The 50,272-nt window shown below is 26.1% G+C and carries 36 protein-coding genes; 22 read left to right on the top strand and 14 right to left on the bottom strand.

What is annotated here, in order from left to right; genetic code table 11:
- Positions 1–408: 408 nt before the first annotated feature.
- Positions 409–729: a hypothetical protein gene (locus MBCUT_RS02690; RefSeq protein ID WP_067258580.1), complete on the top strand. Its 321-nt coding sequence runs from the start codon at positions 409–411 to the stop codon at positions 727–729.
- A 14-nt stretch (positions 730–743) separates the two neighbouring features.
- On the top strand, positions 744–1,139 hold the full coding sequence (locus MBCUT_RS02685) for a type II toxin-antitoxin system VapC family toxin (RefSeq protein ID WP_067258576.1): 396 nt from the start codon (positions 744–746) through the stop codon (positions 1,137–1,139).
- 291 nt (positions 1,140–1,430) lie between these two features.
- Here MBCUT_RS02685 and MBCUT_RS02680 read toward each other — a convergent pair whose 3' ends face one another.
- Positions 1,431–2,810: an MATE family efflux transporter gene (locus tag MBCUT_RS02680; protein WP_067258574.1), complete on the bottom strand. Its 1,380-nt coding sequence runs from the start codon at positions 2,808–2,810 to the stop codon at positions 1,431–1,433.
- A 506-nt stretch (positions 2,811–3,316) separates the two neighbouring features.
- Between MBCUT_RS02680 and MBCUT_RS02675 the strand changes: the two genes are divergently transcribed.
- The 9 genes from MBCUT_RS02675 to MBCUT_RS02635 all read left to right on the top strand — a co-directional run bounded on the left by MBCUT_RS02675 (position 3,317) and on the right by MBCUT_RS02635 (position 19,021).
- Positions 3,317–4,834, top strand: coding sequence for a CARDB domain-containing protein (locus tag MBCUT_RS02675; RefSeq protein WP_067258570.1), 1,518 nt, complete (start codon positions 3,317–3,319; stop codon positions 4,832–4,834).
- A 928-nt stretch (positions 4,835–5,762) separates the two neighbouring features.
- Positions 5,763–8,873, top strand: a complete 3,111-nt coding sequence (locus tag MBCUT_RS02670; protein ID WP_067258567.1) for a beta strand repeat-containing protein — start codon at positions 5,763–5,765, stop codon at positions 8,871–8,873.
- A gap of 644 nt (positions 8,874–9,517) precedes the next feature.
- The gene (gene galE, locus MBCUT_RS02665) at positions 9,518–10,516 is read left to right on the top strand and encodes a UDP-glucose 4-epimerase GalE (RefSeq protein ID WP_067258564.1); all 999 of its coding nucleotides are present in this window, start codon (positions 9,518–9,520) and stop codon (positions 10,514–10,516) included.
- Positions 10,517–10,877: 361 nt separating this feature from the next.
- Positions 10,878–12,131, top strand: coding sequence for a transglutaminase-like domain-containing protein (locus tag MBCUT_RS02660; RefSeq protein WP_067258561.1), 1,254 nt, complete (start codon positions 10,878–10,880; stop codon positions 12,129–12,131).
- A gap of 864 nt (positions 12,132–12,995) precedes the next feature.
- Positions 12,996–15,146 (top strand): right-handed parallel beta-helix repeat-containing protein, encoded by a 2,151-nt coding sequence (locus MBCUT_RS02655; protein WP_067258558.1) that lies wholly within the window; start codon positions 12,996–12,998, stop codon positions 15,144–15,146.
- Positions 15,147–15,340: 194 nt separating this feature from the next.
- A complete protein-coding gene (locus MBCUT_RS02650) occupies positions 15,341–15,733 on the top strand; it encodes a hypothetical protein (RefSeq protein ID WP_157082443.1) in 393 nt (130 codons plus the stop codon).
- A gap of 68 nt (positions 15,734–15,801) precedes the next feature.
- Positions 15,802–16,425 carry an energy-coupling factor ABC transporter permease gene (locus MBCUT_RS02645; protein WP_067258551.1) on the top strand — a complete coding sequence of 208 codons (624 nt, stop codon included), beginning with the start codon at positions 15,802–15,804 and terminating at the stop codon, positions 16,423–16,425.
- Positions 16,426–16,719: 294 nt separating this feature from the next.
- A complete protein-coding gene (locus tag MBCUT_RS02640) occupies positions 16,720–17,262 on the top strand; it encodes a hypothetical protein (protein ID WP_067258548.1) in 543 nt (180 codons plus the stop codon).
- Positions 17,263–17,413: 151 nt separating this feature from the next.
- A complete protein-coding gene (locus MBCUT_RS02635) occupies positions 17,414–19,021 on the top strand; it encodes a CARDB domain-containing protein (protein ID WP_067258542.1) in 1,608 nt (535 codons plus the stop codon).
- Between the two features lie 171 nt (positions 19,022–19,192).
- On the opposite strand, the gene MBCUT_RS02630 is transcribed toward MBCUT_RS02635, so the two are convergent.
- Both MBCUT_RS02630 and MBCUT_RS02625 read right to left on the bottom strand, forming a co-directional pair.
- Positions 19,193–20,332 carry a TIGR04083 family peptide-modifying radical SAM enzyme gene (locus tag MBCUT_RS02630; RefSeq protein WP_067258538.1) on the bottom strand — a complete coding sequence of 380 codons (1,140 nt, stop codon included), beginning with the start codon at positions 20,330–20,332 and terminating at the stop codon, positions 19,193–19,195.
- Between the two features lie 101 nt (positions 20,333–20,433).
- The gene (locus MBCUT_RS02625) at positions 20,434–20,616 is read right to left on the bottom strand and encodes a TIGR04165 family Cys-rich peptide (RefSeq protein WP_067258533.1); all 183 of its coding nucleotides are present in this window, start codon (positions 20,614–20,616) and stop codon (positions 20,434–20,436) included.
- A gap of 1,369 nt (positions 20,617–21,985) precedes the next feature.
- On the opposite strand from MBCUT_RS02625, the gene MBCUT_RS02620 reads away from it, so the two are divergent.
- Together MBCUT_RS02620 and MBCUT_RS02615 are read left to right on the top strand one after the other, a co-directional pair.
- Positions 21,986–23,518, top strand: a complete 1,533-nt coding sequence (locus MBCUT_RS02620; protein ID WP_245634930.1) for a radical SAM/SPASM domain-containing protein — start codon at positions 21,986–21,988, stop codon at positions 23,516–23,518.
- 102 nt (positions 23,519–23,620) lie between these two features.
- Positions 23,621–25,087: a B12-binding domain-containing radical SAM protein gene (locus MBCUT_RS02615; RefSeq protein ID WP_245634929.1), complete on the top strand. Its 1,467-nt coding sequence runs from the start codon at positions 23,621–23,623 to the stop codon at positions 25,085–25,087.
- Between the two features lie 63 nt (positions 25,088–25,150).
- On the opposite strand, the gene MBCUT_RS02610 is transcribed toward MBCUT_RS02615, so the two are convergent.
- Positions 25,151–25,906: a TatD family hydrolase gene (locus tag MBCUT_RS02610; protein ID WP_067258583.1), complete on the bottom strand. Its 756-nt coding sequence runs from the start codon at positions 25,904–25,906 to the stop codon at positions 25,151–25,153.
- Positions 25,907–25,953: 47 nt separating this feature from the next.
- Here MBCUT_RS02610 and MBCUT_RS02605 point away from each other — a divergent pair, with 47 nt between their 5' ends.
- From MBCUT_RS02605 to MBCUT_RS02590, 4 genes are all read left to right on the top strand, one after another.
- Positions 25,954–26,133, top strand: a complete 180-nt coding sequence (locus MBCUT_RS02605) for a hypothetical protein (protein WP_067258531.1) — start codon at positions 25,954–25,956, stop codon at positions 26,131–26,133.
- Positions 26,134–26,422: 289 nt separating this feature from the next.
- The gene (locus MBCUT_RS10755; protein ID WP_157082442.1) at positions 26,423–26,581 is read left to right on the top strand and encodes a hypothetical protein; all 159 of its coding nucleotides are present in this window, start codon (positions 26,423–26,425) and stop codon (positions 26,579–26,581) included.
- Between the two features lie 893 nt (positions 26,582–27,474).
- On the top strand, positions 27,475–28,299 hold the full coding sequence (locus tag MBCUT_RS02595; protein WP_067258525.1) for a helix-turn-helix transcriptional regulator: 825 nt from the start codon (positions 27,475–27,477) through the stop codon (positions 28,297–28,299).
- A 126-nt stretch (positions 28,300–28,425) separates the two neighbouring features.
- The gene (locus MBCUT_RS02590) at positions 28,426–29,301 is read left to right on the top strand and encodes a helix-turn-helix transcriptional regulator (RefSeq protein WP_067258520.1); all 876 of its coding nucleotides are present in this window, start codon (positions 28,426–28,428) and stop codon (positions 29,299–29,301) included.
- Positions 29,302–29,603: 302 nt separating this feature from the next.
- On the opposite strand, the gene glyS is transcribed toward MBCUT_RS02590, so the two are convergent.
- From glyS to tfrB, 4 genes are all read right to left on the bottom strand, one after another.
- Positions 29,604–31,325: a glycine--tRNA ligase gene (gene glyS, locus MBCUT_RS02585; protein ID WP_067258518.1), complete on the bottom strand. Its 1,722-nt coding sequence runs from the start codon at positions 31,323–31,325 to the stop codon at positions 29,604–29,606.
- A gap of 204 nt (positions 31,326–31,529) precedes the next feature.
- Entirely contained in the window at positions 31,530–32,129 is a 600-nt protein-coding gene (gene dcd, locus MBCUT_RS02580; RefSeq protein WP_067258514.1) for a dCTP deaminase, read from the bottom strand.
- Positions 32,130–32,768: 639 nt separating this feature from the next.
- A complete protein-coding gene (locus MBCUT_RS02575; RefSeq protein ID WP_067258511.1) occupies positions 32,769–33,650 on the bottom strand; it encodes a TrmJ/YjtD family RNA methyltransferase in 882 nt (293 codons plus the stop codon).
- Positions 33,651–33,727: 77 nt separating this feature from the next.
- Positions 33,728–35,395, bottom strand: a complete 1,668-nt coding sequence (gene tfrB, locus MBCUT_RS02570; RefSeq protein ID WP_067258508.1) for a fumarate reductase (CoM/CoB) subunit TfrB — start codon at positions 35,393–35,395, stop codon at positions 33,728–33,730.
- Positions 35,396–36,238: 843 nt separating this feature from the next.
- Here tfrB and MBCUT_RS02565 point away from each other — a divergent pair.
- The 3 genes from MBCUT_RS02565 (at position 36,239) to MBCUT_RS02555 (ending at position 39,473) form a co-directional block, all read left to right on the top strand.
- On the top strand, positions 36,239–38,407 hold the full coding sequence (locus tag MBCUT_RS02565; RefSeq protein WP_067258505.1) for a thiamine pyrophosphate-dependent enzyme: 2,169 nt from the start codon (positions 36,239–36,241) through the stop codon (positions 38,405–38,407).
- Positions 38,408–38,411: 4 nt separating this feature from the next.
- Complete coding sequence (locus tag MBCUT_RS02560) at positions 38,412–39,011, top strand: indolepyruvate oxidoreductase subunit beta (RefSeq protein WP_067258501.1); 600 nt, start codon at positions 38,412–38,414, stop codon at positions 39,009–39,011.
- A gap of 180 nt (positions 39,012–39,191) precedes the next feature.
- The gene (locus tag MBCUT_RS02555) at positions 39,192–39,473 is read left to right on the top strand and encodes a hypothetical protein (RefSeq protein ID WP_067258498.1); all 282 of its coding nucleotides are present in this window, start codon (positions 39,192–39,194) and stop codon (positions 39,471–39,473) included.
- A 211-nt stretch (positions 39,474–39,684) separates the two neighbouring features.
- On the opposite strand, the gene MBCUT_RS02550 is transcribed toward MBCUT_RS02555, so the two are convergent.
- The 6 genes from MBCUT_RS02550 to MBCUT_RS02520 form a co-directional block, all read right to left on the bottom strand.
- A complete protein-coding gene (locus tag MBCUT_RS02550; protein WP_067258495.1) occupies positions 39,685–40,116 on the bottom strand; it encodes a hypothetical protein in 432 nt (143 codons plus the stop codon).
- Positions 40,117–40,469: 353 nt separating this feature from the next.
- Positions 40,470–41,774: a phenylacetate--CoA ligase family protein gene (locus tag MBCUT_RS02545; RefSeq protein WP_067258492.1), complete on the bottom strand. Its 1,305-nt coding sequence runs from the start codon at positions 41,772–41,774 to the stop codon at positions 40,470–40,472.
- 603 nt (positions 41,775–42,377) lie between these two features.
- Positions 42,378–44,144 carry an MATE family efflux transporter gene (locus MBCUT_RS02540; RefSeq protein ID WP_067258488.1) on the bottom strand — a complete coding sequence of 589 codons (1,767 nt, stop codon included), beginning with the start codon at positions 44,142–44,144 and terminating at the stop codon, positions 42,378–42,380.
- A gap of 246 nt (positions 44,145–44,390) precedes the next feature.
- Positions 44,391–46,016, bottom strand: a complete 1,626-nt coding sequence (locus tag MBCUT_RS02530) for a GH3 family domain-containing protein (protein ID WP_067258480.1) — start codon at positions 46,014–46,016, stop codon at positions 44,391–44,393.
- Positions 46,017–46,287: 271 nt separating this feature from the next.
- Entirely contained in the window at positions 46,288–47,985 is a 1,698-nt protein-coding gene (locus MBCUT_RS02525; protein ID WP_067258477.1) for a GH3 auxin-responsive promoter family protein, read from the bottom strand.
- Between the two features lie 30 nt (positions 47,986–48,015).
- Complete coding sequence (locus MBCUT_RS02520) at positions 48,016–48,312, bottom strand: STAS domain-containing protein (RefSeq protein ID WP_067258474.1); 297 nt, start codon at positions 48,310–48,312, stop codon at positions 48,016–48,018.
- 1,001 nt (positions 48,313–49,313) lie between these two features.
- Here MBCUT_RS02520 and MBCUT_RS02515 point away from each other — a divergent pair.
- Both MBCUT_RS02515 and MBCUT_RS02510 read left to right on the top strand, forming a co-directional pair.
- Positions 49,314–49,556, top strand: coding sequence for a transposase family protein (locus MBCUT_RS02515; RefSeq protein ID WP_067258470.1), 243 nt, complete (start codon positions 49,314–49,316; stop codon positions 49,554–49,556).
- Between the two features lie 203 nt (positions 49,557–49,759).
- Positions 49,760–50,161 (top strand): BRO family protein, encoded by a 402-nt coding sequence (locus tag MBCUT_RS02510; protein WP_067258467.1) that lies wholly within the window; start codon positions 49,760–49,762, stop codon positions 50,159–50,161.
- Positions 50,162–50,272 lie beyond the last annotated feature (111 nt).

The following is a 50,272-nucleotide window of genomic DNA, read 5'->3' as shown; positions in this document are numbered from 1 at the left end:
GTTATAAATAGTTAGAAGTAGAGTTATAAATAGTTAGAAGTAGAGTTATAAATAGTTAGAAGTAGAGTTATAAATAGTTAGAAGTAGAGTTATAAATAGTTAGAAGTAGAGTTATAAATAGTTAGAAGTAGAGTTATAAATAGTTAGAACTAGAGTTATAAATAGTTAGAACTAGAGTTATAAATAGTTAGAACTAGAGTTATAAATAGTTAGAACTAGAGTTATAAATAGTTAGAACTAGAGTTATAAATAGTTAGAACATGCTTTAATGTGCTAGAAATAGTTATAAAACTATTAACTGAAAGTTTTAAATCATATTATAAAATATGCAAAAATGAAAAAGTATAAAAACATGAAAGTATAAAAATAATATTATAATATTAAAACATAATAATGAGGCAGGAAATTATGGTCGATGTTAAAAGAACAACTATAGAAATCCCAACCAACACATTGATAAAAATAAAAACTCTTGCAGTTAAAGAAGGTAAAACACAAAATAATATTATTAATGAGCTCATAAACAAGGGACTTGAGAAAAAAAATAAGACAAAAGCAGAAGATAAATCGAAAGAAACAGCTATAGAAAGAATAGATAGAATAACAAATGGAAAAGCGAAAATAATCAATAAAAATTCTTATAAAAAAAATAAACCATACTCAATAAAAGGCATAATAAAGGCTCCTAAAGGATTTGATCCAGTTAAAGCTGTTGAAGATACATATTAGAAAAATGTGTAACAATGATTTTTTTAGATGCTAATTTCATTATTGCCTATTCTGTAAAAGGACATAAAAATTATAATAGAGCTATAGAAATATGGGAAACAATAGAAGACAAAGACAAAATAATTTCAAAGTTAATTATAGCAGAGGTTTTAAATGTTCTAAACACTAGGTTAAAAACAAACATAGAACTAATTGAAAAGGTTTGTGAGTTTATAGCTAACGAATTAATAATATTACAAGATGAAGAATATTATATTAAAGGTTTAAAACTATTAAAAGAATATTATCCTAAAAGAATACAATTTACAGACTGTGTTTATATAGCATTAATGGAAGATTTAAAAATAGAAGAAATAATCACATTTGATGAACATTTTGCCTTAAACAGAAATATAAAAAGAATATATTAATCATTATAAATATTAAATAGCTGATAAAATATGTATTAATAGCTATAATAAATTGATTGTTTTATTTAATTCAATTTTTAAAGAATTTATATTATTTTAAGTTTAAATTATAGATTTTTTAAATATTATTTTTAATAAATAAAATATATAACCATAATGGTAAAAATTGTGCGAATATTTAATAATTTTCATGTATTATTAATAAACATATTCAAACTTCATTAGAATATTCTATATTTCTTTGTTTAAGAAGCTGAGTTAAATAGTTAATTCAGATGTATTTATAAATAGTTAAATATCATTTTCAAGATAAACCTTATCTATTTCTCGTAGATATATTTTTGTTATAATATAAGATACCACATAACCAACTAATCCTCCAAGGGATAAGCCCCACCAGACTCCATTAGTTCCCATATCTAATAAAAACGCGAATATATACATAAATATTAGTTCAAAAACCAAGGTTCTTTGAACAGTTAGGAAAAGTGAAATAAATGCTTTACCAAGACCTTGAAATGTTGAAGATGAAAGTATTCCCAGTGGAAGAGCTATACAGAATATACACAATACTCTTAAAAATTCAGAAATAGCTGGTATTAAACTTAAATCTGCATAACTAAACATCATCGCAATTTGAGGGGCGAATAGAAATATTATAATTCCACTAACAACAGATATAGCTAAACCTAATTTAACAGAGTAGTCATATGCTGTGATTAATTTTTTAAATTTTCTTCCACCATAAGCTGCCCCAACAACTGTTAAAGTAGCAGTACCTAATCCCATATGAGGAATCATAGCTAAATTTACAATTCTCCACCCAGCAGTATAAACAGCTACTCCTAAAGGACCTGAAATAAATGATAACATAAAATTTATAACAAGGGAAACAATTGAGAAGGTAATCACTTCAGATGTTGCAGGAACTGCAATATACACTATTTCTTTAATTATTTTGAAATCAAATTTAAAATCTTTTCTTGATAAGGTGAGGTATGTGTCTTTTTTTATAATTAGCCAATAGAATATTACTATTGTTGATATTAATGATGAAATTAAAGTAGCATAGGCTGCACCAGCTAATCCTAAGTTTAAAATATATATAAATATTGGATCCAGTATTATATTTAAAACAGCAGTGATGATCATCACATTCATTGCTCTATTTACATCTCCTTCTGATCTAAGAATACTACTTCCTACTGAAGGTAATAATAGAACTATCAATCCAAGTAATATTATTTGAGCATATTCTGCTGTAAGTGGTGCTACTACTCCAGCCCCCATTAAAAGCAATATGTCATTTAAAAAGAAAATGAGTATTATTGGAGCAACAATAGAAATAATTACAGTTAATAGCACACCGTGCATTGCAGAATTATCCGCTTTTTTCTTATCTTTTGCACCAATAGCTCTTGCAATTAATGAATTAGCACCAGACCCAATACCATTTCCCAACCCGATAATAATAAGAAATATTGGCATAAAAAATCCAAGAGCAGCTAAAGCATCTGTTCCAAGTCCAGCCACCCAAATAGTATCAGCTAAATTGTATGCAAAAGTTACAAACATAGATACCATTATAGGCCATGATAATTTTCTTATCGCCCTTTTAGGATCTCCAGTGACTATTGAGATATTGTCGTTTTTATTGTCAGCACTACTCATTGGGATTCACTCAGATTTATATTTATAATAAGAATCTTATTTAAACTAATTGTTTATATATTTGAAATAATTGTTTATATATTTAAAATGATTGTTTATATATTTGAAATGATTGTTTATATATTTGAAATAATAGTTTATATATTTTAAATGATTGTTTATATATCTGAAATAATAGTTTATAGATTTTAAATGATTATTTATAGATTTTAAATAATTATTTATATATTTAAATATTTTAAATAATTGTTTATATCTTTAAATATTTGAAATAATAGTTTATATAAGTATTAATAAAATTTTGATAAAATACAATAGAAAGCTTTATTTATATAAATCTGAATTTTTACTAAGGAGTTCTTTAGTATTTATTGTTCTGTTAATTTTCTATTAGTTCCTTTTGGTTTTTTCAGTATCATTAGTAAGTATTATAAGATAAATCGAAATGTATAAATATACGTTTCGTTAGATTATTATCAATACTTATTACAGTTGTGGTGTTTTTTATGAATAAAAATAATATGTTTATATTTATTTTAGTATTAGGACTATTTTTCTCTTTAAGTGCAGTTTCAGCTTCTTCGATATATGTAGGTCCTAATGGAAATGATACAAATGATGGAATGTCTGAAAATTCTTCTAAAGCAACAATTTCAAATGCAATAGAAAATATAGGGTCTGGAGGAACTGTAATTCTTGCTATGGGGATTTATAAAGGTGACGGTAATTATAATATAAATATAGAAAAAAATTTGACTATAAAAGGGAGTAGTGTTAATAAAACAATTATCGATGGTCAAGGTTTGAAAAACTTATTTAAGGTTGGATTAGGGTCTAAAGTTCTTTTTGAAAACATTATTTTTGCTAATGCCTACACTTCTATGAATGGTGCAGCAATCTATAATGAAGGTGATTCAACCCTAATTAATTGTCAGTTCATTAATAACCGTGCTTTTGGGGATGAAATGCATTGTGGTCGAGGTGCAGCTATTTACAATATTGATGGTAATGTTAGTGTTTCAAATTCCTCTTTTATAAATAATACTGGCAATATGTATGGTGGTGCTATTAACAATAACTATGGTGAAAACTTTATTATAAATAATTCTGTTTTTATAAATAATTCAGCTGTTGTGGGAGGTGGAGCAATCGACACCAATGGGGGTAAATACATGCTCATAACAAACTCTCTTTTTATAAATAATAATCTATTATCACCAAACAATTTAATTGGCAGGGAAGGAGGAGCAATTGTTAGTAAAAATAGTAATCTAATTATAAAATACTGTGCTTTTTATAATAACTATGATTATTATGGAAACACTATTTATAATAATATGGGAAATATTAGTGCAGATTATAATTTCTGGGGAACTAATGATAATATAAGCAATGTTAATAGGGGTTTTAATGTTAATAATTATTATAAATTAGTAATAACTCCAACAATAGCTAATAATGCAGCTAAAGTAGGTGAAACTTTAACATATACTTTTTTCTTTGTTTTAAATACAAATGGGTCTAAGGAAGGAATAAAAAACTTACCTAGTTTTAATATTAATATATATCAAAATGGGAATCTTATAGGAGCATTTGATGTAAAAAACAGTTCTATAAAAACAACAAAACTTTTAACCAATAAATCTATTTTAAGCATTGGTTTGTTTGACTCTATAATAAATAGCTATATTTATACAGCTAAAAAATCCACATTCTCTCCTAATAAAAAAATAATATATAAACCTGATTTAAAAATAGTTAAAATAGCTAGAAAAAATAATAAATATTATATTAAAATTAAAAACATTGGAAATAGTATAGCTAAAAAGAATTATTTTGTTATCTATACTAAAAATAAGATTATAAGTAAAAAAATACTTAAATCTCTTAAAAAAGGAAGTTCTACTATCTTAAAAATAGCTATTAATAAAAAATATAGAAATATTTTGAAAAAATTTAAAATAGACTATAAAAATCAGGTTAAAGAAATTAATGAACAAAATAATATAATTGTTAGAAGATAATTCACTTATCCTTTCTGTGTTTTATAAAAAAAGATAAATGATTACAGTTATTTATCTTAATTCTTTTTTTTTCTAAAGTTAGACTTTCTAGAAATCATGTTTGGATTTTTCATGTTAAATATTTTCGTGTGGTGATATATTTCATAACAAGCCTTTTTGAGTTTAGTTTCTTTATTTTTTTAGTTGATCACGTATTTTGGTTAATAGCTTTGTTTCGCTGTTTTTTTTATCATTTGTTCTTTTGATTGAATTGTTATTATAATTTTTATATTTTATTGTTGACTGTTGTTTTAAATTTTATTTGTTTTTATTTTTTATATATGGATATTATATATTATTAGTATGTTATTATAATTTGTTATTTTGATTTTGATATTTTCGTGCATAGATATTATTTTTTTGTAGGTTTTTATTATAAATAGTTCGTATTATTATAATAGTCAATTATTTTTATTATAAATAGTTCGTGTTTTTATAATGGTTAATTATATATAGTATTAATTATTTATATAATATTTATGTAAGTTAGAATAGTTATTCATGATTTGAATGGTATATATATATATATATATATATATATTGGTGTAATGTTTAGTATTGAAGTATAATTACATGATGATGGTAATTGGTGAATTAATTATGTATATCGTTTTATTATTTTTTTGGGGTTCATTGATGAGAGAAATGTTCTATTAGTATTTATTGATTAACTAAATTTCTTTTTTGGAATTTTTCTCTGATTAATGGGTTTTTGATAGATAAAAAAATGATCATAGTTCTGGTAATAATATATATAATCATCTATAATTAATCTGAGCTTTGTCTTTTATGATAGTTACCTGACATATAGGTTCAAAATTTCTATATTTCATAATCCATTAATCAAAATTTTAAAAAAGAATTTTTTCATTTTGGAGGTGAAAAAAATATGATAATGAAAAATAAAAATACAATAACAGATAAGTTTGAAACGAATAGCTCTTTTACTAGTGGAACTCGTTTAAGAAATTTAGTACTTGTAACCTTTATTTTTTTGTGCTTCTTTGCACTCTTGTCTAGTGCTAGTGCTGCAAACTTTAATAACTCTTCTACTAACGATGAGATTCAAGCTTTCCTCAATAATACAACCACAAACGATAATGAGGTTGTTTTTGATGCAGGAGATTATAACACTGTCACTGGTTTAAATGTAGGAAGAAGTGTTAACATATCCTCAAACGGCCAAGTGAACATAAAAGGTCCCAATGCTGGTACACTATTTAATATCACAGCACCGAACGTAAAAATCGTTAATTTGAATATGAGCGGATATAACACAGCTATTAATTCAAATACAAGTAATCTATCAGTTATTGGCTGTAATATAAGTACAATCAATATAAGTATCAATTTGTCTGGTAACTCTTTAACTGGAGTATTACTTGAAAATAATACTATAACTTCTTCTGTAAGCACCACTACGTATGGTGTTGTATATGTAAATGCTACAGACGGATCAATTGTTAGCATTATGGTTAAAGGTAATAATATCTTAGGTAATGGTACATCTGATTCGGTGGGCGTACGTTTCAATGCCACTAATTGTAATAACACTCTAATTTTCGAAAACAACAATATCACAGGAACATCCCGTGGTCTTTTTCTGGATGCATACAACAATAGTAATAACACCATAACCATCAACAACAACAACATCACAGTAACATCATCAGTTGGTGTTTATCTAGATGCATACACCAATTGTAACAGCAACATAACCATTACCAACAACAACATCACAGGAGCATCCCGTGGTGTTTATCTTGATGTAAGCACCAGTAACAGCAACATAACCATTACCAACAACAACATCACAGGAACAAATGGTTTTTATCTATATGCATCCAATGGTAACAGCAACATAACCATTACCAACAACAACATCACAGGAGCATCCTCATTTGGTATTGCTATGTATGTACACACCAATAGTAACAACACCATAACTATCACTAACAACAACATCACAGGAACATCAGCAACTGGTCTTGATATGTCTGTACACACCAGTAACAACAACATAACCATTACCAACAACAACATCACAGGAACAACTGGTGTTTTTCTATCTGCAGTCAATGGTAACAGCAACATAACCATTACCAACAACAACATCACAGGAACACCCAATGAAGGCTTTTATCTTCGTACACACACCAGCAACACTATCAGTTTCACTGATAATATTATTATGGGTGGGTCTTATGGTATGTATGTTGATTGTAATAATGCTGATTTTAATGGTTTGTCTGTAGTGAATAATACTATTAATGCTACTAACTCTAATGGTATTGGTATTGGATTTGTTAATCTTAATTCTGTTGATTTGCGTGATATCTTTGTTTCTGGTAATAATATTTTTGCTGGAACTTTAGGAACTGGTGGTATTGGTATTAATTTTGCTGCTGGTCTTAATTCTGTGGATAATGTCACTGTCAATTATAATCGTGTTTTAGCTGATACTGGTTTGAGTATTCCAACTATGACTAGTGGTATAGATGCGAATCTTAATTGGTGGGGAGTTAACGATATAACTGGTAAAATTGTAGGTATTACTACTAGTAATCATTATATTTTGAATATTACTAACTCTAGTAATTTAGACGATGTTCATTTTGGTGATAAGCTTAGATTTTATCTGTTAGTATTGAATACTACTCTTGATAATACTGGTGTTGAGAATTTACCTGACTTTGTTATTAATGGTACTTTTGATGGTGTAGCTTATAATTCTAGTCGTAATGAAAGTTTTAGCCATGTGTTCACTGTTTTATCTGTAGGAAATCAGACCTTGAATTTAGCTGCTTCTTTAGATGATCAAAATGATAATGTACCTATCACTTTTGATGCTGCAAAAGGTTCTAGTAATTCTACTATTGTTATTAGTCCTAATCCTGTGAGTTTTGGTGAGAATGTTACTATTAGTGGTGTTTTAGCTAATTATACAGGTATTAGTTTTGTTAATGTTACTGTTGATGGTAAACTCTTTACTAATGTAGCTGTTGATGGTTCTGGTTATTGGGAGTTAAATTACACTACCAACCACACTGGTACTGATTTAGAGGTTATTGTTAGCTTTGCTGATAATGAAAATTATATGGGCTTTAGTAATGTTACAAATTTTAATGTTACAAAGGCTAATGTAACTATAAACATTAACTTACCGAATAATGCTACTTATGGAGGAAATTCTACTATAAATGGTAATATAACTTCTAATGGTAATTTAATAAATGGAACATACAACATGACAGTAATTATTGATGATGTAGTTTACAATGTGACTGTTATTGATGGTGTTTGGAGTTTAATAATACCTAATACAAGTGCAGGAATAGCTAATGTTGATATATTTTTCCCTGGAAATAGTAACTACAATGATGCAGCAATAGCTGCTAATTATACTGTTGCTTCGAAGAATCTTGGAACTAAAATCACAATAATCTCAACAAGAAACGGCAATAAAATTACCTACAAAATCACACTCAAAGACAGTGAAGGAAATATATTAGCTAATCAAACCCTTATTTTAGCTATTGCAGGTAAAACTGTAACTGTTAAGACAAATAGTCAGGGGATTGCACAGTACACATATACAGCAACTAAAGCAGGAAAATACTACGCAAACGCAACATACAAAGGACTAAACACCGAAAACATCATCTATGGCTCTTCCAGTGCAAAATCCAACACTATATCAATCACAAAAACAAGTATAAAAATCTATCTCATCAAAGTAAGTGCTAAAACTGTAAAATATCATGGTAAAAGATACAGAGTTTATTATAAAACTTATTATATTAAAAATTATGGTATTTTAACAGGTTCTAAACTATTCCAGAAATCTTTAAAAGGTTTCACACTAAGCAAAATCAGCAAAACAAGCAACATAAAAACAAACTACAACAAAACCAAAAAAATCTTAAAAACTACTGTAAAAAACCTTGCATATGCAAAAATAGCTAAAATCAAAATAAAATTCTACAAAAGAATCGCATAAAAAACCCAAAAATTTTTAAAATAGGAGATGATGAATTAATTTTTTTGTATTCTCCTTTACTTTTTTTTTGTTAAAATGGATAAGAATCTTTTTTTTTTTTTTTGAAGGTTGTGATTTCTTTTTTTTAGAATATTATGATGTTTTTTAGTGATATATTTGTATATTTCTTTGTATATTGTTGATATATTGTTGATATTACTTTGAATTTTTCTGTAATTTTCTGGTTTCGACTTGTTTATATTTTAAATATTGTTTTATGGGTAAAAGGTCTTTCAACTATTATTTTTTCTTTATAAGTTTCTTTTTTTTCTTTTTTTTGTCTATGTTGTATTGAAATTTTGATTTGATAAGCTTTTTTTTAAATGCTTTATTTCTTATTTTTTGTATTTATTATTGGTTTTTTTTAAATGCTTTATTTCTTATTTTTTTGTATTTATTATTGGTTTTTTTTAAATGCTTTATTTCTTATTTTTTGTATTTAGCATTATCCATAATTATTTATTAAATTTTTAAGATCGTGATTAGTTAATCAATGGAAAAAGCATAATTATTTATATTTTAACCTACAAAAATAATATATTAATAATTAATCTTCTATAACTGATTAATTAATATTGAATGACTACAATGAAGGAAATAATTCTATGATTCTAATTACAGGTGGAGCAGGATATATAGGTTCTCATATAAATAAAGAACTTAATAAAAAAGGTTATGAAACTATTGTAATAGATAATTTAATTAATGGTCATGAATCTGCAGTTAAATGGGGAGAATTTCTTGAGGGAGATTTGAATGATTTTGAATTTATTAATTCTATCTTTAATAGCTATGATATAGAAGGAGTTATGCATTTTGCGGCTTTCACTTCAGTAGCTGAATCAGTTGAATTTCCAGCAATGTATTATAAAAACAACTATAAAAACACATTAAATCTTCTTAAAGCTGTAAAATTGGCAAATGTTAATAAATTAATATTTTCTTCAACTGCTGCAGTCTATGGTAATCCAAAAAAAGTTCCAATAACTGAAAATCATCCTGTAAATCCAATAAACCCATATGGGAAATCTAAGTTAATGGTTGAAACAGTATTAGAAAATGAATCAAAGTCAATAGATAGTGACTTTAAATATGTTTCTCTAAGATATTTTAATGCCTGTGGTGCAGATCCTGAAACAGAAATTGGGGAAAATCACAATCCAGAAACTCATCTAATTCCTTTAATATTAGATGTAGCTATTGAAAAAAGAGAAAAAATAGCTATTTTTGGGGATGATTATGAAACATTTGATGGTACATGTATTAGGGATTATATTCATGTTTGTGATCTTGCACAAGCCCATATAAAAGCTTTTGAACATCTTCAAGAAGATGAAACAAATAAAAATCCATTAAAGAAAAGTAACATATTTAATTTAGGAAATGGAAATGGATTTTCAGTTAAAGAAGTAATAGCTGCATGTGAAAAGGTTACAGGTCATAAAATTAAAAAAGAACTAGCTGAAAAAAGGGAAGGAGATCCAGCTATTTTAATAGCTGACTCTAAAAAAGCTATTGAGACTTTAAAATGGGAACCCAAATTCACTGATTTGAATAAAATTGTTGAAACTGCTTGGAAATGGCATAAAAAGTTAAATGAATAACTAAATTAGATCTATGATTATTCTATATCATCTAATAATTGTAAACAATTTTTTTTGTTCATGTATTTGAATAATTAAGCTATTCTATTAATGGATAACATTGGGTACATAATATAAAAACACCTTAAATAATCTAGAATAAGTAATATAAAACAAAATAAATAATCTGATGATTACTATAATTCATTTTATATAATAAATGATTATTATATAATCAAGTATCATTTTATAATATGAATAAATCATCATTACATAATTACTCTATTTATATTATATAAATAACTTATTATTATATAAATACACTATTTATAAATAAATACAATTATTATGCAAGTAAATAATTTGTAGGGGGAACATAATAATGAAAAAAATAAATCTTTTTTTATTATTTTTAATATTTGCAATTTTTCTAAGTATGAACACAGTATCTGCAATGGATAATAATGATAATGGATCGAATAATATTGTGTACTCTAGTTTTGATGTTGTTTCTGATTCTGATGTTGTTTCTAGTTTTAATGTTACTTCTAGTTCTGTTGTTATTTCCAGTTATAGTCCTAGTTCTAATTCTATAAGAAATGAAAATTCGAATAACAATCAAGCAAAGTCATATGTAAATATTAATATAAAACCAAAAAATGTTTCTCAATATGATATTGTAAATGCTTCTATATCTATTAATAATTATATTGTAAAAAATAAGAAATTGCCTAATTATGTGACAATCAATAATTATAAGTTTTCTATGCCAGAATTTATCTATTTATTATCAAAAACTGTTGAATACAAATATAAAAATGTTACTTCCAACATAATCATTAAGTATGGCCTTAAAAATCCACCTAGATCAAGAGGAGAAAGTATAAGTGGCAATTTTTCTTCAAAGCAATGTTATAAATATGCATTGAGAATAATTGAATTTATAACTAACTACAATGTTGTTCCAAATAATGTAGAAACATATTTAGGCAAAATGCAGTATCAAACAGCTATTTTTATGTTTGTAAAGATATTATCTACACAAGGAAGTGGGAATTTACCTGAAACAATTTTTGTGAATGTTAAAAAAAATAGTGAATTAAATAAAAAACTGCCAAACTATATAAGACCTGGTACCAACACAAAAAACGTTTTAAATAACAAATACAAGATAGGAACAGCAAAATATTATTTATCAGCAACAAAAAACTGTCAGGTTAATGATAAAAAGATTAAAAAACTGGCTAAATTTATAACAAAGAAATATAAATCTAGACTTCAAAAAGCAATAGCTATTTATGATTGGGTCATGGATAAGGTGGAATATAAATTTTATTATAACACAAAATATGGGGCTAAAAAAACATTATCTACAAAAAAAGGAAATTGCGTTGATAAATCCCATTTATTGGTAGCTTTATGCCGTGCATCAAAGATACCTTCTAGATATGTATATGGAAACTGTAAATTTGTAAGTGGATCATGGATAGGGCATGTATGGACACAAATACTCATAGGCAAAAAATGGATTGTAGCTGATCCTTCACATTATAGTTTAAATGGATTTGGTATTGTTAATAATTGGGATCCGTATTCTTATGATTTATATGGGAGATCTAGTCAAATTGGTTTCTAATTTATTGCTAATTTAGTCTTTAATGTTGTAAATAGGTACTTCCTGTGTCTCTATTATTAATTCATGATACAGGATATGGCACATTCTTATTAAAACTTTTTTTTAAAAATAGTAATCAAATCATCAATGTTCTATTATTATTTTCTATTAAAGTATTACTATTTTTTATTATTGTGTATTGTCTTTTAAATATTGATTAACTTTTTTATATTGATTTATTTTTAAAATTTTTTATAATTATGTCATATTAATCGATATGATTGGAATATGATTCTTAGTTTTTAGGAAAATGAAAAAAAATGTAATAGATTTTAGATAAAAAGTATTACTTATTAGATTTTAAAGTTATATTTATCTGTAAAATTTTAATTTGGATCATTTTAGTAGCATTTTAACTATTTTAGCATTTATAAATCCATTATTTTAGTTTTTAATAATTATTTCATTGACAAATTTTTAGAAATCTTTAAATAGATATTACTAATTATTAGAAATATCAATGAGTGGATGATACTATAAATGGTTTGGAATTCTTCTTTCAAAGCTCAATGTTTCTAGATTATAGTTAGTGGTACAAAGATTTAGTGCTAAATATAACTGTAGATTAATGGTGTGTAAATAATATTACAAAATATACATATTACTATCTCTTCTGCAGTAAGCATTCGCTTTCATTGATATATTATTTTAGTGAATAACTGAAATGTTTTAGTGAATAACTGAAATGTTTTAGTGAATAACTGAAATGTTTTAGTGAATAACTGAAATGTTTTAGTGAATAACTGAAATGTTTTAGTGAATAACTGAAATGTTTTAGTGAATAACTGAAATGATAAATAGAGTTAAAAGAAATGGAGTTAAATAATGCAATCGAAAAGTGTGAATAAAACTAAATTTATCATTCTACTGGTATTTCTATTTAGTTTAATGTTATTAACTGTTAGTTTTGTATCTGCAGCTAATGTAACAGTTAATAATACTTGGACAATTGATGATATTCAAAATTTAGTTGATGGAAATCAAATAAATGGTGAGACTTTAAATGAAGGTGATGATTTATTGCTTTCAGAAGGAAATTACACTTGGAATAAAGGTCTACATATTAATAAAACCTATAATATAAAAGCTAGTGGAAAAGTTAGAATTATTGGAAGTGGTATTAATCTAACTAAACCTACAAATCAAACTACAATAGGTGATTTTGGATTACATATCACAGCTAACTATGTTAATGTGACTGGTATCTCAATAGAAGGATTTTACTATGGTATAAGTATTGATAGTAGTAGTAATGTTAGATTGACTAGTAATAACATTCATGATAACCGTCGTGGTGTTAATGCAATTGGTACTAATATTATTATAGAAAATAATACAATCCTTGATAATGCAAGAGAGGGTACTAATTTAAATGGTGAGAGTATAACCATACGAGGAAATGTTATTAGTGGCAATGGTTATGAAGCTATACATGGTCATGCAAAAAATAGTGTGATTTCAAATAATACTATACAAAATAATCGATTTGTTGCTGTTGATTTTCATTATCATACAGAAGATCCGACATCTGGTGATAATGTGACGTTTGAAAATAATATTATTAGCAATAATAGAGGTGGAGTCTATTTAAATGTTAATAATGCAAAGATCATTAACAATCAGATATATGATAATGGTGGAAAAGGTATCGTCATTAAAGCTGGTGGTAGCTATGTAGCTACTAATAACACAATAAGTAACAATCGTATTTATAACAATGCTGGAAATGGGATTGAAGTAAATTATGAAGGTAATACTATATCAAACAATGATATAAGCCGAGATACTATTCTTGATAATGTCTATGGAATATACATAACAGTTAATAATGTCAATGTAACTGGATCATCCATAAAAGGATTCTATTATGGTATAAGCATTAACAATAGCAGTAATATTAGATTATCTAGTAACAATATTCATAATAATCGCCGTGGTGTTAATTCAATTGGTACTAACATTCTTATAGAATATAATCAACTGATCAATAATTTACGAGAAGGTATAAATTTCAATGGTGAAAGTGTAACTTTAAATGGAAACATTATTAGTGGTAATGGTTTTGAAGGTATTCATGGCCATGCTAAAAATAGTGTAATTTCTGGAAATATTTTACAAAACAATGGTTTTGGAGCACCAAATTATGGACTGTTCCCTGCTGTTGATTTACATGGTCATAATGCCGATGCTAACAATATGACTTTTATAAACAATATTGTTAATAACAATGGAGCTGGAGTCTATATAAGCATTAGTAATGCAAAAATCACTAACAACCAGATCTATAATAATCTTGGAGAAGGTATAATCATTGGAGTTTACTCTACTTATCCATCCACTGGTAATATTGTAAATAATAACCGTATTTATAACAATATAGGAAATGGTATTGAAGTCAGAGATAATGGAAATACTATATCTAGCAATGATATATTTTATAATAGTAAAACTGGAATTGTAATTTCTTCTAATGCTAGCAATACTCAAATAACAGGTAATTTTATACATAATAATGCTATTTATGGCATAGAAAATATTGGTGCTAGCAATAAAATAATTAATAATAAAATAAATGATAATACTGCTACTGCAATAAAAAATACTGGTTCTAAAGCTCAAATTACGGATAATACCATCAATGGAGTAAAACAAGTTATAAATAAACCTAAAACTAAGGCAGATTTATCTATTGCGAAAGTAAAAAGATCTGGAAACAATTATATAGTAACAATCAAGAACAATGGTAAAACTAAGTCTAGTGCAACTAAAATAAGAATCTACTTCAAAATAGGTAAAAAGATTCACTACAAAATAGCTACAGTTAAAGCAATAAATCCTGGAAAATCAGTTAATGTAATAGTCAAATTTTATAAATACTCTGCACATAAAAAATACACAAAAACTGTACAAGTAAACTACAATAAAAAAGCAATAGAATCAAATTATAAAAATAATTCTAAAAAGATCAAATTATAAAAATAATTCTAAAAAGATTAAATTATAAAAATAATTCTAAAAAATTTTAAGTTTTAAATTTATTTTTTACTTTAATTTTTCATTATTTTTATATATATTTTATAATTTTATTTATAATCTAATAAAGGATGTATGATAATATTAAAAAATCAAAAATTTTAATTATATCTATATTATTAGTCCTAATCTCTTCAATGTGTTTAGGCGTTGTAACTGCTCATGATACAGGCGTTCCTCATTCTCATGGGGATGAAGTAACAACTGAAGATACTCAAACTGGTGAAAACAGTGCTGATGGAAGCAGTGATAAAAAAACAACCACTAATAAGAATACTGGTGATAATAATAAAAAATCTTCATCAAGTTCTAATCCAAATCAACAGTCTTCATTGGATGGGAACACAAATAATAATTTAAATCAGAATAATACTTCCAATGAAACAGATAATAATACAAACAATACCACTGGATCAAATACTCCTTCTGAAAACGGGGGAATTCCAATAAATACAATTTTAATAATTGCAGTAATAGCTGTTGCTGCTGTAGGAGCTATACTTGTTGCGTTTAAATCAGGATTATTCTGATAAGAGTTATAATCATCTTACTAGTGGTTATAGCTATTTTTAATTGATTTAATAAGGAGGAATATTTTATGCATTTACCTGATGGTATAATACCTTTAGATCAAGCTGTTATTTATTGGATAATATCTTTGATTGCCATTGGAATTTTCTTTTTTAGATTATCTAAACATCCTAATCAAAAAGACAGACGATTGATTTTAAGTGCTATTTTAGCTGCTGCAACAATAGTTGCAAGTTCTATAACTATACCTTCTCCTTTTGGTATTCCTATGCACTTTTTCATAATTCCTTTGGTTGTTATCATCCTAGGACCTTTTAATGGGACATTGATTACTTTCTTATCCTTAATTGTCCAAACATTGATAGGTTTAGGTGGTTTTACAGTTGTGGGAGCTAATGTTTTAGTCATGGGTGTGGTTTTACCTTTAGCAACTTATGCCTGCTATAAAGCCTTTTATAAATTTAATGAAAGTTTAGCTATATTTTTAGGGACTTTCCTAGGAATTTTGGCTGCGACAATAGCTCAAATTGTTGTATTAATTATTGCGGATGCTTCTGATTTACAAATGTTAATTTTAACATTACTGCCATTTTATCTATTTATAGGTATTATAGAAGGATTTATCACAAACTTAATAATTTCTTTCATTAGAAATCTAAAAGGAGAAATTTTAACATTAGACAAAATTTGATTTTATTCATGAATTAATATATAAATTAATCAATTATAAATTGTTGATATTTATATATTTGATTTTATTCATGAATAATATTATAAATTAGTTAATTATAAATTGTTGCTATTTATATATTTGATTTTATTCATGAATTAATGTTATAAATTAGTTAATTATAAATTGATGATATGTATATATTTGATTTTATTCATGAATTAACATTATAAATTGATCATATGAATAATATTCATGATTTAATTGTATTTATAGGAGTATTAGATATGGATATATTGAATATGGAGGTATTAAATGAAAATATTTGATAATAATCTTAATAAGAAAACTGTTAATATTTTTAATATTTTGTTATTATGCTTTGTTTGTTTGGCAACAATAGCTACTATGGGTGGTGTAAGTGCTCATGGAGCCGATGTGACTGATAATGTTATGGTGGTTACAAATGAATCCAATGCAATAGATACTAAAAAGTTAGTTGATAAGTTAGATCTTCCTATCAAAGTATATAAGTTTAACACAGTAGCAGATGCTGATCATATACTTGAACATGCTTTAACTAATCCAAATAAACGAATGTTAGTAGTTGCGTTTCAAGAATCAACTAAAGAGTATATAAAATCACATAACAATTTAACAAACAGAGTGATGGTTGTTGATGTAAAAAATAATGAAGATATTGAAAAAGCATTACTTGATTTTAACTCAACACTTAGTGATACCAGTAATTCTGCTGAGGGTAATTTAAATATTGATTATACTACTTTAATTTTAATAGTAGCTATAATTGGTTTAGTTTCTGGAATTGGAGTTTTTTTGTTAAGAAGTAAAAAATAAAAAATAATAGCTAATTGAAATCAAGGTATTTAGATATGGAATAAAAAAATAGTATGATATGGATGAAGAATATTGGGATAGATATATTGATGATATATTGATGATATATTGATGATATATTGATGATATATAGATAATATAAGGAGATAATATGTTTAAATTAAAGAATTTAATAATATTGTGCATTATTTTAGTATTTGCAGTCTCTTTTTGTGGTGCTGTTTCAGCTCATGATCCAGGACCTCCTGAGATTAATTTTAAAAGTCCAAAAAATAATGCAGATGTTTCTGGAAATGTGAAATTAGAGGTGGATGTTGAATATATTCACTCTGTTGCAGATAGTAATGGTGTCACTTTCACTATAACTGGTAATGATGGTTATTCTAAAATATTTAAAGATACTAATCCTGCAGGTGGGTGGATTTGTAATTGGGATACAAGTAATGTTCCAAATGGAAAATATTCAATAAAAGTAGAAGCTAGAGATAGTGAAGGATTTTTAGGATCTAAAACTATAATTGTTAATCTTAAAAACTCAAAACAATCTAGTACTATTGAGTTAAGTGATATAAAGGGAGTTAATAATCAAGATACTGTCATAACTGCAATTCTTAAAGATAGTAATGGTAAAATTCTTCCTAATAAAAATATGCAGTTTATAATCAATGGACAAGCTTATAATACAAAAACAGACTATGGGGGAATATCTAAATATGTGTATAAAGGTAATACTGGCGTTTTTAATATAACAGCTAATTTCTTAGGAGATAATCTCTATTTTGCCTCTTCAAAAAATGCTACATTGAATATTGTTTCCTCTGGTTCTGTTGTTAAAGTAACATCCATTATTGGAGATAATGGAAAAAATATTCAATTAAAAGCTACTTTAACTGGTAGTGGGGATTCTAAACCAATTCAAAACATGAATGTTAATTTTTATGTAAATGGAAAACAAGTAGGTACTGCAAAAACTAATGGTAATGGTATTGCTGCTTTAAACTACAAAATAGTTTTAAATGGTGGAAACTATACAATTTTTGCAACTTCACAGGATAATATAACTGGATTAGCCACTTTAACAGTAGCACAGTCTAGTATTTATGTCAAAGTAACAACAGATAAAGCTTTCCCAACAATTGGAGATACTGTGACTATATTCTATAGAATAATCAATGAGGGGCCTAATACTGCATCAAATACAAAATTTACTTATAAAATCCCTAATGGCTTGAAATATCTAAAATCAAGCGTCGATGAAGGAAGTCATAGCTATAATTCAAAAACTGGAGTTCTTACTTGGACTTTAAGCTCTGCAAAAATTGGAACTTCTCTACTTAAGGTAATGTTTAATATTAAAAAAGCGGGTCGTCTTTTACTACAACCTACAATTACTACTGATACTTATGATCCATCTATTACAACTAGCACAAAAAAACTTTATATAACTGTATTTAAAAAGGCTGATTTAAGCATTAACAAAATTAAAAGAGTTAGAAATAGCTATAAAATCACAGTTAAAAATATTGGTGAAACAACATCTACTAAAACATATATAAAGATATATTATAAACTAGGCAAAAAAACAAAATATAAAATAGCTAAGGTAAAAGCTATCAGCCCTGGAAAGTCAGCTACTGTAACAGTTAAATTTTTTAAATATTCTACTCATAGAAAATATATAAAAATTGCAGCTGTAAATTATAATAAGAAAACTTCAGAGACTTACTATAAAAATAATGTTAAAAAATTTAAAGCTTGATGATATTTATATATTTTATATAATTTTTGTCATTATTTAAAGCTTGATGATATTTATATATTTTATATAATTTTTGTCATTATTTTTTCTAAAATTATTACTTTTTTTATTTTTTTATTAAATTATTAGAATCTTTAATAAAATAGTTATATATTAATTAAAATTCTATAATCATTGCTTTAACATTAAATCCATAACAGTGAATGGTTTATTTTTAGATTTCTCTTGATTTCCTCCAAACATTGGAGGCAGGGATGTTTTTAAAAAGTCTTTGTTGGCTCTCTCACTTACTTCTTTGAAAATCATTTTATAAGCGTTACATTGAGGATCAACAGCTTTTGAGCTATTTGTAGCCACTATTCCATTGTAGGGACATCCCCCTCTACAGAATTTCATGTAGGTACAATCGGCACAATCTTCATCCACAAATTTTCTAAATTCTTCTAGTTTCTTCCATGGTTTTGATTTTTTAAGGTCTTCCATGCTTGGATTATCAAATACATTTCCCATTATATATTCATCCATTCCAACAAAACGATAACATGGATAAATGTTTCCATCATGACCAATAGCTAAAGTATCACCCATACAATCTGCAAACGTGCATAATGTGCCTCTACGTAAGAAACTACTTTTACAAATATGATCAAAATCCTTTATTTCGATTTTATCTAAATCATGAAGGTATTTATCTAATAAATTGATTAATAATTCACCATGTTCTTCTGGAGTTAATGCCCATGGATCGGCATTATTATCTCTCATAGATGGTAATGCTGCATGAAGTTTCAAATTAAATCTATTTTCCAAAAAGAAATCATATATTTCATCTGAATGGTCTTTTGAATAAGAAGTAAATGTGCAGATAAAGCTAACCCTAACTCCATTTTCTTTAGCTATTTTATAGGAAGCCATAGTTTTATCAAAGTATCCAGCTCCACGTTGATGATCATTGATATATTTTGGACCATCTATGCTTGTACTAATAGCTACTCCATATTCAGCAAATAGCTTAGCTAATTTTTCATCTAAAAGCCATAAATTACTTTGAAGGGAAAATCCTGCTTCTTTATGAGTTTCAGCATTTTTTAACATTGGAATAGCTTTTTTATAGAAATCATAACCTGCAAGTAGAGGTTCTCCACCATGAAATGTAAAATGAATGTAGTCATCTCTGAATCCATCTAACCATTTCACTATCTGTTCAATCATTTCAATATCCATAATTCCAGATCCTTTTTTGGAACCCCAGCAATAACTACAATTTGAAGGACAATCAAGTGTTGGAATTATCATTATATGAAAAGTCATATTTTTCACTACTTTTAGTTGATTTTTTAGTTTTAATTTTTAGTTTTAATTTTTAGTTTTAATTTTTAATTGAAATCTTATTTTCAAACTTATTCACTTATTTAGCTTTTATTTTCTTCTCTTTTTTCTTCATCTTCTTTTGTTTCGAAAATATGTCCACATTCATCACATATAATACATTTTAGTTCAGCATGAGCTTTTTGCTCATCTAACATTTTTCTTTGTATAGTTTTATCCTTGGATCCACACTTAGGACATTTAGCTAACATTTCTTCTAATTTCATAATTTAACATTATTCTTTATAATTTAAATAAATTTGGTGATACTTAAAAAAACTATAGAATTGAGAGTGTCCCATAATTCGCTTTTTTAGAAATTTTCATGAAATTAATTTTCATATAAATCATTTAAATATTAAATAACTGACAAAATATCCATTAATACCTATAACAAAGTAATTATTTTATTTAATTCAATTTTTAAAGATTTTATATTATTTTAAATTTAAATAATATATTTTATAAAGATTATTTTTAAAAAATAAAATAATATATATGCCTATATAATATTTAAAGATGTTAAATGTGAAATATTTTCATTAAATTTTTTAAAAATCTTAATTATGGGACACTCTCTTTTTGTTATTTATTTTAAATTTTTTTATTTTTATAATTAGAAAACTCAATCTTTTCATTATAATTAACTAACAATGAATATAATCTTTTCATAGTATGTAAAAATTCTTTATTATAGATTTCTATATACTATTGATACATTACATAAGATTGTGGTAATTCACATGCTTCAAATTTTTAAAATTTGATATTTCTAATCTTTCTGAATCTTATATAACTTCTTAGAAAAGTTTATATTGTTTAAATAACATATAATATCATAATTAAGTCTCCATTGACTATAATCTTTTTAATAACGTTATCATGATAATACTATCTAGTACATAGTATTCAATCAAAGTAGTAACACATGATTGATAATTAACTTATTATCATTATCTATCTAGATTAATTATTTAATTAGTGTACTTTAAATATATCGAAATCATGGAATTGTTATTGGGGATAAAAGATTAAACAGTTTCTAAGTCTTTGTATTTGGGGATACGATGTTGATTACTATCTAGGTTTTTGTATTTAGGGATACGATGTTGATTATTATCTAGGTTTTTGTATTTAGGGATACGATGTTGATTATTATCTAGGTTTTTGTATTTAGGGATACGATGTTGATTATTATCTAGGTTTTTGTATTTAGGGATACGATGTTGATTATTATCTAGGTTTTTGTATTTAGGGATACGATGTTGATTATTATCTAGGTTTTTGTATTTAGGGATACGATGTTGATTATTATCTAGGTTTTTGTATTTAGGGATACGATGTTGATTATTATCTAGGTTTTTGTATTTAGGGATACGATATTGACTATTATCTAGGTTTTTGTATTTTGCAGTATCTAAACACAGATTAATAGAAAATTCTTAGGTGAATATGTTGGAGGGTATATTCTATATTTATGCATAGTAATAAAAAATAGGTTAATTGATTATGATATCTGAAACTTAATTAATTAAAACTAAATTTAGAAAACAGTTTACTAGGATACTTTAATAACTCTTTAAAAAAGGTGTTTAAATGACCCATAATCGATCTAATGGCGATTCAAACGATGTAGATATGAGTAATATGATTGGGATGTTTAGGAAAATTGCAGATAATCCTTTATCTAAATATTTACTTAAAAAAAGTTTGAACTATTGTGAAAAAGATGAGGCAGTAAAATTAGAAAGTGCTCTGAATTATTATTTGGGAAAAACGGACAATGCTTGTTATGAATGTAAAATACTTTCAAAAATCGTAGGATTCATTATTAAAAGAGGAATCAGTGGTTTTGGTGCTTCTGAAGAGGAATTCAATCAAGTTATGGATGATGATTATTGGATACGTGGGTTAAGTAGTGTACTTAAAGGTATTGCATTATTTGGTGTTACCAAGCCATTTGTTCCAGGAGCTCCATTTCAAGTAGTTTGGAACATTACGAAAGCATGTAATATGCGTTGTATTCACTGTTATGAAAGTGCTTCCACACGTCAAAATGATGAACTTTCAAAAAATCAGGTTATTAATGGTTTAGATCAAATGGCACATGTGGGAGTCGCTTCTGTTGCATTTTCTGGAGGTGAACCATCTATACATCCTAATATATTAGATTTTATAAAACATGTGGATGATATTGGAATGTGTGCTGCAATGGCTACCAATGGATATACTCTTAGTGATGAATATAAAGCTGAAAAATTTGTTAATGAAGGTTTGGAATTTATTCAGATAAGTTTAGACGGTATAAATCCTCAAACTCATGATTCTTTTAGAATGGTTGATGGAGCATGGAATAATGCAGTTGAAACAATAAAAAATTTTGTGGATTTGGGGATTTTTGTTGAAGTCGCTACGACAGTTACTGAACATAATTTAGACGAAATACCTGAGATGATCGATTTTTTAAGAGATTTAGGTGTTAATTGGTTCATGTTGTACAATTTCATACCTACGGGAAACGGAAATGAAGTATTAGACATTGATTTAGCACCTGAAGATAGGTTAAATCTTCTTAAGACTGCATATAAAGAGAATAATAATGATATGCAGATATTATCAACTGCTCCCCAGTATGCTCCTGTGGCTGAATCAATGTCTTCTAATGAGGATAATATGATTCCAACTCATTTTTATAATCCTGAGTATACTAATCCTATGTTAATGCAACTTGCTGAATTTATAGGTGGGTGTGGTGCAGGTAGATTTTATATGAGTATAGAACCCAATGGAGATCTCTATCCTTGTGTATTTTTCCCACACGAAGATGATGTTAAAGCTGGGAATTTACTTGAAAATGATTTTGAAGATGTATGGTTGAAAAATAATGTTTTAAAAGAACTTAGGGATAAAACAATACTTAAAGGTTATTGTAGGGAATGTGATTCTCGTAATATTTGTGGAGGTTGTAGGGCAAGAGCTTATAATTATTTTGATGATATATTAGCTCCTGATCCAGGTTGTACCAATAATCAAAAGGATTGGGATTATCTTAAGAAGAATTTAAGCAAAGAAAATTTTTCTAGAACTCACAATGATAATTTAATATTGGACTTAATTGATAAAAATTAGGGATGATGAGAAATTTTTTCACTATTTTATTAATTTTATAAACACTACCATGATAACTTAGTATTAGTCGATGGTAGAATAGTAGATACTCGGATAATAAATATGGGAATAATAGATAGGGGAATAATAGATGGAGGAATAATAAACATGAATGATCTTGAAGTGTTATTAATAAATCCAGTAGATAATACGGCAGTAAAAGAGGGATTGGGTCTAACAGTCCCACCATTGAATTTAATGTATCTTGGAGCTGCTCTTGAGAAAAATTCAATTAAAGTTAAAATTCATGATGATGATTTATATCAATTGGGATTTGAAAATATTAATAGATTAATTTCAAAAATGGATCCTATGATTATAGGAATAACTGCTACTACTGCTACAATACAAACATCAATAAATTACATTAGAACTATTAAAAAAGATTTTCCCCATATTTTAACAATAATAGGAGGGCCTCACACAACTTTCACACCAAAAGAAACACTATATAGGGAAAAAAGTTTGGACATTGTTGTCATGGGGGAAGGCGAAGAAACTTTAGTGGATGTTGTAAAACAGTATATCAAAAATGGAACTAAAGAATTTTCTAATGTTAAAGGAATAGTTTATAGAGATAATAATAAGGTCATAATGACAGAACCAAGACCTTTAATAGAAGATCTTGATAGTTTACCATTTCCTGCAAGACATCTTATACCTTTTAAATCTTACGAACTTTCGAGTCAGGCAGGAGGAATGATTACAAGTAGAGGTTGTGTTTTCTCATGTGATTACTGTTCTTCCTCCCTCATCATGGGCAAAAAATTTAGAACTCGTAGTCCTGAAAATGTTGTAGATGAAGTTGAAGAGTTGGCTTGTAAGTATGGAATCAAGGACATTGCTTTTTTAGATGATATTTTCATGTTGAATAAAAAAAGAGCTGGGCAAATAGCTGATGAAATCAAATCTAGGGATATTGATGTGGATTTCATAGCTTCATCCAGAGTTGATATGATTGATAAATCACTATTAGAAACCCTTAAAAAATCAGGGATGAAAACATTGTATTGTGGTGTCGAATCTGGTTCACAAAGAGTATTGGATCTTATGAAGAAAGGAATTACAGTTCAACAAGCTAAAGATGCTTTCAAAACTGCTAAAAGAGTAGGTGTTGATATTGTTGGTTCTTTTATATTGGGATATCCTGGGGAAACATCTGAAGAAATGGATAAAACAATAGACTTATCAATAGAATTGGATCCAGATTATAGTCAATATTCTATACTAACTCCATTTCCAGGTACTGGCATACATTATCAATTGAAAGAAAAAGGTTTACTTTCTAAAAATGGTTGGGAAGATTATACCGTTCTTAAATCGGTTATTAATTATGAATTGTTAGGATTAAGCAAGAAATTGGTTGAAAGAAAATTAATTAAAGCTTATCTAAAATTTTATACAAGGCCTAGCTATCTTTTCAAACATAGAAGCATGTTCAATGTTTTGATAAAAACTATACTCAGGAGCTTTATAGTACCTAAGAAAGAAAGTAAAACCCCAAAAGGATGGTATGATATATTGAAATAATAAATTCTCAATATATCTTTTTTCACTATATTCTTCTAGTTTCTATTTAGGATTTCCTATTTTTCATATTTTAAAAAATTTTTCGGCATTTTTAAAAGATATTTTAGCTATTTTTTCCCTTTTAATGCCTTGTTTTTCCAATGTTCTAATAGTTTTTGGTACAGATAAGGGGTCTGATGGCATGTTACTAATATCACTATTCAAAAGGAAATTCTCGAAGCCATACATTTCTAAAATACTGATTGCTTCATCAACTTCCATTTTTTCAGGTTGTACTGTTAAACCCATTGTAAAATTGTCATCTATAATTTCTCCTATGACCGCAGAATTGATATGATCAATAACAGCTAATTTAGGGTTCATTGTTTCTAAAACAATAGATTTAATTTTTTTTAGTACATTTAATTTATTGTTTCTTGGAGTATGAATGATAACTTTTGTCTTTGTTTCATCAGCTATTACTAATTGTTTTTTGAATATAGCGATTTCTTCACTTGTAAGGGAATCAAGACCGATTTCTCCAATTGCTACTATCTTATCTTCACTAATATATTCATATAAATTGTTTAGAATACCTTCATAATTTTTTATTATGTTACTCGGATGGATTCCTAAAGCTACTTTTAATTCAAGGCCATATTTTTTTGCACGCTGAGTATCATAGTTTAAAATTCTTTCCCAATGATTTAAAAGGACAATTTCATTAATTAAATCGTATGGGTAGAATGAACACGTTATTGCTTTATCTATCCCACTTATGAACATCTCATCAAAGTCTTCACTACTTCGAGCATCTGCATGTATATGTGTATCAATCATCATAATAATCGCATGATTCATATATATTAAGACTCATATATAAACTTATGTATATTACAAGAGAAGAAATAGAAACTGTAGAATTAACTGTAGATGGTGATAGGTTCTATGAGGATAGTGCAGATTATACGTCTAAAATTGAGGATTTTCTTGAAGGATTGTCTAATGATAAAATAATACTGGAAATATATGTACTAGATTATGTAATTGGTTCATACAAAGAATAGAGAGTGTAATTTTTGTGGAGTTTTTTCTAAAATTTTCAGTTTTAATTATAAATGTTTATAAATGAAAAGTGATTTTTTCCAAAAAACTCCATACTTTTTTACACTCTTGTGGAGTCAGAAGTAAAAAATCAGCTATGGAAACCCTAAAAATATTGATAACTCTCAAATTTCCACTTCATATATAGAAAGAGAAAATTTAAACCTTAGACAAGAAAACAAATGACTTGCAAGAAAAACAATCGCATACTCCAAAAAAGACGAATAGCTACAAAACCATTTAAATTTACAAATGGCAGAACATAACCTCATAAGAACCCACCATGGACTTAAAAAAGAAAATCTACAAAAAATAAAATATAATATATGGAAAAAATACGAAAAAATAACTCCAATGATCTTAACAGATTTAACAGACCACATATGGACACTAAAAGAATTATTAACATAAAATTATCACAAAAACATCAGTATATAAAAGGGTCAATACTCCATTTATACAATTTTACATTTTTTTCTATAAAAAATAATTTTCATTATTATTTAAATTTTCATAATTAGTTTCTTAACAAATGCATGCTTTTTCATTCACTCAATCAAATTTATCAACATTAGGAGATAAATTAAAAGAAGTGAAGATTCCAATCCCCACAAATAAAAATGAAAAAGAAGAAATTGATTATAAAATAAGAGAAATAATAAAAAATAAAAGAAACAGGAAAAAATATGCTCAAAAATTTAAAATACTTAATAAAAAAAAGAGCAATCGATGGGGATTATTAATAAATCGAGTTTAGGGAATTTATGAATCTATTATTTTTTCTAATAGAGTAACACTTTCATATTTTCTATTTTATACATTTCATTAGATTTCTTAAAGTTAGTTTTTTTAAATAATTGCTAATAAAAAAGCTGAGTATTAATGATAAGTATATTAAAGATAATGGATGGTGTTTATGGATTATTAGTAATTTTTTTTGGTTTTAATGGATCCATATTCTTTTATATTTATTTTAATCATATTAAACATTTTTATTTTTCTTTATTTTTGTTAATATTAGTTATATTAAATAAATAATTGTTATCCTCTTTATATTATTAATTATATTGTATTTTATAAAATTAATACTTATAGAAAACTTTATCATATTTAATATTTTTTATTTATTTTTTATGGAAACGTTTATATAGTATTTTCTATAAAATTAATATTTAAGTATTACTTATTTTTAATATTATAAGATAACTATAATACTTTTATTCCTATTGATATAATATTATTAATAGGTAAGCTTCATTCGAGAATGAAAAATATTGAATAAGAATTAATCAAGATGTGATTTTATGATTGAGAATAATAATTGTTTTAAAGATTATGAACGAATAAAGAAGAATATTAAATTTTTAACTAGTTCTGAAATTAGGTTAAAACTTTTAAATTGTTTATTAGAAAAACCAATGTCAATGAAAGAGATGCATATCAAGACAAATTTAAGTTATAGTTCAATAGCAAGTAATATTCATAAATTAGAAGATAATGGCTATTTAACACAGAAATCCAAACGATATTATATGAATAATCACGCAAAAATGGAATTACTGAATTTATTTGACTTTAATAATTCATTGGATATTATAAATGAATTCAGTAATTTTTGGACAGATCATGAAGTTCAGGAACTTCCAAAAAATGCTTTGATGAATATACAATCTTTAAAAGGATCTTATTTAATTGAATCAAATCCCACTGATATTTACATGCCTCATAACACATTTAAAAATCTTTTAATGAATTCATCATCTAATGTTAAAGCTATTTTTCCATTTTTGCACCCAGATTACCCTAATATATTCGAAAAGTTACTTGAAAATGGAGTAAATATAAAATTACTTTTTGTACAAGGTATTACTGCAAATTTTATTGAGTCTATGGATCAAGATATAATAAGAAATGGATTGATAAAAGAAACTTTCAAAATAAGATCCTTGAAAAATAATATAAAAATCTCTTTATCTTTATCCGATGATTTTCTTGCTTTAGGGTTATTTAAAAAGGATAATAGTTATGATCAAAATAGATTAATAGTTTCTAATACTGAAGAAGCAATTAAATGGGGAAATAAGATTTTTGAAGAACATTATATATCAGGAAGAAAACTTCATTTCTGAATGTAAAAATGTTTAAAAATACAAAAAAAGATATTTTAAGAGATATAATTGAAATATAATTGAATAAACTGTATTTTTTAATAGTTTAATACGATACTATTTCTTAAACGATTTCTGAGGGATACAATGAATGTGAAAAAAGATAACATTAAAATACATAAAGTTGATAATAATAACTATGCCGTTGAATTTGATTTACTGAAATCAGTTGAAGATATAAGACATATTTTGGCTTCAGCAATGAGAACAAAGTTATTACTAACTTTACATGACTCTAAAAAAAGATTAGGAGAACTTAGAAAAGAACTTGGGAAACCTTCAGCTACAATATTACATGGATTAAGAGAGCTTGAAACATTAAAATTAGTAAAAAAAGAGGACAAACATTATTGTTTATCTTCAAATGGTTTTTTATTGGCTTTGAACATGGTGAAACTAATTGAAAATCTATATTCTATAAATACTAATTTCAAATTTTGGAGAAATCATAAAATAGGTGATATTCCCACTGATTTTTTAAAGAACACACATGCATTGAAAAAATCTAAATGTATATTTTCTGATGATACTGATTTAACCAAACCCCTAATTAAATATCTTGAAATGATTTCAAAATCAACAGTTTTAAAAATATTATTGCCTATTTTCTCAAAAACACATCTAGATGGAATTTTGAAGAATTTGAATAGAAAAAAGAGTATCTTAGAGATAGTAACAACAAAATCTATTTTAAATTCTATAAAATCAAATGAATATGGAGAATTATTAATAAATTGTAGCAAGGACAATACAATTAAAATATGGTTGATAGAGGATGAAGTAGAAATCTTTTTAAGTTGTTGTGATAACTTTTTAGCTCTTAGTTTATTCTTTGAAGATGATTATTATGATGATTCTTCAATATTGGTAGATGAAAGCAAGGAAGGAATACTTTGGGGATCAGAACTATTTGAATATTATAAAGAACAGGGACACCTAGTTGATATTAGTAAACAGTTTTAAACTCTATTGATAATTTATTTATATTAAAATAAGGAACTCATTTTTTATTTAAAATAATAAAAATTAAAATAAAAAATCAAAGATTTTCTATTTTGAAAAACAAGTTTTTTAAAATAAAAAGGAAAACTTAGTTTTCCTAACTTGAAAAAATGAGTTCTTTAAATGAATAAAAAATGCTTTGTATTGTCACAACTTTAAAAGCAAAAATGCTTTGTATTGTCACAACTTTAAAAGCAAAAATGCTTTTTTAACTGAAGAAAAAAATTTTAATCATTTATAATTAGTTTTTTGATTTTAAAAAGCTAATTGTCATTAAAATAAGAAATTATTTCTTCTTTTAAATTGTCTATTTTCACTCTTCTTTGTTTTTCAGTATCCCTATCCCTTATAGTCACAGTATTATCTTCAAGAGTATCAAAATCAACGGTAATAGCTATTGGAACTCCTATTTCATCTGATCTAGCGTATCTTTTACCAATGGTCCCAGAAGTATCATATTCTACCAGAAATCCATTTTGACGTAAAGATTCTGTAATATCAATAGCTTTTTCCCTTAATTTTTCTTTATTTACCAGAGGAAATACGCCGATTTGGATAGGAGCTATTGAATTAGCTAATTTGAAATAATCTTTATCATCCTCATTTTTTGATACATGAAAAGAATGTAAAAGCACAGAATACAATATACGATCTATACCAAAAGAGGGTTCGATTACATGAGGGACTATCTTTTCTCCTTTAACTTCTTCTTCAATATCTTCAAAATTAACATGCTTAGAGTTTATTTCAAAAGTTTTTGATTCGATTTCAATTATGTATTTGCCTTCTTTTTTAATTGCACTTTTAATTTCATTGATTTCACTAATGTCTAACTTTTCTAAGAAATTTTTAACTTTAGGAGAATCTCCTTTAAATGAAGGTCCAAATTTCGCCATATTTAGTTTTAATCTGGTTTTAGCTATTAATTTAGGCTCAGAATAAGGGATGAAAATATTTAAATCTTCATTGCTATGCTTTGAATGAGCTAGAAGATCATAATCTCCTCTATCAGCTATTCCTATGATTTCCACCCACCCATATCTGTCAGTTTTAACTTCAACATCCCAGCAGTCAATTGCATAGTGCGCCATTTCATTAGGTAAATGTTGTCTAAATCTTAAAACATCATCAGGAATCCCTAATTCTTTTAAAAAATTTTTAGCTAAATATATTTGATATATTAATATTTCATTGGCTACAATGCCATGATCTAATGCTTCTTGTGCTGTTATGGTTATGGGATTCTTATTTTCTATTTGTGTATGGGCAGAATTTAGAACGAGTTTTTCATCAGCTATTTTTGGAAAATTAGGATGAGTTTTATTTTTAGGATTAACAAATATTTCTGCTTCAGCTTGTGTGAATTCTCTAAGTCTGATAACTCCCTGTCTTGGGGAAATTTCATTACGATAAGCTTTTCCAAGTTGAACAACTCCAAATGGTAACTTATTTTTAAAGAATCTTGAAAGTCTCTTAAATGTTATAAATATCCCTTGAGCAGTTTCTGGTCGCATAAATCCTAGTTTATTCCCTGCTGGCCCTATTGTAGTTTTAAACATCAGATTATAATTCCATATTTCACTTAGCTTATCTCCGCAATTAGGACATTTTACTCCATGATCTTTAATTATTAAATCAAGTTCTAAATTGGTTAAGCCTTCAACTTCTTGATTGATGGTTTCTTCAATAATATGATCCGCTCTAAAAACATCTCCACATCCTGCACATTGGGTCATAGGATCAGTAAAATTATCAAAGTGTCCAGATGCTTTTAAGACTTCTTCAGGTGTGACAGTAGGGCTTTCTATCTCAAAAAATCCTTCTCCGGCTATATAATGCTTTCTCCATTTTTGCATTATATTATTCTTTAAAATAGCTCCAAGGGGACCATAGTCAGTAAATCCAGATACTCCAGAATATATTTCAAAAGAAGGCCATAAAAAACCTCTTTTTGTACTGATATTTATCATCTTCTCATGATTCATGTATTATCTCCAAAATAATAAAGTGATTCTTTGATATTTTCAATAGGTATTGATGTAATTTTTAATTGGTAATAATGAAACTGATTTTTTTGTTTTCAATGAAATTAAATATATTTAAGAAAACTGATTTTTCAATAAAATTAAGTATATTTAAGAAATTTAATATAGGTGATTTTCATTTATTGATTAAATTTTAGAAAATGGCTATTTCACATCCATTTTTCTCAATTCATAGTCTAGTTTTATACGGCTGCTTTCTGGTCTTTTTTGACCCATATATTTACTATCTCTTTCAGGATGACCATAAGGTCTTTCTGATGGGGAAGTCATAGTTTCAAAAACAATTTGACATACTCTTTGCCCGGGATATAAAGCTACTGGCATTTTTCCAATATTAGATATCTCTAAAGTAATTTTTCCATGAAAACCAGGATCTATATATCCTGCGGTAACATGCATGGTAATTCCAAGTCTCCCCATGGAAGATCTGCCCTCTACTCTAGCTACTAAATTATCAGGAATTTTAACAGTTTCATATGTAGTTGCTAGTGCGAATTCATTAGGATGTATTATAAAAGCCTCTCCTTCCTCAATGAACATGGATTCCATATAAGATGCAATGTCTGAGGTATCTCTAGGGTCAATACAGGGTTTTCTTATTATTTTAAAACCTTTAAATTCACTCCCAATTCTTAAATCCACTGAAGATGGTTGAATTTGTTTTTCATAATCTTCTAAAGGTTCAATAACAATTTTTCTATCATCTAAATACTTTTTTATATCTTTATCACTTAGAATTGCCATCAACTAATCTCCGAACTTAAATGGTAAAATTATTATATAGATAATTAATCATATTTTTATAATTATTCCTATTTTTAATTATCAATATATTCAATATAATGTTTATTTTATATTTTATTCTTTTATAGTTTTATGTAAAGCATTTCATATTTTTATTCTCTATAATTATTATATTTCATAATCATTTCTTATTTTATTATATAATATCTTATTTAATTTAATATTTTTATAATCAATTTCCATTTATCTAGAATTTATTCATGTTAAACCACTCTTAAAATAATAAATAATAATTTAATAATCTAATATAAGTTTTATATGTATGCGGTTACTAATATAGATTATATATTCATTATTTTGATAAAATAGCTATTATCTGTCTTAGATAACTATCTTTTATCATATAATTAATAATAGTAATATTGATAGAATAGTAATAAAAATAAGAATTATAGTAATATGAATATTTAAATGTATTCTTATTATAGTCGGTATTATAGTTTTTATTAATAGCTTTTATTAATATTTTTTATCATATTTTTTATTATAGCTTTTATTATAGCTTTTATTATATTTTTTATTATTTTTTATTTTCTAAATTTTGAAATCTTGTTTTTCAAATTTAAATAGATTTAAGAATTATAATTTTTTATTTATTTTTCTAAATATTCCTTTTAAAGTGTGAACTTCTCTACCAGTGATAAAAGCTCTGTTTACAATGTTTTTAAAAGATTTAAGGCCTGTTTTTTCTTTGTGTTTGGGAATACCTAATTTTTTAATTATTTCTTGCATGTCTTTTAGAAGATGTTTTTTTTCAATAGCTGTGGCTTCTTCTAAGCCTTCAACAGGAAATTCATTCCTATTTTTGAATATTTCATAAAAGACTATGGCTGCGGCATGGCTTATATTCATAATGGGATAGGATGGATCGGTAGGAATACTGACTATTATATCACATAATTCTATTTCTTTATTGTATAATCCATTTCCTTCTCTGCCAAATAAAATAGCTATTTTTCTATTTAGATTTATAGATTTTCCCAGTTCTTCAGGTTTAATTGGAATTCGAGATAAATTGTAGCTACCTCCGGGAGTACCAGTAGAACCAATTATAAATTCTATCTCTTCTTTTTTGAAGAACTCTTCTAAGGAATCATATGTTGTTGCAGTTTCAACTATGCTTTTTCCATGCATAGCTTGATAATAAGCCTCTTTTTCTAACTCGCATGGATTTATTAAGACTAAATTTTTTAATCCAAAATTAGCCATAGTTCTCCCTAAGAAACCTACATTTCCTGAAGATTCACATTCTACAAAAACAATGAATATATTTTTTTCCAGTCTATCATAATTTTTAGAGAATCTCAATCCATGACCTGTGCAAACCCCTCTCTTCTTAGAAGATTTTGCTCCTTTGGCAGTAGCTTCAGTTTTCTCTTCTTTTTTTTCTTCTGCCACTGAAGTTGTACTCTCTTTAATAATTATCCTTTCAGATGAAGCTATATCTCCTATATAAACCACCCCTCTTCTTTTAATTTTCACTATTTTGTTTTTAATTATCGCTGGTATTAATAAAGAATATTGAATTAATTAAATATTTATCCATTATCATAACTCATTTTTAGAAGTTCCAATATATTCATGACTTTAACATTTTCTAGTCCTTCTTTAGTTAGAGCATCTTGGATATTATACTGACAGAAAGGACAAATACTTAGCACTGCATCAACATCTAACTTTTTAATCATTTCAACTTTCTTTTTACCTAAATCAAAAGCTATTTGAGGTTTTCCCGACCTCACGCCTCCTCCAGCACCACAACATTGATCAGGTTTTTCCATTTCAATGAATTCTACCCCTTTTATTTTTTGTAGTATTTCACGAGGAGGTTGGCTTATTCCTTGACCTCTTTTTAGATGGCAAGGATCATGATAAGTTACTTTCATATCTAATTCTTTCATATCTTCTGTGTTAAGATGATCTGCTAAAAATTCACTAATGTCTTTAACATTTAGATTCACACCATATTTAGGATAATCTTTCTTCAAAGTAGCTCCACAACCAGCACAGACTGTGATTATGATATCATATTCAGATAAAACTTCTTTATTCTTATTAACAAGATCAGTTACAAGATCATTTTGTCCAGTTCTAAGAAGTGGTGACCCACAACAAACTTGTCCTTCAGGAACATCTACAATGAATCCATTCTTTTTTAAAACTTCCATAAGGGCAAAACCAACATTTTGAAGTCTGTAATCTACCATACAACCAGTAAAAACTCCTATTTTAGGCTTTGAATTGTCTTTTGATTTAATTTTAGATAATGTTTCTATTAAACTTTCTCCCTCAACTTCAACAGATCTTCCAGTTAAGGCAATTCTTTCTTTTAATTCTTTGTGTGGTTCAAGAGGTCCTAAATCTTTATTATATGCTAAGGCTCTTAGTTTTTCTATAGCATCTCCAAAGCTATTGATCTCTTTTGGACATACTTCTCTACATTTTCCACAACTAGTACAACAATAAAGACCATTATCTATACTTTCTACTGTACGTTCAGATTTATCACGAGGATCAAAATCAAATTTTGATAAATATCTCATAAAATAAGGCCCTGCAAATTCATCACTTACTTTAATTACAGGACATGCCGATAAACAAGAATAACATTCTATACAACTTCTAACTTTTTTTGTATCCACACATTCTTCATTTTCTATAATGTAAGGACATCCACACTCTTTTATCTGAATATCACCTTGAGAATTTTCTGATTTATCTTTAAATTCATTACTATTTGAGTTATTAGAAGGATCTATTTTTTTCTTATTCGTTGTTTTCTCTACATAGGACATATTTTCTTTTAAGTTTGTTTCAGATTTATTTTTGTCTGTTTTTAAGTTTGTTTCAGATTTATTTGGGTCTGCTTTTAAAAATAGTTTCATATTAGCTATTTTTTTATCTATTTCTGATTTATCTACAATTAAATCTTTTATAATTGGGAAGTCTAAAGGTTCAATTACTGCATTGTTTTCTATTGTAGCTTTACAAGCTAAAACTACATTTCCATTCAGTTTGATAGCACATGAACCGCATTGTCCTGCTCTACAAGAGCTTCGAAAGCTTAAATTACTATTATATTTTTCATTAATAGCTATTAGCGCATCTAAAACTTTCATTTTATTTGTTTTTTCAAGTTCATACTCTTCAAAATAAGGTTCTTTATCTTTTTCCTCATCAAACCTCAATACTCGGACTTTTATCATATTTATCTCCAATTAATTATAATATAGTAAATTACTGAATTTTTGCGACTGTTATTCATATAAATGTTTTGTGGCTGTTATTCATATATAATGTGTTTCAAATTTTAAGTAATATACTATAATTTATACTATTTTTTTTATAATAATTTTGTTGTAAGCATTAGTTATAATAATTCTTTATAGTCTTCAGAATAACATTAATTATATTATCTAATTATTCTAATAGATTGGCAATAATTTAAGAATAAATAGTTTTTATCATCATTTTTATTATTATAGTATCATATTATCAATAGCATTCAATTTGATGAATTAGTAGCATATTGATAGTAATAATATTATTTTATATCAGTTATGGTAATATTAGTCATAATAATTATTAGTCATAATAATAGTATTGGTTATAATAATAATTAAATTTTTTTAAAATTTTAAATTTATAAATAAATATTTTTTAAAATTAAGTTATAATGAAACTTTTTAAAATTGATTTAATAGCTGAAATAGTAAAATTGTATTGAATAAATTATAACTATCTAGTATTTTAGAAAAGATATATTTATCATTATTTATCAATATAATTTTATATTATAAAAATTTATATTGTTTATTATCAATATTCATCATATAGTCACTATTATAAATTCTGTTGAATATATGTATATTTTAAAAATGAGTAGTTAATGGTGTTGTAAGGAAGATATAAATCAAATATATCAACCAAATATAGAGATATATGAAATTTCTAATTAATTTTCACTGATATTTGTAAAAATAGCTTATCTACTTTATTATAATATATAATAATAGTTAATACACTAAACATGATCTAGGAGGTTATGAATGGAGTTAAATCGTCTAGTTAAAGGAAAAAAAGGAGAAAAACAATTTTTATTAGGGAATGAAGCTGCTGTGCGAGGAACTATAGAGGCAGGAGTTTCAATTGCATCTACTTATCCTGGAACTCCTTCATCTGAAATAGGAAACATTTTATCTGTATTGGCTAAAGATGCAAAAATGTATTTTGAGTTTTCTATCAATGAAAAAGTCGCAATGGAAGTTGCTGCAGCGAGTGCTGCTTCAGGAATTCGTTCATTCACTTTTATGAAACATGTTGGATTGAATGTGGCTTCTGATTCTTTTGTAAGTGTAGTCTATACTGGTATTCATGGAGGTATGGTTATACTTTCTGCAGATGATCCTTCAATGTTTTCTTCTCAAAATGAACAAGACAACAGGCATTATGGGAGATTAGCAAATTTGCCAGTTTTAGAACCATCTAATCCTCAAGAAGTAAAAGACATGATTAAACATGCTTATAATTTGTCTGAAGACTATAAAATCCCTGTTTTAATTAGGACTACAACTCGTGTTTCTCATATGAGGGGCATTGTAGAATTTGGGGATATTCCAGAGACAGTCAATTTAAATGAAAAGATTAATTCCACTAAGGATAACCATTGGAAAAAAGGGTTCTTTAAAAAAGACCCTAAACGATTTGTTCCAGTTCCAGATAATGCACTAGATATGCATAAAAATTTAGTTTCTAAAATGAAACACATTGATAAAATAGCTAATAATTCAGATTTAAATGTTGTATTTAATTTTAGTGATAAGCATAATGAAACTAAGGCAACTGAAGCTAATAATAAAAATAGTGAAGTTATCAATGAGAATAGTGAAGCTAATAATGAGAATAGTGAAGTTATTAACGAGAATAGTGAAGCTAATAATAAAAATAGTGAAGTTATTAATGAAAACACGAAAAACAATGATAAAATCACTGAAATTAATAAAAAAAATACTGAAAATAAGACTAATAATAAAAAATTTGGAGCTATAGCTAGTGGTAGTGGATTCAACTATGTTTATGATGTTATAAATGAAGATAATTTGGGTATAGATATCTTGAAACTTGGATTTACTTATCCTTTTCCTAAAGAATTAGTTGTGGATTTTGTTAAAGACTTAGATGGTGTATTCATAATTGAAGAAGTTGATCCAATAATGGAAAAAGAAGTTTTAGCTACTTTTGGCGAAAATCAAATTAATATTCCAGTTTTTGGAAAAATAGATGGAACTTTTCCTTTGATATATGAATTTAATCCTGATATTGTTAGGGATTCCATTGATAAAGTTTTAAATCACATTTCTAGTGAAAATAAAGTTCATAAAACTGGAAATGTGAGTGTAAAATTAGATGGTAAACTAACTGATTTGTTTGAAAATTTACCAAGTAGGCCACCAACATTATGTGCTGGATGTTCTCATAGATCCACTTATTTTGGAGTTAGAAGAGCTGCTGAAGAATTGGGAATAGCTAATGAAGATCTTATATTTTCTTCAGATATCGGATGCTATACACTTGGAGTAAGTCCTCCTTATGAAACTACTGATTATTTACTTTCAATGGGTTCAAGTATTGGAGATGCTTGTGGATTTTCTAAGGCTACTAATCAAAAGATAGTGAGTTTTATTGGAGATTCTACTTTTTTCCATGGAGGTATCCCTCCTCTTATCAATGGAGTTCACAATAACCATAGGTTTGTAGTGACTATATTGGATAATAGAACAACAGCTATGACTGGAGGTCAGCCAAATCCAGGTCTTCCTGTAGATGGAATGGGTGATGTGGCTCCTGAGATATCAATTGAAAAAATAGCTATTGCTGCAGGATGTGAATTTGTTGAAACAATCAATCCAATTAATTTGATGAAAACAGTTGATACATATAAAAGAGCACTTGAATATGATGGAATAGCTGTAATAATAGCTAAACATCCTTGTACTTTAATTAAAGGATTGAAAAAGAGAAGGTCCATGATTATAAAACAAGATAAATGTAATAAATGTTTAGATTGCATAACCACTTTAGCCTGTCCAGCTATTTCCTTAGAAATAAATAAAGAAAGTAAAGAAAAAAAAGTTATTATTGATGATACTATTTGTAAAGGTTGTACGACTTGCCTTCAAATGTGTAAAAATAAAGCTATTGGCATTAAAAAGGATTGAAATCATGTTTAATAAAGATAATTTTTATAATATTTATATTTGTGGTGTAGGGGGTCAAGGAATTATTAAAACTTCTGTAATCATTGGTGAAGCTGCTATGAATGAAGGTTATGAAGTTGTAATGAGTGAGATTCATGGCATGTCTCAACGGGGAGGAGTTGTATCTACTGAGCTTAAAATAGGAGAATATAAAAGTTCTATTATTGAAAAAGGACATGCAGATGTGATTCTTAGTTTCGAACCCTCTGAAACAATTAGGGGATTAAAAAAATCTAATGAAGGAACTGAAATAGTTTTTAATACTTCTCCAATCATTCCATCAACTTTAATCCAATTTCATCAAAATTATCCTGATATTAAAGAGATAATTAACGAGTTGAAAAGTAATTTCAACAATGTTTATCCTATAGATGGTGAAAAGTTAGCTATTGAATCTGGCAGTCTATTGTCTTTAAATATGGTTCTTCTAGGAGCAGTTATATCAACTGACACATTTCCATTATCCAAAAGTTCCGTTATTAAATCTATGAAAAATAATTTATCCCCAAAATTTCATGATATGAACTTAAAAGCTATAGAAAAAGGATATAATGTAGTAAAATAGCTTTAAAATATTACTTATGAATGATCTTTAAATTCTTTCATTATTTTTAAATTCTTTCATTAAAAATCTTAATAATCTAATTTTAAGATGAAAATTTTTCAAGTAGTGAACTAGAGATATCTATAAATATTTCATTTTGTAAATTGTTAAGAATACTTATAAAATAATCATGGTGATGTAGTGGTACATAAGATTAAAAATGCACTTATACAAAGAGACAGTGTTGATGAAAGTTTTGAATTAATAGATCCAAATGGCTATTTTGCTGAAGATGAAGTTCTATTAGCTATTGATAATGATACATTAATAACGGTTCAAATATTAATTAAAGCAATATTGAGAAACGACTTTAAAAACTGGAATGAAATCACTGAATTTAGTGATTCAGACTCAATTTCTAGCTTATTTCTAAAATTAGGATACAAACGAGAAGAAGTAGCTGAGCTATTAAAAGATTTATAAAAACAGATTTATAAAAACATCATATTTTAATTATAATAATATTTTCTTTTCTCTATTAGAGTTCTATCATAATATTATTTATATAAATTATAATGAGTTTATATCAGTTTTTGTTGAATTATAATGAGTTTATATCAGTTTTTGTTGAATTATAATGAGTTTATATCAGTTTTTGTTGAATTATAATGAGTTTATATCAGTTTTTGTTGAATTATAATGAGTTTATATCAGTTTTTGTTAAAATATTAGTATTTTTGCGTTTTAAAACATTTAAACCTTTATCTACATTTTCTACTTTCATAACTACAATAGCTTCATCACTTTTATTGCTTACAAATGCATAAATGTATTCCACATTTATTTTTTCATTGTCAAGATGCCCTAAAATAGTATTCAGTCCATTTGGTTCATCTGGTACTTCTACTACTAGCACATCATTCTCTTTAACTACAAAATTCTTATTTTCAAGAGCTTCTTTTGCTTTTTGATTGTTTGAAACTATAAGTCTCAATATCCCAAATTTTGAAGTGTCAGCTAGTGAAAGTGCTCTGATATTTATATTTGCTTCTGAAAGCGTATTAATAGCTTTTTTCAATCGACCTTCTTTATTTTCAATAAATACAGATATTTGTTTAATTTTCATGAAAAAACTTCCTACTATTTATTTTTCTTTTTATTTAGTGATTTTTTTATAATTTTTATGATGAATTATTTTTTTTATTATTTTTTTTATAATTTTTATAACGAATTATTTTTTTTATTATTTTTTTTATAATTTTTATAACGAATTATTTTTTTTATTATTTTTTTTATAATTTTTATAACGAATTATTTTTTTTATTGAGTTTTTTTATAATTTTTTTGATTAATTATTTTTTTATAATTTTTATAAAAATTTTCATTTATTTTGTGAGTTCAGTGATAAAAATTTTTATGTATATAATTTATTTTTGGATTTATTGTTAAGAATCTTGTATTTTTATGAACGGGTGCTATTTATTCCATCAAATTTCTCTTATCTAAAACCCTTATAGCTTTTCCTTCACTTCTTGGAAGACTTTCACTTTCAACTAATCTAACATTAACTCTAAGCCCAATTTCGGTATGGATATGTTTAGCTATTTTATTTTCAATATCTTCCATTTCTTTCATTTCATCAGAGAAGATTGATGGTGAAGCTTCTACTTGGACTTCTATTTCATCTAAATACTCAGGTCGTGTGATAATTATTTGATAATTAGGTGTTAATCCTTCCATTTTAAGTAATGCTCTTTCAATTTGTGAAGGGAATACAATTACTCCTCTAATTTTCAACATATCATCTGTTCTACCAGTTATACGGGACATTCTTACAGTTGTTCTTCCACAATCACATTTTTCTTTATTAAGGGATGTTATATCCTTTGTTCTGAATCTAATTACTGGCATACCTTCTCTTGTTAATGTAGTAAGAACTAACTCTCCTTTTTCTCCATCATTTAGAGTTTTCTTTGAATCAGAATCTATAATTTCTGGATAAAAATGATCATCAGAAATATGTAATCCTTTTTTTTGAGTACATTCATTTGATACACCAGGACCCATTATTTCAGTAAGTCCATAAATATTTAAAGCAACAATACCTAGACGTTTTTCCAGTTCATTTCTCATTTCTTCAGTCCACATTTCCGCTCCAAAAATTCCTGATTTGAGATTAAGATCTTCAAGATTCACTCCTTCTTTTTCAAGGATTTCAGATAAATAAAGAGCATAAGAAGGAGTACAAGTTAAAATTGTACTCTGAAAGTCTTGCATTATTTCTATCTGTCTTTTAGTATTTCCTGCAGATATTGGAATCACAGTGGCTCCTAATTTGTGTCCTCCGTGATGTATTCCTAGGCCTCCAGTGAATAATCCATACCCATAGCAATTTTGTATTCTATCTTTTTTGGTTCCTAAAGACATGTCAATAGCTCTTGCTATGATTTCTCCCCAAATATCAATGTCTTTTTTAGTATAGCCTGATACTGTTGGTTTTCCTGTTGTTCCAGAAGTGGTATGGATTTCGATTATATCTTCTTCAGGAACTGCAAACATCCCAAATGGATAAGCATCTCTTAAATCAGCTTTTGTAGTAAAAGGAAGTTTTTCTATATCTTTTAATTTTTGAATATCTTCTGGTTTAACCCCAGCTTCATCAAATCTTTTTTTGTAAAATTCTACATTTTCATAAGCTTTTTTTACAGTATCTTTCAGTCGTTCTAGCTGTAATTTTTCTTTTTCTTCTCTATCCATACATTCAGCTTTTTCATTCCATACCATAATATCCCTTAATCATCTGTTTTTTTGTTTATTTTAAATTTTTCACTTTTTAATTTAAAAATATTTAGTAAATAAAAAAAATTTAGTAAAATAACGATATTAAATGAATTAATTATTTATTCACAACTAACAATATTCTGTGCTAACAATATTCTGTGATTATTAATCAATATTTTAGCATATTGAGTTTTATTTATTAAATTTTATTTATTATATAATAGTTGTTATATAGTATCAATAATTATCATATTTATAAGTTTATTAATAATTTTCTGAGATTGTCAAAAATTGGGGGGAGGGGTTGGAAGTTTTTTTTATAAAATTTACATTTGAAATATTTGCAACACTTACAAGGGTTAGTGACTATTTTTTTTCACTTGAAATGGTTCTAAATAGTATTTTATTGATTTAAAAAGGGTTAATCTTAAATTAGGGTATTGACAAATGATTATATTATGATAGAAGTAAAATTAAGTGTCTATAATTATAATATATCTTCCATTAATTATAATTTTTTCATTTTTGGATGGGACTGTCAATTTGTTATTTTACATTTTTTATCAATTGACAGCATTGGTATTAGATTGTAATTACTTCAGCTTTTTATAATACTATTGTTAAGTTATTTAATCCAATTGTATTTCTATAACTAATATCTTTAGCTATTTTTCTAACTATTGAAATTCCAAGTTTATTTTTTGAAATACTCATATCATTACCATATTCTATTGGATTAAATGGTTTACCATCATCTCTAATTCTAAAAATAACTCCACCTTCAGTTAAAAGAATCCTAATATCTATATAATGTTGTTTAGATGATTCAAAACCATGTTCTACAATGTTTCCAGCCATTTCTTCAACACATAAAGCTATTTTTTTAAGTTTATCCTCATATTGAGGGTATTTATCAATAAATGAATAAATTTTATTGGATAATTCCATAACTTGATCCATATCATTTCCTATTGAAATTGAAATGCTATTTTTAATATTCTTTTCAAAGCTATCATCTAAGATGAGAAAATCATTAATTTTTCTAGGCCATCTTCCAGTTTTAGTTCTAATTAAAATAATTAATCCAATTAAAGTAAAAGTTTCTCCTAAAAAGAAACAAAGCCAAAGTCCAGTATCTCCTATTATTGGAGTTAAAACAACTGCAAATAAAGAAATCAATAAAAAACTATGTGCAAATCCAATATAATTTGCCATGGTAGTGTTATTTATAGAACTATAAAAATTTAAAAATACAACTCCAATTAATGAAGGAGGTAATGATAATGCAAATAAGCGGAGAGAAACTGTTGCTGTTGGAAGAACTTCAGGATTTTTACCAAAAAGACCAACTAAAAACGGTGCAAATACTATGACAAATACTGAAATAGGCACTATAATATATAAACCCCATTTAATTGAAATTTTCAAAAGATCAGCTAATGAACGTCTATCTTCTTCACCATAAAATATCCCACCAAGTAGCATTGTTGTCATTCCAACACCCATAGCAACTGCACTTAACAATTGATTTATGCTTGATTGAATAGTCAAAGCTCCCATAACTATTACTCCACCAACCCATAATGCAACATTATTAGTAACTATTGTTCTTGCCATTGTGAAGACCCTATTTAATGCTGTTGGAAGTCCTATTTTAATAATATCAATAGCTTGATTAAAATCATGGATTTTAGAAAAATATAATGTATTGTTTTTAGTAAAAAAATGAGTACATAACACTAATGCACCTAAACCATAGCTAATTGATGTTGCAATACCAATTCCAAATATTCCCAGATGTAATACAGTAACAAACAAAATATCTAAAGTTATATTGAAAACAGTTGTAATTATAATTGAAATTAATCCTAAATTTGGATTGTTATCTAATCGAGTATATAAAAATAATATTTGGGAGAAAATTAAAGAGATGGTTCCTAATATTAATCCAAACATAAAATCAGAAGCCATACGAGTTAAAGCCCCTGTAGCACCTAAAAGAACTGATAAATAATCTACATAAAATGGAGAAAAGGCAGTTATTACTATTGAAGTTATAAGCCCAATTAAACAAGCCATAGTAAAACTACTGTTAACTTTTTCTCTTTCTTCTCGACCAATATAGTTAGAGGATAAAATTGTACCTCCATTTCCAAAGACTGTTGCAAAAGCAAGTATTAAAATAAAAACTGGGGAAACTAAACCATATGCAACCATACCGTCATTTCCTAAAAAATTACCAATAACTAAACCATCTACAACGATTCCTAAAGTTGCACTAATTAATCCAATTATTGAAAGAAAAAGATAAGATTTAAATGATTTTAAAATTAAATAATTATTTGTTAATGTATTCTTAATTATAACACACACCTTAGTTTATATGATTAATTTATCAGTTTAATTATAAGATTAATTATAAAATTAATTATATGCTAATTAAAATGTTAATTATATGCTAATTAAAATGTTAATTTATAAGATTAATTATATGCTAATTAAAATGTTAATTTATAAGATTAATTATATGCTAATTAAAATGTTAATTTATAAAATTAATTATATGCTAATTAAAATGTTAATTTATAAGATTAATTATATGATAATTAAAATGTTAATTTATAAAATTTCTTTTATATAGGATTCTAAAATTGAATCTTTACTTACAACTGTAGCTAATTTTGTTGAAGTTATTGTTTTGCCTGGGCTAACTACTTTTACAAATAAACTATCACGATAACCTGATTTCATAATAAATAATTTATTTAATTCTAATTTTAAATCATTTTTCAAATTTTTAACTAGATTTTCTTTAAATCTTAATTTATTAAAATCACTACTATCATTATTACTACTAGGTTCAATTAGATAAGAGATAGTTTTTTTATCATCTGATGGAATTACTTGGAAAAAACTAATAAATTCATTAGAATCTTTTTCAGTTTGTTTTAGTACATGATCAAATTGGTTGGCATAAATTTTAATATCATTACAAATGGTATTTTCACTTGCTTTACATTCGAATTCAATATTTGGTGTTTTAAGAGTTTTGCCTTTAAATAAAACAATATCATGAAGATTATAGCGATAAAGACCAGAATAGCTAGTTATTATTAATTCATATAATTTTTTTTCTTCTACTTTATCTAAAGTTACTATCTCTCCACCATCAATTGGTAAAAATTCAAAAAAAGAGGAAAAAGGACTTACAGGTCCAGCTGAAATATTTGCTTTAAATGGGACATTAAATTTACCTTCACTTGCACCATAACCCCATTCTAAAAAATCCACATCTTCACTTAGATTTCTTTTAATGTCTAATGCACATCTACCTACACTTGAAGAAAGCCAGCATCCAACAGTTTTAAAATTAGGCCATATATCTTCAGCTTTAAGTTCTCCTTTTTTTGAATAAATTTTCTTAAGTTCTTCAACTCTTTCTTTAGTATCTGGAAATTTAGATATTAATATTTCTTTTAAATGTGGATCAATATTTAAAGAAATACTATGATTATCTAAATCATCAATCATCTTAAGTGTATTATTTTTAATTTCTTTAAGTAAAAAATTAAAATGAGCTAGATTATTACATACAACTGCAGTAAGATTTTTTGAAGCTAAAGTAAATAAAGCCATTAAATAATCTTTATTTTCATTAGAAATATTTTTTGCTTGAATTAATTCTTGAGGTAAAACCATTTTAATATGTGAATCTTCATAGCTATTAAGTCCTTGACCAGATGCAGCCATCATAGGAATTCCACCTTCACTAAAACCATAATCTGAAGAATTTGTAATTCCTAATATATAAGGATTATCTAATAAACCAGGGCATATTAAAGCTAGTTGTATTGATCTAAGTTTCATTACAAGATTTTTAGCTATAAGTCCTCTTTCACTATCTGGAAAATATTTCATATTTCCAGTAGTTCCTGATGAAACTACAATAGAATGAGCTTTGCCATTAAAAAGAATATCTTCTTTTCCTTTTTTGATTTTTTCAATATCATCTAAATAATCAGAATACTCAGAAACAGGGACATTTTTTTGAAATTCCTCGATTGATTTAATATCTTTAAAAGAATGTTTAATCCCAAATTCAGATGATTTTCCATGGTTTAAAATATCAAATAAAATTTCCTTTTGAATTGTATAAGGATCTCTTAAAAACTCTTGAAATTTTCCATATAATTCATGTTCATTTAATTCATTTAATGACTCTGGAATGCTTTTATTAGAATCCATTGCAAAAACTCCTTAAATTTCTTATAATTTAGTATATTTTCTTATAATTTATTATAATTTAGTATATTTTCTTATATTTTCTTATAATTTAGTATATTTTCTTATATTTTCTTATAATTTAGTATATTTTCTTATATTTTATTATAATTTAGTATATTTTCTTATATTTTATTATAATTTAGTATATTTTCTTATATTTTATTATAATTTAGTATATTTTCTTATATTTTCTTATAATTTAGTATAATTTATTATAATTTAGTATATTTTCTTATAATTCATTATCTATTAATGCAAAAAAGAATTTTCTTTGAGATTCATTTACAATAACTCTAGGAGGTTTTAATTGAGCAGAAGAAGTGCCTTTCATAATCATCATATCCCTATATAAAAGATAAGTTTCTTCAAAAAGATAACCTAATTCTATTTCACCCAAAATTCCTTTTTTAATTTTATCTCCAAAAGATGGGTTTGTCTTTGATAAATCATCTTGAATAAAACGTCTTATATCTTCTTTTTCTACATCAGTAGGAATATTTAATGCTTCAATTAAAAATTTATATTTAGGTGGACTAGTATCTGAATCAGGATACATTGAAAATTCTACTAAATCAAAACCAAATTCTTTTTCAGCTTTATTTAAACTATTTCTCAAAACAATTTCAGTTGTTTTTTCACCTGCTAAGTTTACTGTTTGATTTAACCTATATAAAAATTCCATTTTTGGCATATTATTAAGCATACCAGTAATACGAATAACATCTTGCATGCGGTATCTGTAAAATCCAGAAACATTTGTTATAATAATTTCATAATCTTTACCATGTTCTAATTGGTCTAAAGTAAGTAAATTACTTAAATCTTCGCTTTCTACTGGTCTAAATTCATAAAAAATACTATTAGGCATAAAAATTGAGTCTGTTGTTTCAAAATCATATGCCACTGAAAAATTCCCTTCAGAAGCATTTAATCCTAAATATAAGAATTTTACATCTTCACCTGTATATTTTTCTTTTATTTTCTTAGCATAACTTGCAAAACCACCAGTACCAGTTCCTGCCAAAATAGCTAAATTAGGCCATATTTTTTTAACAATATGGTTATCAAAACCTTGTTTAAATATTTCTCTAAGCTCTGCTGCTCTCTCAGGCATAGGTTCTATTTTTTCAGTTAAACTTTTTCTAATCTCATTAGACATTTTAATAGTTTCATCGATTGTTCCTTTTTCAATATCATTAACAAGTAATTCCCAATCACTTTCAATATATCTTAATATTTCTAAAAAGAAATTATAAAAAGCACATTGAACCATACCTATATTTTTATCCATTAATCCAAAACGTGCATGCAAATATCTTGTATTAGTATCATTTTCTGGGAAAAAAGCTTCAAAAGGAGAAGTAAATAGTTCATTAAGATAATCTTTAAATTCAAACATGAATTTTGCAGAAATTGCACCATATGTAGCACCAGATTCTAATGTTTCAATTGAAAGTTCAACAAGATTCATTGCTTTAGAATCAACCCAATCTAATCCAATTTTATTAGCAGCTAAAGCTTTAAAATAAGCAATTGTACACTCTTGCATTGATTTTTGCGCAGCTTTAGATAAAGGTATTTTTTTAGGATTTCCTAATGTTCCAGATGATTTACAATAATGATCTACTTCTGAAGAAGTAATTAAATCTTTAGTTCCATTTATAGACATTGGAAGGATGTATTCTATATAATCATCATATTCTGTTACTGGAACTTTTGATTGAAATTCTTTAATAGATTTTATATTTGCAAAATCATATTTTTTACCATAGACTGTGTCTTTATTATCATCTAATAATTTTAATAAAAACTCTTCATTATGTTTAATAGGATTTTTAGTCATTTCCATAAAATTTTCATAAAATTTTTTTCCTTCAGAAATATCTTTAAGATTAATCTGACCAGCCAAAGTTAATTTAGATACATCCATAATTTCACCAAATAATTGTTTAGAGTATTATTATTCTATAGTTAAAATGTCAACAAAACCAGTTGCATCAAAAACTTCCATAACTAAATCATTTACATTTTTAATAATCATTTTTCCTTGTACATTCATTGTTTTTTGAGTTGAAAGGATAATCCTAAGCCCTGCACTTGAAACATAAAATAATTCTTCAAAATCAAAAGTTAATTCTTTAATATCTGGAAGATCTCGGGATAATTCTTTTTCTAATATTGGGGCAGTATTGGTATCTAAGCGCCCAATAACTTTTACATCTAAAGAAGTTTCATCTTTATTTTTAATTAATTCCATTTAAAACTCTCCTAAATAAACTATATTTATATAATATTCATCAATGCTGTCAACTTAATTTTTTATTTTCCGTTGAGATGGTATTTTGTGTTTTTTGCTTTTTTTGTTCTTTTAAATTTTCTATTGGGTATTATTTGGACTAAATTTTTCTTTATTTTCTTTTTAAGTTGATGGTATCGTGATTTAAATTGAGATATTGTGTTAGAATTCACTATTATGTTGATGTAATTTTTGATTAATAATATGCTTGTTTTTAGGTTAATCTTGTAATGTTTTTTTTTATTTTCATCCATATCATGTTCAGCATTGTTTATTTCCTTTTTATAATATCCATACTATTTTTAAACAATTATTCCTCATTTATATATCAAACAAAAAAATAAACATGCTTAATAATATAAACAATTTTTAAACAATTATTCCTCATTTATATATCAAACAAAAAAATAAACATGCTTAATAATATAAACAATTTTTAAACAATTATTCCTCATTTATATATCAAACAAAAAAATAAACATGCTTAATACTATAAACAATTTTTAAACAAATTTTTTCCATCACTTTTTTAGCTACAAATAATTAAGGGCACTTCATTATTGTTATAAAAATAGAACACTCATTTTGTAACTGAATATTCAGTTTGTGATTAACCCATATAAAAAGTTAACTGAGATTATCAAAAATTGGGGGTTGGAAGTTTTTTTATAAAATTTACATTTGAAATACTTGCAACACTTGCAAAGATTAGTGACTATTTTTTTTCAGTTGAAATGGTTCTAAATAGTATTTTTTTGATTTAAAAAGGGTTAAATTTAAATTAGGGTGTTGATAAATGATTATATTATGATAGAAGTAAAATTAAGTGTTCACAATTATAATATATCTTCTATTAATTATAATTTTTTTCGATTTTGGATTAGAAAAAACAAAATCAAAAAAAAACAGAATATGAGCTATTTAACCATGAAAAACTATTAAAACAAATTGAAGGTATTCATATGGTTAATAATAATCATTTTGAGCTGAAAATACCTTTGTGTCCTAAATGTGGTTCAGATAAATTTTCAAAACAAGAATATGGGCAAATAAAACCAATATTACTCCAAATTGGTAGGAAAAAACTTTATCTAAGACGATATAAATGTAAAAAATGTGGTAGAAAGTATCAAACACAGTTAAAAGGATTATTAGATAAATTTAACACCATATCGCATATAATTAAAGAGAATATTTATGAATAATGGTAAAAATGGACATGAATCTCTTAGAAAAATATTAAACCAGCTTAAAATTCATTGTAATATAAAACTAAGTTATCTATATCCCCAATTGGAAAAAACAATCAAAACATTCATGAAAAAATTTCACTACCCACAACCCCAATTTTTGACAGTCTCATTAAAATAAATCTTAAATTAAATAAAAACTAAACTAAGTTATAGTGATGAAAAATGAAAATCAGATAAAATTATTTAGTGATCATAAAATAAGAACTAAATGGGATGATGAAAAAGAAGAATGGTATTTCTCAATAGTCGACATCATAGCTGTTCTAAGTGACAGTCCCCATCCTAGAACTTATTGGTCTAAACTTAAAACAAAACTAAAAAATGAAGGAAGTGAACTGTACCAAAATTGGGTACAGTTGAAAATGCCTGCAACTGATGGTAAAATGAGATTAACAGATGTTGGTGACACTAAACAAATATTAAGATTAGTACAATCTATACCTTCGCCAAAAGCAGAGCCATTTAAGATAATTTTATTTTTATCAGTAATATTCATATTAATTTTGCTGGTTGTATCTTTGATTTATTGTATAATGAATATTGGGAGTGTCTCATAATTAGGATTTTTTAGAAATTTTCATGAAATTAATTTCCATATAAATCATTTTAAACATTAAACAATTGATATAATATGTATTTATAACTATAATAAAATAATTATTTTATTT

Origin of the sequence: Methanobrevibacter cuticularis (assembly GCF_001639285.1) — an archaeon.
Taxonomy (GTDB): domain Archaea; phylum Methanobacteriota; class Methanobacteria; order Methanobacteriales; family Methanobacteriaceae; genus Methanobaculum; species Methanobaculum cuticulare.
The sequence above is the reverse complement of the archived record's forward strand: the minus strand, read 5'-3'. Positions and strand labels throughout refer to the sequence as shown.

Excerpts from the sequence above, each read along its gene's own strand:
- MBCUT_RS02660 (WP_067258561.1), top strand. The coding sequence starts at position 10,878 with ATGAAAAAAATAAATCTTTTTTTATTATTTTTAATATTTGCAATTTTT.
- MBCUT_RS02675 (WP_067258570.1), top strand. The coding sequence starts at position 3,317 with ATGAATAAAAATAATATGTTTATATTTATTTTAGTATTAGGACTATTT.
- glyS (WP_067258518.1), bottom strand. The coding sequence starts at position 31,325 with ATGAATCATGAGAAGATGATAAATATCAGTACAAAAAGAGGTTTTTTA.
- MBCUT_RS02525 (WP_067258477.1), bottom strand. The coding sequence starts at position 47,985 with ATGGATGTATCTAAATTAACTTTGGCTGGTCAGATTAATCTTAAAGAT.
- MBCUT_RS02510 (WP_067258467.1), top strand. The coding sequence starts at position 49,760 with ATGAAAAATGAAAATCAGATAAAATTATTTAGTGATCATAAAATAAGA.
- MBCUT_RS02645 (WP_067258551.1), top strand. The coding sequence starts at position 15,802 with ATGCATTTACCTGATGGTATAATACCTTTAGATCAAGCTGTTATTTAT.
- MBCUT_RS02680 (WP_067258574.1), bottom strand. The coding sequence starts at position 2,810 with ATGAGTAGTGCTGACAATAAAAACGACAATATCTCAATAGTCACTGGA.
- MBCUT_RS02560 (WP_067258501.1), top strand. The coding sequence starts at position 38,412 with ATGTTTAATAAAGATAATTTTTATAATATTTATATTTGTGGTGTAGGG.
- MBCUT_RS02610 (WP_067258583.1), bottom strand. The coding sequence starts at position 25,906 with ATGATTGATACACATATACATGCAGATGCTCGAAGTAGTGAAGACTTT.
- MBCUT_RS02595 (WP_067258525.1), top strand. The coding sequence starts at position 27,475 with ATGATTGAGAATAATAATTGTTTTAAAGATTATGAACGAATAAAGAAG.
- MBCUT_RS02630 (WP_067258538.1), bottom strand. The coding sequence starts at position 20,332 with ATGACTTTTCATATAATGATAATTCCAACACTTGATTGTCCTTCAAAT.
- MBCUT_RS02520 (WP_067258474.1), bottom strand. The coding sequence starts at position 48,312 with ATGGAATTAATTAAAAATAAAGATGAAACTTCTTTAGATGTAAAAGTT.
- MBCUT_RS02625 (WP_067258533.1), bottom strand. The coding sequence starts at position 20,616 with ATGAAATTAGAAGAAATGTTAGCTAAATGTCCTAAGTGTGGATCCAAG.
- MBCUT_RS10755 (WP_157082442.1), top strand. The coding sequence starts at position 26,423 with ATGGCAGAACATAACCTCATAAGAACCCACCATGGACTTAAAAAAGAA.
- MBCUT_RS02650 (WP_157082443.1), top strand. The coding sequence starts at position 15,341 with ATGTGTTTAGGCGTTGTAACTGCTCATGATACAGGCGTTCCTCATTCT.
- MBCUT_RS02685 (WP_067258576.1), top strand. The coding sequence starts at position 744 with ATGATTTTTTTAGATGCTAATTTCATTATTGCCTATTCTGTAAAAGGA.
- tfrB (WP_067258508.1), bottom strand. The coding sequence starts at position 35,395 with ATGATAAAAGTCCGAGTATTGAGGTTTGATGAGGAAAAAGATAAAGAA.
- MBCUT_RS02550 (WP_067258495.1), bottom strand. The coding sequence starts at position 40,116 with ATGAAAATTAAACAAATATCTGTATTTATTGAAAATAAAGAAGGTCGA.
- dcd (WP_067258514.1), bottom strand. The coding sequence starts at position 32,129 with ATGGCAATTCTAAGTGATAAAGATATAAAAAAGTATTTAGATGATAGA.
- MBCUT_RS02655 (WP_067258558.1), top strand. The coding sequence starts at position 12,996 with ATGCAATCGAAAAGTGTGAATAAAACTAAATTTATCATTCTACTGGTA.
- MBCUT_RS02635 (WP_067258542.1), top strand. The coding sequence starts at position 17,414 with ATGTTTAAATTAAAGAATTTAATAATATTGTGCATTATTTTAGTATTT.
- MBCUT_RS02530 (WP_067258480.1), bottom strand. The coding sequence starts at position 46,016 with ATGGATTCTAATAAAAGCATTCCAGAGTCATTAAATGAATTAAATGAA.
- MBCUT_RS02640 (WP_067258548.1), top strand. The coding sequence starts at position 16,720 with ATGAAAATATTTGATAATAATCTTAATAAGAAAACTGTTAATATTTTT.
- MBCUT_RS02690 (WP_067258580.1), top strand. The coding sequence starts at position 409 with ATGGTCGATGTTAAAAGAACAACTATAGAAATCCCAACCAACACATTG.
- MBCUT_RS02515 (WP_067258470.1), top strand. The coding sequence starts at position 49,314 with ATGGTTAATAATAATCATTTTGAGCTGAAAATACCTTTGTGTCCTAAA.
- MBCUT_RS02620 (WP_245634930.1), top strand. The coding sequence starts at position 21,986 with ATGACCCATAATCGATCTAATGGCGATTCAAACGATGTAGATATGAGT.
- MBCUT_RS02565 (WP_067258505.1), top strand. The coding sequence starts at position 36,239 with ATGGAGTTAAATCGTCTAGTTAAAGGAAAAAAAGGAGAAAAACAATTT.
- MBCUT_RS02615 (WP_245634929.1), top strand. The coding sequence starts at position 23,621 with ATGGGAATAATAGATAGGGGAATAATAGATGGAGGAATAATAAACATG.
- MBCUT_RS02670 (WP_067258567.1), top strand. The coding sequence starts at position 5,763 with ATGATAATGAAAAATAAAAATACAATAACAGATAAGTTTGAAACGAAT.
- MBCUT_RS02590 (WP_067258520.1), top strand. The coding sequence starts at position 28,426 with ATGAATGTGAAAAAAGATAACATTAAAATACATAAAGTTGATAATAAT.
- MBCUT_RS02605 (WP_067258531.1), top strand. The coding sequence starts at position 25,954 with ATGTATATTACAAGAGAAGAAATAGAAACTGTAGAATTAACTGTAGAT.
- galE (WP_067258564.1), top strand. The coding sequence starts at position 9,518 with ATGATTCTAATTACAGGTGGAGCAGGATATATAGGTTCTCATATAAAT.
- MBCUT_RS02545 (WP_067258492.1), bottom strand. The coding sequence starts at position 41,774 with ATGGTATGGAATGAAAAAGCTGAATGTATGGATAGAGAAGAAAAAGAA.